Genomic DNA, 57,671 nt, shown 5'->3' with positions numbered 1-57,671 from the left:
AGGAAGAGAAGCGGCAGCAGATTACTAACCAGAATATTGAAATGAATCAGATGGCCCCTTTCTATATGGACCGCCTGCTCTCGGATCTGGTTAACGGCTACGGCAACAGGGACAGCGTGGTTTCTCAATTGCGGAACCGGATGACGCTGCCGGCAACCGGCATGATCTATAACGTTGCCGTCCTACGCGATGATCAATTTGACGAAGCTTTGCTGTCCAAATTCCGCAACAGGCGCCATCTGCTATCCTTCACGCTCATCAATATTTGCAATGAGCTGTTGATGGATCAGGGGGTTGCCTTTCGACATATCGACAAGCCCGGGGAAATCATGATCCTCTGTTGGAATCCGCGGCTTCCCTTTAACGACGTACTCGATCGAATCAATGACGGGTTCTTCTCCACCCTTCGCAGGCGGAGCCATTTCGGTGCCGCCAGAGCATGCGCCTTTCCCGATGATCTGCCGAAGGCTTATCTAAATGCCGTCCAAGCTTTGTGCAGCCGCAATCTATTAACCGGCAAATCCCGTATCCATCGCGAACGCGCCGTTGAAAGCGAAGGCTCGCGCACCCTTCGGCTCTCCTCCTACGAGGAGAAATTCAAACTGGCCGCGCTTAGCGGGAGCAAGGAGCGCATTGAGGCAGCCACGGAAGAATGGCTGCACGATGTGAGAGAGAGGGATCTCGTATCGCCGGAGCATCTGGCGAGATGGAATTCGGAGTGGGACTGGATCCAGTATCATTGGACGGAAAATGAAGTGAAAAGCACGCAGGAGCCCATCGAAGACGCTGAAATCTCGCAGGACCTCCCTTCCCCGCTTCCTTACAGCGAGGAGGGAATGATCTGCTGGGATCGCTGGCGCGAGCAGATCAGCGGAAGGCTGTATGCAGCATCCCGGGTTCTTACCCAGATTCATTCCAAGGACAGTCACATCATTCATGATATTGCCCACTATTTGGAGCAGCACTATCATGAGGAGATTTCCCTTCAGCAAATTGCGGGGAAATTCTTTCTTAGCAGGGAGTACATTTCGCGAAAATTCAAGCAGGAATTCGGCGTAACGTTATCGGATTTTCTCGGGCGGATTCGTATCGACAAAGCCAAAACGCTGCTGCTCAATCCCCAGATCCGGATCGCCCAAATCGCGGAGATGGTTGGTTACCAGGATGAGAAGTATTTCAGCAAAGTGTTCAAAAAGATGGAGGGTTTCACGCCCAACGAATACCGGAAGAAACCTATGAGTTAAGCGAAGGGGCGGTGCCCCTTTCTTGGCTGCTGGCTCGATATTCATTCTTTTGGGTATATTCTATATATTCCAGACTGATATCAGGAGGAGATTTTATTGTACCGCAACAACCCGTACCGCTGGTGGAATCTGCTGTTTTTCGCCGGTGTAATTGCCGTGAATGTGTTATCAGGCATGCTGCCGCTTGGCGGCAGAACAACCGGGGAGATATCAGATATGTATTATACAGCGATCACTCCCGCAGGATATGCCTTTTCCATATGGTCCGTCATCTATGTGCTGCTGTTCTTTTTTGTCATCTATCAGCTGCGTCGCGACACCGGAAACCGCGATTCGGTAAAATCCATCGGTCCATGGTTTATCCTCAGCTGTGTATTCAATATGGCATGGCTTATTTTGTGGCACTATTTGTATATTGAATGGTCTGTCGTGGTGATGTTCCTGCTGCTGTTAACCTTATGGGTTCTATATGCCCGCACGCATACGATCGACTATCCGACGTCAGGGGAAAAGTTTTGTCTGAAATTGCCGTTCAGCCTATATATCGGCTGGGTATGCCCTGCCTTTATCGTCAACGTCGGAATCGTGTTTCAGAAGAATGACTGGAGCCTTTTCGGCCTGCGCGAAACCACTTTGGGGATTGTGCTGCTCTGCATCGGTGCATTACTCGCCATATGGATCGGCCAGCGTTACCGGGACAGCATCGTGCCGCTGGTCTTCACTTGGGCTTACATCGCCATCGCGGCCGAGCATCGGGAGACCGACAGCATTTTAATGACCGCCTTTGTACTCTCTATCGTCCTGTTTGTATATGCCATATGGCTCTTCTTTACCCGCAATCGGAGAAGATCGCTATATTAAACCGAGCCTTAACGAAAAGCTTCCCTTACTCGTCTATGAGATTAGTTCGCACCCTTTTCAATATCGTTAAAATTCAATAGAGCATAAAAAAGGGAGCTTTGCCTGCATTGGCAAAGCTCCCTTTCACATGTGATCATATCGCTTATGGCTTAACGGCGATGACTTCAATCTCAACCAGTCCGTCCTTCGGCAAACGAGCAACCTCAACGGCGCTGCGAGCAGGGTAGGGCTCGGAGAAAAAGCTGCCGTACACTTCGTTAACCGCTGCAAAATCATTCATATCCTTCAAGAATACGGTGGTTTTCACCACATGGTCGAGGCTTGTCCCGGCTGCTTCAAGGATCGCCTTCACGTTGCTAAGAGACAGCTTCGCCTGCTCCTGAACTCCCTCGCCGAATTCACCCGTTTCCGGATTCAGGCCGAGCTGGCCTGAGGTATAGACGAATCCGTTGATTTCTACAGCTTGGCTGTAAGGCCCGATAGCTCCCGGTGCTTTGTTGGTCGATATGATATGTTTACTCATGGTCTGTCACCCTTTCTATGTATTCCTATCTGTGTACATTGTAATCTGCCAAGGGTGCTCTGGCAAATTTATTCAGCGGCCTCGCCGAGAACATGAATGACTTCATTGGTGTATACATGGTGGCCTTTCATATCCGTTAAGCCGATATTCACCATCGATCTGGCTACTTTCCGCGCTGGTATGGCCCGGTATGGGGCCAGCTTCGGACCTTTGAATGCAAAGTCCAGGGAAGTCATGAGAACAGATGCCACCCGCTCTCCAAACCGCCGCTCGGGCCGCTCGCCCAGCAATAATGACGGTCTGAACAGATGCAGACCCCGAAAGCCAATCTCGGCCAGCTTTTCTTCAACCTCACCCTTGGTACGAAGATAGAAATTACGAACCTTCGGATTAGCGCCTGCGGAGCTGACCGCCATAAATTGTCTCACCCCGTGCCGCTTAGCCAACTCCGCTGTCTTGATGACATAATCCACATCCACTTTACGGAATTGCTGCTGGGACCCCGCTTTCCTGATCGTGGTTCCCAGGCAGCAATACACGCTGTGGACGCCAGAAAAAGCATCGCTGTATCGATCCAGTTGATCCCATTCCACCAAGATGGGCTTCAACTGGGGATGCGTTATATCAGGAAGACTTCGTACCAGCACGCGAACCTCTTCAAGCTCCTCGCGCCCCAGCAGTTCTTCGGTTACCATACGCCCCACAAGCCCTGTGGCCCCGACTACGAGTGCAACCATTCCCACCTCGCCCCCTCCCTCCGTTCATGATATAAAATATGAATGACATGAAAGGCCTCTGCAGCCCCCGCTCTTCTATGCAGCACGAAGCATTCTCCGCCCTAAATGGGCTGATCAAACTTCCTTTTGACCTCATTCTACACCGCATCGGACCCAAGTCAATATGACTTTTCAAATATAAAACTCACATGAATTTCCCATGGCTCAGGGCCTGGACATCCAAGCTTAAAAAGGCAAAAAAAGAGCGCAAATCAGGCTCGATTTGCACTCTTTCTCCAAGCGGTTATGAAGCTGGTCAGCGGCTTCCACTCCCTGTGGAGCCAGCCGGAGGATTCGGCAGTTTCCTCCGCCAGTAGCCCCGCGGTGGAAGATGCCGCCTGCTGACTGTCTCTGACAGGGAGAACTTCCTCATTCATCATCTCATAGTATCCCAAATGATAGGTGCTGACCATGTCTCCGTGTAAGGTAAACACCTTGCCGTCACGAATATCGATCACCTTGCCGGTCACAACCCGGGATTCCAACATGATTCGTTCTGCCTCCCTTATCGTCCTTTAGACTAGTCGCGGTATCTTGCACTCCAATCGGTATATTCACGTTCAGCCGCATCCTTCGTATGTCCGTAACGTTCCTGCAGCTTGCCAACCAATTTATCCTTCTGGCCGTCGATCACATCGAGATCGTCATCCGTCAATTTTCCCCATTGCTTCTTCGCTTCACCCTTCATCTGTTTCCATTTCCCTTTAAATACGTTGCTATCCATAATATCAGCTCCTCATAGAGTAATGAATGATGAAATGTAGAATTGCCTGTACTTGTGTATACCCCTCAGAAGTTTCTCTGAATCCTGGCAAAGGATGTCATCGCGAAGTTTCAGTCCTCGCATTGATCTCAAAGTCCAAACATTCAAAAAAGCTGTCTCCATGGGCTACAGCAGCTCCACGGGACAGCTTCATTTGTACATACAAATCCAATCTCATAGTGCTGAGGGCTGGATGAAACGGCCTGATCACCCTTTCAGTTTGATGACCGCTCCCTCCCTTTCCCTCTCCTTGCCCTTTTCCTCTTCTTTATCTTCCCCAACCAAGTCTCTGGCGGAAGCTTTGAATTCAGACAACGTGCGGCCCACCGCCCGCCCAAGCTCCGGCAGCTTGGAAGGACCGAACAGAATGAGCACGACAATCAGGATCATCATCAATCCGACAAAGCCGACATTTTGAAACATAGAACCCAACTCCTTTAATATGTGATGGTGACCGTTCATTTGTAAAAGCCAGCGCTATTCGATCAGCCGACTACGTGGAACAAGAACAACTTACTTTTTCTTATCCTTGCCAGGGTATACCGCTACGGCTTCAATCTCAATTAACCAATCGGCATTCACGAGGCTCGCTACTCCCACGGTAGAACGCGCAGGCTTCACGGGATTCTCCTTCGTATTGAAAAACTGGGCGTATGCGTCAAACCAGCCGGTATAATCAAAAGCTCCGTTCTTGGCTGCATCCGGGGTTAAGTATACTCTCAAATAGACGACATCCTTCATCGTCAGCCCCTGCTCCTTCAGCTGTTTCTCGATCTCCTTCAGGATGCCGATTCCTTGGGTTTTGGTATCGCCATAGCGCTCATAAACCGTCTTGCCATCCTTGTTCAGCAAGGGCGGAACCGTCCCGCTTGTATAAAGATAGGAAGCCCCTTCGGGTATGATAACCCCGCTGGAAATAGAGGATGTGGGACTGCCGTAAAATTTCGGGGCGGGTGAAGCTTTGGTCGGCTTCTTATAGGCGGAAGAGCTGTCGGCATACGCGGCGGTTACACTCACCGCACTGATCAGCATGGCCAGCGCCAGGATCGTCTTCAGTTGATTTTTCATGGAATTGTCTCCTTTCGATTTACGCTTTCATTACGCGTTGATGGATGTCGGTTACGACCTCGCGGGCGGACTCAATGGCCCCTGCTTGCCAAGCCGTGATGTAGCTGATGTGCTCCCCTGCCAAGTAAATACGGTTATCCGGCTTGCAGAGGGTAGGGTAGTAGGTTTTCCTGTCGTTGGCGGAATAGGATACCCAGCCGCCTTCCTGGTATTTAGTCTTTTTCCAGTCGATGGAGAAGGATGCCTCGAACTCCTTCGGATACTGTGGATGAATCTTAGCGCCTTGCGTTAGTGCAAGTCGCTCGCGTTCGGCATACGACATGGCCCCGATTTTATCGGCAGTGCCCCCGTATGCATAATAACCAAGCAGAATCCCCTTCTTTCCAAAATAGTCTGTCGGCGGATAGTAGATTTGCGTAATGTCCATATTCGTCAAGCTGCTGCCGCCATATAAATATTCGTCTTCTTCCCAAAAGCGCCGTTTGAACTGCAGGCCGATTTTACCTGCGGAAGCGTAACCGACGCTGCTGATCGCTTTGGACATCTCCGGCGAGAAATCGGCCGGGATCTTCTTCAATACCGTCAACGGTATGGTGCAGATGCAATAATCGCCGCGGATTTCTTGCTCTCTGGCGGAATTGCCGTCCGTGTACACGATCCGCACACCGGAAGAGGACTGGCGAATTTCCTTCACCTCTGCCCGGTACTTGATCCGGTTGCCGATTCTTTTCTCAAATGCCTTGATGATGGCATCCATGCCGCCTACGGGATGAAACATCATCATCTGCTGGTCGTAACCGTACTCGTTGCTGAAATATTTGCCGAAGCCGGAATTGATGATCGCCTTCAAATCGAATGGATCCCGGAGCACACCGGCATCCAGGCGGCTTCCCGGCTCATCCTTATACCCGCCGCGCTCGGATCCCTTGTAGAACAGATCCGGATTCAAATCGCCTTCGGCCCTCAGATAATCCACCAGCTTCAGCTTCTCTTCCGCTGTCAGCGGCAGATCCAGCGCATTTTGATTCACGGCTTTGGCCAACATCTCGGCCACGTAACCGCGCACGTCGGCTTTGGCTGCACGCTTGGGGACGCGCTGCCCGGATAAAGCCCCCACGTTCTCGTTATAGTAGTAGCCGCTCTCATTCACATTGTTGAATGGCTCGATGGCTACGCCAAACTTCTTGCAATAATCCAGCGTGACGTGAAACTGCGGAATCCGCATCGGGCCTGCATTGAAGTGCAGCCCGTTATCAAAGCGGGAAGTCTGACGGCCAAATCCGATCTCCGCAACGGAGGTTCCTTTGCGGATCGTCCAATTGCGCCCGCCGGCAAAGCTTTTCGCTTCCAATATCGTGCAATCGTAACCTGCCAGACCAAGCTCATACGCTGCCGTCAAACCCGCGATTCCTGCGCCGAGAATAATAATCTTCTTGCCGCCGCGGCCGCTTAGAGTCAGGTCATTTTTTCCGGGAGGCATATATTCTGCTGCTTTCAACGTTTCCGGCGTAAGGAGCCCCATCGTACCCATCAAGCTGAAGACGGCGACAGATCCACCCACCTTGCCAACAGTCGTCAGAAATTGCCTCCGGGTCATCTCTTTTGGTTGTCCTTTTGTAGCCACCCTCGTTCACTCCTTCGCTAGTTTGTGATTGGATTCATGAGCCGATCTTAGCAGAGAAAACAAAGTTTGGCTTAAATTTTGTTAGGTTTTCTTACACGGTTTTTTTATTTTTGAAAAACGATTGCTTTTTTTCCTTCTTTTTCATAAAATCATGTCATAAATCCTTCCAAACAAAATGAAATCGCCAAAATTATTGCCGTTTTATCTTCTTCGTTTTTAATCCCAAGCCAGGAACAATAGCTCAGGGTTAACAATACTTACATAGGAGGTAAAGATTATGGAGAGTAAGGTGATGAGTATTGGGGTTGTTTGCGAACTGACCGGCTTGACGGAACGTCAAATTCGGTATTACGAGGAACGAAAGCTTATATTTCCGGAGCGTACGAAGGGAGGAAATCGTCGATATTCTTTTGGGGATGTGAAAAGCATCCAGGAAATCCATCAAAAAATGCAGGAGGGATTTAATACATTTGAGCTGAAGGAATTGAACAAAACGAAAAAACAGCGCTGCACGCCCATCTTCCGATGATGACCAAAGGAGTGACGAAGCCTATGGAGTTCAAGGGTACCATGACGCTGCTTGAGCACATCGCCGAACTTAGAAAACGGATCCTGCTGGTAGCTGCCGTCTTCATCCTGAGCATGGCGGCAGGCCTGATTGCCGCCCCCCATGTGTTATCCATGTTAAAGCATCACTCACCGGCCTTTCAGGTAACCTGGAACGTGTTCTCGCCTTGGGACGGACTGCGCATCTATATGAGCATAAGCATCGTATTATCGCTGCTTCCTACCCTGCCGTTTGCCCTTTATCAAATATGGCTGTTCGTCAATCAGGGACTGAACAACCGCGAGCAGAGAGCGGCCCTTCGGTTTATCCCTTTCTCCGCGTTATGTTTTCTTATAGGGGTTGCCTTTGCGTACTTTGTCGTTTTTCCGATGAGTCTTGCTTTTACGACAGGAATCAACAGTCAGATGGACCTTGTCGAAACGTACGGCGTCGCCCAGTACTTCGGATTCATGTTCAATATCATCATCCCGCTCTCCCTTGCCTTCGAGCTCCCCGTTGTTGTCCTGTTTCTGACGCGAATAGGCATATTAAGCCCGGCTATCCTGCATACGATGAGGCGGTATGCCTACGTCGTTCTGGTGATCATTGCGGCGCTGATCTCACCGCCTGATCTCGTATCTCACCTGATGGTTGCCATCCCGCTCATCGGTCTGTATGAGATCAGCACATGGCTGGCAAGCTGGATGCATCGCAAACAGAAGCATGTGAAACATGAAGAAAGCACGGAATCGATACGGCTCACCAGATGATCTAATTTCCGTATTCACTCCTCGCCGACTCTCGAAGCAGCCGAGTACCCATTTATTGGCTGCCCTGAGGGCAGTGATATTTTAACGACAGGCGCACAAAAAAGAGGCCGTTTACCTGTACAGGTACGGTCTCTTCTCATTCCTATCCATAGAATCAGCTGCGATTCCCTGCTTATCCACCTACTAGCGGATCGTAATGACCTTCTTCTCCGCTTTCATATATTTAACGAATATGCCCGCATAATCGGGGTCCCACTGGGTTCCCCTGCCGGCTTCCAGTATGTTCAAGGCATCCGCCGATTTCATGCCGCTGCGGTACGGCCTGTCCGACGTCATGGCATCATAGGCATCGGCCACGGCAATAATCCGTCCAAACAACGGAATCTCCTTCCCCTTCAACCCGTCAGGATACCCGCCTCCATCATAGCGCTCATGATGGGACCGTACCCCTTCCAGATAAGGAGCCATGGCATCGGCAGGCTCGATTTGCAGCAGAATGTTCTCTCCTTGAGCCGGGTGGGCCTTTACCTGATCGAACTCCTCTGCCGTCAGTTTCCCTTCCTTCAGCAAAATATTGTCCCGAACTCCGATCTTGCCGATATCATGCAGCAATGCCGTCTTGTGCAGCAGATCAACCTGCTCTTCGCTGAGTCCCGCCAGACGGCCGATTAACACCGAATACTCCGCTACCCGAAGCGAATGGCCGGCCGTGTAAGGATCTCTGGCATCCAGCGCCGCTGCCAGGGCGGCAAAATAACTGTCCAGCAGCTTGCGGTTTCGCTCCTCGCGCACCTGCAGCCCGCGAACCATCATATTGAAACCCGCGATCAGATTGGAAAATTCATCAGAATAGAGATTGGAGGTCTGAATCAGACGCCCCTCCTTAATCTCATTCATCGCCCGGTACAGCTGCCGGATCGGCCGCTGTAAATCCTGGGTCAAGAGCCAGGCGCCGATATAAGCAAAACCGACGCCAAGCAGCAATATAAATCCCGCCCAGCCCCAGTACTGCTGAGCTACGATCTGGCTGAGCCCCTCCAGACGAATCTGGACCGCCAGACTAAACAAAAACAGCGGAAAAGTGCCGATTAACATCGTGCTGAGCAAAAATTTTGTCCGAATCGCCATGAATACATGGCCCTCAAGGGAGAAGTCCACGCCATAACGAGATAACGCCTGCCGCCGAATCTCCTTGATCAATGGGCGAATGGCGGCTATCGTCAGAAAAAATTCGATCATGGCGTGACAGCTGGCTAGCAGGACCGCCCCCAGGCAAGCCAGCCATATATAGAACGGCGAAAAATTCAGTTTGCCCTGCTCCATCATCCAAACCGTCAGCAGAATGGCCGGAAGCGACAAGCCGAGCAGATGAGGTCCGAATATACGGTATACCGCCAAACGCGGCATACGGTGTATGCTCAAATATGCTTTTTCCAACGTTTCCAAATCCGTATGGCCTTCATGAAACCCCGCGTGAATCGGTCGTAAATGCCGAAGAAAGACGGTCAGCTCGGACGCAATCATCACCATGAATGAAATGGTCAGTATGACCACAAGGCGCGCGCCTTCCTCAATAGGAATTTCCAGAGTCGTTACCATTAATACGCCACCCACAACAAGCACAGCTGCAATGGACCCGATCATATAGTTCCGGATTAGCTGTTTAAGAAAAGACTTATACAGTTGCATCGTTCGCCTACTTTCATTAACAGATAATAAACATCGGCAAGGCAGGTGTGAATCCGAACGTATTCGACATGATGCTACAACTTAAGATCCCAACAGCAGAATTTGCAAGAAAAAACTGTTAATATGAATATCGTTGGATTTCCAGAAAAAATCAAGCGTTTTTGCATAACATTCTAATATACATTTGAATATCTTTGCTTATTACGAGTACCTGTGCTATAATAAGTAATTGTTATATGAAGTTTAACCCCGTTAGTTCCTCGAAACATGGTTATTTACATCTCTGTTGAAGTGCAAATTCCTATTTTATGACCCTAAGAGTAAGAGTTTTATGGAACGGATTTCTGATTCACACTGGCGCGGTCATCGGAGCCGCAAGGACGAAAGAGAGGCAGGGCTTTTGTCGTTTTAGAAGCAAAGATTCTTGAAGAAACTTCAAATACGGAACCGACTGTACAGCCGTTACCGGCCGTCAGGGGTTAAATTTTATATGTGCTTTCTAGCGCTCAATCAAGGACTCGGCCTTTGGCCGGGTCCTTTTCCATGTTACGCTGCCCTTTCGTTTGTCGAATCCCAAAAGACCAGTGACAGCCGCCTAAACGGCTGCATATGATACCGGAGACGATGAGTATTCGGAAGGAGCGTGTTGTTTTGAAGAAAAAGAAGAAAAGCCCATCATCTTCCTCTTCCCAGCCCTACAGGGTAGATCCCACTACGAGGGAACTCGATCTGCTCGAGCGAAATAAAGGACGCAGCCCAAAAAAAGATAAAGATGCCCACATTCTTTCAGCAGCAACCATTATGGATCTGGATGAGGATCTTATCGGCATCATGGAATTAAAACAAGAAGAAAAAGAAAACAAAGAAAACATCCCATTATCGAGATCTGACGAAGATTCCAGCTTACCTACAGAAGAGGCTGTAGCCGCTGACACCCTGACCGTGCCTACCGATCCCCCTCCCTTCCCGAGATGGAGATCGAGCATGTGCAGCTGATTATGGAGAAGGAAATGCCTGAAATTAAGGGCGCATTCATATATACAGAGGATATAGGGGAATATGCGGTAACCGAAAGCCGGATCGCTTCGAGAGCAGTCACAGCATCCAAGCTGTCGCGTGGTGCCGTTGGGCCTGAAGCCATACAAGACTACAGCATCACCAGTCTGCACATTGCCGACGAAGCCGTGACCTCAGGAAAAATTGCGCCATTATCGGTCACGGGTGAACATCTAATGGATGGCATCTTATCTACGCGCAAGTTTCGAGACGGTTCCGTGAATGCCAGCAAGATCAAGGATGGCAGTATAACCTCGCAGAAGCTGGCAGACCACGCCGTAGTTAGCGATAAAATCGCGGATGGGGCTATTACTGCACGTCATCTTCAACAGCTTCTCGTGACAACCGACCTGCTCGAAGACCAAGCGGTTCAAGGAGACAAAATCGCATCCAGCGCCGTAGAAACCCGACATCTCGCTAATGAGAGCGTCCATAGCTCCAAGCTTGCAGAGGATGCAGTCACTTCGACCAAAATCCGTGAAGGTGCCGTAACAGGAAAAAAAATCGCCGATGACGCCATCTCAGCGTCCCACATAAAACCGCAAAGCATCGAAAGTAAGCATTTGGCAAGCGAAGCTGTAACTGCAGAGCATATTGCTGCCGGCAGCATCGGGTCAGGCCTAATTGCAGATGGTGCCATCAATGCCGGACATATTGAAGAAGGCTCGCTCAGCGCCCGCCATTTAGCGGACGGAGCCATAGGCTCAGAGCAAATCCGGCCTGGCTCTATCGGTTCCGATCAGATCAGCATCAATGCAGTATCCGCCCGCCATCTGGCTGATTCCAGTGTCACAAGCTCCAAGCTTGCCGATCAATCCGTCCATACGGTGAAGCTGGTGGAACAGGCGGTGACGGCTTCGAAAATCGCGGATCAGAGCATACTTCCTAACAAAATTGCCAATGAAGCCGTCCAAACGCGTCATCTGGCTAAGGGCACGGTGGAATCGGACCAAATTGCATCGAATGCCATTCAAACCCGGCATCTCGCTGCGGATGCAGTAAACGCCGAGCACATTGCCGAGGGCAGCATCTTACCTAAGCATCTCGCGCCTCAAAGCGTCATAGGGCGCGCCATTCATCCCAAAACGATAGCGGAGCAGCATCTGGCTGACGGAGCGATCGGAAAACAGCATCTTCAACCCGCATCCGTCGGAGAAGAGACGCTGGCCCCTGAGAGCGTGACGAGCCAAAAGCTTGCGCTTGGATCGGTTGGCGGAGCCATTATTGCTAAGCATGGCGTGACCTCCGGCAATATTGCCAGTGAGGCCATTCAGCAGCAGCATCTGTCAGGGGGCAGTGTAGGCGCCGAAGCTCTGCAAAACGGTGCGGTTCGCGAGCAGCATCTGGCCGATGGCTCTATTGCCAGCCGTCATCTGCAGAAGGGAAGCGTACGGACTCAAGCGCTCGCCCAGGGTGCGGTAACGACAGATAAAATTGCCGCAGGCAGCATCGCGGAGTCCTCGATCGGCGATGGGGTTATTGCGCCTCGACATCTGGGGGACCACGCCGTAACCTCACCGAAGCTGTCTCCGGAAAGCGTGACCACGGATAAACTGACAGACCTTGCCGTAACTTCTAATAAACTGGCTGAGAGCAGTGTCTCTGCTGGCAAAATAGCTCCAAAGGCCGTTCAATCCACTCATCTCTCGCCGAGTGCGGTGACTTCCGAAGCAATTCAGAACAAGGCCGTTACTTCGGAAAAAATCGCTCCGCAAGCTGTAGAGGGCGCACATCTGGGACTGGAATCCATCCTGGGCAAACATATCGTGCAGGAAGCTATTCATGGTTATCACTTGAAGAAAAAATCCATCATGTTAAGCCATTTGGCCGATGAAAGCCGCTCGGCGGAAGCGTTGTTTGCCGACGGCAGCATACCGGGCGTAAAAATCGGGTCGCAATCGATTACGGAAGCCCATCTCTCGCCTTCGTCGGTCTCGGGATCCGCGCTGCAGGCGAACGCCGTGAGTGGTGACAAGATCAAGCCTCTTTCCATTTCAGCAGTGCATCTGCAAGAAGCGAGCGTCCAGTCTGACCATCTGGGTGTGGATATTGTGAAGTCACAGCATATGGATGAAGGATCGGTGACTGGACGCCATCTTGCTTCCGGCTCTGTCAATGCCCGGCACATTCAAGCCGAAAGCATAGAGTCCGCACATATCACGAACGACGCTGTCCTTCCTGAGCATATCGCCGGAGAGTCGATCCAGAGCGGACATCTTGCCGAAGGCGCTGTGAACTCCAAGCATATTGAGTTATTCTCGATTCAAAGCCATCACCTGGCGCCGTACTCGATCAACGCAGCGCATCTTGGAAATCAGTCTGTCGGTCATGTCCACCTGCAGCCGGACAGCGTTGGCGTCGATCAATTGCAGCCGGGGGCCGTAAAATCGAGGCAGCTGGCGGAGGGTGCCGTTCTTCCCCATCACCTGCAAATTTCCAGCATCGGTTCGCAGCATATCGAAGCCGGCGCAATCACAACGGAACTTGTGCAGGACGGTGGAATTACAGGCAGCAAGATTGCTGACGATTCCATCACCGGCAAGCACGTTGCTGAAGGATCGCTGACGGGCGCACAGATTGCCGACGGAGCCATCGGCTGCAAGCATCTTGGACCGGATGCTTTCGATAACTTCACGTTAGCCGAAGGATCGGTTACTGGCAGCAAGATTGCTGAGGCTTCCATCACTGGATTGCATGTAGCTGAAGGTTCGCTTACTGGTATCCAGATTGCCGAAGGGGCCATCGGCTGCAAGCATCTCGGACCGGATGCCTTCAATAACTTCGCGTTGGCCGAAGGATCTGTTGACGGCAGCAAGATTGCCGAGGCTTCCATTACAGGCGCTCACATTGCTGACGGCTCCCTCACTGGAGCGCAAATTGCCGACGGAACCATCGGCAGCAGGCACCTCGGACCGGATGCCTTCAATAACTTCACGTTGGCCGAAGGATCGGTCACAGGCAGTAAGATTGCTGAGGCTTCCATTACAGGCGCTCACATTGCTGACGGCTCCCTCACTGGATTGCAAATTGCCGACGGAGCCATCGGCAGCAAGCACCTCGGACCGGATGCCTTCAATAACTTCACGTTGGCCGAAGGATCGGTTACTGGCAGCAAGATTGCTGAGGCTTCCATCACCGGCAAGCACGTTGCTGAAGGCTCGCTGACTGGCGCACAGATTGCCGACGGGGCCATCGGCAGCAAGCACCTCGGGCCGGATGCCTTCATTAACTTCACGTTGGCCGAAGGATCGGTGACGGGTAGCCAGATTGCCAAGACTTCCATCACGAGCGCCCACATTGCTGACGGCTCGCTGACTGGCGCCCAGATTGCCGACGGAGCCATCGGCAGCAGACACCTCGGACCGGATGCCTTCAATAACTTCACGTTGGCCGAAGGATCGGTTGACGGCAGCAAGATTGCAGAGGCTTCCATCACGAGCACGCACATTGCTGATGGTTCGCTTACTGGTATCCAGATTGCCGACGGGGCCATCGGCAGCAAGCATCTCGGACCGGATGCCTTCAATAACTTCACGTTGGCCGAAGGATCGGTTGACGGCAGCAAGATTGCAGAGGCTTCCATCACGAGCACGCACATTGCTGACGGCTCACTTACCGGAGCGCAAATTGCCGACGGAACCATCGGCAGCAAGCATCTTGGACCGGATGCCTTCAATAACTTTACGTTAGCCGAAGGCTCCATTGATAGCGATAAACTTGCAAACGGCGCCGTCACAAGCGCCCATCTGGCCGACGGAGCCGTTACCGGACAACAATTGACTAAAGGTGCCGTAACGGCAGAACATTTAAGCTTTGCGCCAATACGCAGCGCAGCCGGCCAGCCGAAGCTGCAGCAATTCGGCATGACGCCTTTTGTATTTGGAGCTGAAGCCTTGACCGAGGTGACCGTCCAATTCGAGGAGGCTTTTGCTGGGATCAACTATATCATTGTGGGAATGAGCAATAATCCTGGCTTCCAGATCTCCTTGAAATCCCAGCGTGAGGATGCCGCCGTCCTAGAAGTAAGCCGCCAGCCTAACTGCAATCTCGCCTATGGTTTCATGTCCTGGATAGCCATCGGCCCTTCACGATAACAACATAGCAATCCAAAAAAAAGGCTCTCCCCTGCATAACAAGGGAGGGCCTCTTTCACTAGCGGCTGACTATTGATATGGCTATTTCATCATGGTGTACTTACCCTAACTGGCGTTTAAATTGTTTACTGGCGAAGAAGTAAGCGATGACCATGATGCCGACGCACCAGCCAAGCGCAACCCAGATCCCGTTCCCAACAGACCCTTCATACAAGAGGGAACGAATCGTATTCACGATAGATGTCACGGGTTGGTTCTCTGCAAACGCCCGAACCATTTTAGGCATGGTTTCGGTGGGGACAAAGGCCGAACTGATAAACGGCAGGAAAATCAGCGGATACGAGTAGGCTGTCGCCCCTTCCATAGACTTCGCTGTCAATCCAGGGATGACCGCCAGCCATGTCAGCGCCAGCGTAAACAACCCTAGTATCCCCGCTACCGCAAGCCAATCCAGGATACTCGCGCTTGAACGGAAGCCCATCAGCAGCGCGACAAGGAAAACCACAACAACAGTAAGTGCATTAGAAACTAGCGAGGTCAACACGTGAGCCCACAATATCGAAGAGCGCTTGATGGGCATGGTAACGAAACGCGCCATCAACCCGCTTTTTATATCCGTAAACAGCCGCAGTGAAGTGTAAGCGACGCCGGATGCGACAGCCATCAACAGGATTCCCGGCAATAAATAATTGACGTAGTTGTTCGTACCTGTCTCTATGGCACCGCCAAATACGTAGACAAACAGCAGCATCATCATAATCGGCGTAATCGCCACCGTGATAATCGTATCCGGGCTGCGCAAGATGTTGCGCATTAAACGTCCTAGTAATGTCCCTGTTTTGTTTTTCATTTACATCGCCTCCTTGTTGCCGATGATCGCGAGGAAAATTTCCTCCAACGTCGGCTGCTTCTCAATGTATTCCACTTTCGCTGGCGGGAACATCGCCTTGAGTTCGGCAAGCGTACCGGTCGTGATGATTTTTCCGCTATGCAAGATGGCGATACGGTCCGCCAACTGTTCGGCTTCCTCCAGATACTGGGTCGTCAGCAAGATGGTCGTGCCGCCGCCGGCAAGCTCCTTGACGGTATCCCAGACTTCAATTCGCGCTTCGGGATCAAGCCCTGTCGTCGGTTCGTCGAGAAAAATGACGGCTGGCGTCCCGATCAGGCTCATGGCGATGTCAATCCGGCGCTTCATCCCGCCGGAATACTGGTCTGCCCGGCGATTAGCCGCATCGGTCAGGCTGAATCTTGCAAGCAGATTGTCGGCAACTTGAGCAGGATTGGAAACTCCCCGCAACTTGGCGATCATCATCAGGTTTTCCCGCCCGGTGAGCATGCCGTCCAAAGCTGCAAACTGCCCTGTCAGACTAATGCTCTGGCGAACATGATCCGGTTGACGCTGGACGTCAAAGCCGCAAATACCCACTTCCCCGCCATCGGGCTTCATCAGCGTCGAGAGGATATTGACTGTCGTCGTCTTGCCCGCTCCATTGGAGCCCAGCAGTGCGAAAATTTCGCCGCGCTGCACCTCAAAATCCACCCCCTTTAAGACTTCTTTGTCTTTAAAGGATTTTTTTAACCCTTTTACAGAAATCGCTGCATTTCTCATATTTTATCCTCCTTATAATAAGCGCCTTGCGGAGCTGGATTACCTACACTCATCTATTTAGTATGACTGATAATCTGTATAACTTACTACCAGGTCAAAAATTAACTGAATAGCGAAGGCGGTAAGTCACATTTGATAACCAGCTAATCAGTCGTATTATCTATTGGAGTTATTTTTTTCCCAATCGGTTCAAGATATCCTGATTCAAATCTTCCCGATACTTGGCTACATAGGTTTTAGCGTTTGCCACTAGTTCATCGGCAAAGGACGCCACGTCGTCACCAGTGATCTCCAGCACTTGTCTGCCATCGGCCGCACCGGCTTCGAACAACTCGATTAATTCATACTGCATGTGCAGCATATCCATCCCGTTGCCCGTTGAGAAATTCCACATGTAGTTTTGAATTTTCTTAAACACAAACTGGTAGTCCTCTGGAAGGGCTTCAACCCGTGCCATCATCATTTTGTACTCTTTTTTATCACCAATCATTTTTTTGAACATTTCCAACATATTATTTTCCCTCCTTTTATATAAAGCTGACCAAGGCACCACACAAATATCGGACGGAATATCTTATGAAGCTAATTTGACTTCAAGACGTTGATTTTGGAGGATAAGAAATCCCATTTTTCCCAAAACAATTCAAGCTCCTGACGGCCAGCCTCATTAAGTGAGTAAAACTTGCGCGGCGGCCCCATATCTGACGGTTTCTTTTCAATGTTCACCAGCTTTTTCTTTTCTAACCGCACGAGTATGGTGTAGACCGTCCCTTCCACGACTTCGGTAAAGCCAAGCTCGTTCAGACGGCGGGTAATCTCATAGCCATAGGTTTCACGGCGGCTGATGATTTCCAGCACGCAGCCTTCCAGCGAACCCTTCAGCATTTCAGTTAAATTTTCCATATTGGAAAGCCTCCTTTATTTCGTCCCTCCCCTATTCAGTATTACCTATATTCAGTATAACATAGTACTAAGGGAATTTTTTACTTAATAGCATTTGGAAAAACACGCTATTAAGTATTACTCATTACATGTACATTGTAATACTAAGTAGTAAGGGATGTCAACAATTTCTTTAAAATATTTTTGCAACCTCATTGCTCAGTGTTGTCGGTATTCAGTGTGACCTACTACAGGTATATCGTAATACGTAGTAGATGGATTGTCAACCGGATTCTCGAAAGATTTTCAAAACCAGTATTGCCCCGCGATTATTAAGGTTTCACGTTCAGTAAACCGTATTGATGATGCTTGCTGTAGCTCGTGTCCGGATCCATTTATGCATGCAAAAAAGTCGAGCCTTAAGCTCGCCTTTTTTAATGATTATTCGATGCCGATCCGTCCTTGTTCAAGCCCCTCCCCTGACTCCGGCAATCTCGTTCGTATCCGTAATGCGTAGCATCCCGAGATGAACAGCACCGTGGCAGCGATGATATACGTAGCCCGAACGCCGAATTCATCGGTTATGAAACCAAATAACAGGGTGGATAAGCCGAATACCAGCGAAACTAGCGCGCTTTGGGCAGCGTACACTTTCGGCAATACATGGACAGATACGCCCCGCTGCAGTGTAGTCTGAAGCGAGACTGCCTTAAGCTGTTCAAAAACGCCGAAGCCTGCCGAGAACACCAGGGCCAGCCAAGGCACCGAGGTCAATCCAAAACCGAACGTCATGATACTGATGCCGAAGGAAGAGCAGATAACGAACTTGCGGATGTTGCGGTCGATCAGCCCTGCGCCTCTCATGCCAAACAGTCCGCCCAGCATAAGTCCCAGGAAAAAGCTTGCGTTGATATATCCCCACCATGCCTCTTCCCTGTGCAACACATCGGCTACATACACGTAGATGGTCGCCGCGATCCAAATCACGCCCGCCATCGTCTCCAATACATAAATCACGTGAATCGCCCGAATAGAAGGCTGTTTCCAAATGAGTGTCCACCCTTCCTGAATGGAACGCCAATTCGAAACGCGCGCCTTCTCATTCTGTTCCGGAGTGGATTCATGCCGATCCTCGATCATCTTCATGCAGACAGCGGCTGCCAGGGCCAGAGCAAAGGTCAACCATATCACGTTGCTTCCGCCCAAGGCTGCGACCAGCAGTCCCCCAACGGCCCAGCCTCCCAGTTGGATCAACTGATCCACGATGGCAACAAAGCTGTTCGCTTTCGTCAGCTCAGCGGCATCCACCAGACGCGGCAGCATGGCATGACTTGCAGGTGCAGCCCAGCCATCGAGCAGAGAGATGAGGAATACGAATCCGAGAATTGCATAAACCGTCACCTCCAGCTCTCCCAGCACATAGCAGGTTACCAACAACAGAAACAGCATGGCCGTTTTTCCGATCTGAGACGAAGCAAGCAGTGACTTGAGGCTGTATTTATCCATTAATACGGGTGCAAAGCTCCCGCTTATAAACCGTGCCATCGTCGTGAGAAAGGGTACCATAGCCATCAGCATGGCAGATCCTGTAATCTCATGGATCATAGCCATCAGACCGACAATGTAAAATAAATCGCCGCTATTGGCGAGCGCCTGACCGATCCAGAGATATCGAAAAGATTTCCTCTTCATCTTTCTACCCCAATTCTGTATTTAGTTGTATGGGTTAGGGTAGAAAAACCTACATGTTCTGGCCTCCGTACATTTTATATGGTTAATATAGTAACACCGTTAAGGACTTCTGTTAAGTTCATGGATTTTTTTATCCCCGGTTAAAACTATTTGGCCCCCTCCACGGTCTAATGATCAGTCAAGCGCACTCAAGTACTTGAGCATGATCCAATCCGGCCAATGAATGAATAGTTGACACGAATTCGTGCCATGACATGAATACTAGTGCTAGTAGTTAGGGGTGAGTGAACTGAGAGCGAAAGAGTCGAAGCAGCAACAGTTCAGCGAAAATATGGAGAAATGCAAAAACAAGTTGTACCGGGTAGCCTATTGCTATGTCAAAAATGAACAGGAGGCACTGGATATCGTCTCCGAGGCAACCTATAAGGGATATCTCGCTTACGATCGGATGAACACGCCGCAGTATTTTGATTCCTGGATGACCCGGATCGTCATTAACGCTGCCATCGACCATCTCGGTCGCAAGAAGCGGGTTACTTATATGGAAGACCAGACGCAGGACTATGCAGCCGAAGAGCATGCCGTACCGCTGGAAGAGAAGATGGATCTGTACGATGCGCTGGACAGACTGCTGCCGGAGGAGAAAACCTACATCATTTTGAAGTTTTTTGAAGACCTGCGCTTTCGAGAAATGGCGGATGTGTTATCCGTGTCCGAAAGTACCGTCAAGACCAGGTTTTATCGTATTATCGGAAAATTAAAATCATATCTAATCGAGGGAGAGGTCGATAGCCTATGACAGGAAAAGAACGCTACGAACACATTGAAATCCCCGCCCAGCTAACCGGCGTTATCGATGCTGCACAGAAAAAGGCGGCTGCCCGCAAACGTTCCATGCGCTTGACGAGATACTCTTCCGTTGTTGCAGCTGCCGTTGCCCTGCTATTCGTGGTCAACATCCCGACGGTGGCCAACGCCCTATCCAAAGTCCCTGTGGTGGGCAGCATCGTTCAGGTTCTGCAGTTCGGGGGCGGAGGCGAGCGGACCGACGGTGTTACCGTGGGCACGGAAGCTTCCGAAGACGTATTAAAAATTCAATTTAACCAGGAAGGCAAGTCCGTTTCCAGTGTCCCGGCCTACACAGTGGATCATCGGGATGCGCCAAACCGTCTGATCTTCACGTTTAACGGAGTACGAAATTTTGATTATGAAACCCTCAAGAAAGACATGCTGGCTCTGCCGCTGGTGAAGGATGTCTATGAAAATGTGATTCTGGACGACTCGGCCATGCGTTTTGTTGTTGAACTGAAGGATGGCGTGAAACATACCGTATCCGAATATAAAGACCCCGGCTATATTGAGCTGAAGCTCACTTCAACCGGAGAGCCGGTCACCCCGCGCGAGGTCTTCTATATCCGCAGTGAAGCCATGCCGCAAGGGGAATCCCTCGCCATCCTTGAAGAGATTTATATGGAAGACGACGTGACCTTCATTAAGACGACCAGCAACGACTTCCTCGCGGTCATCGGCGGGTTCGATACCCGCGAGGAAGCCGAGCAGAAGCTCGGCGAAATTTCGGCCCGCGACAGCTACGGCGATGATCTCCGCATCGACAGCTGGATGAGTAATGAACGCCCGAACTAACCGGTAACACGAAAAAAAGCACCGCTCCGACAAGTATTGGAGCGGTGCTTTTTGATGATGGTCCATTACGCTGCATTGGCGCGTTTGTTACACGCCAGCTCCGGAAGCGACTCTCCAGGCCGCGAACAACCTTAAGCGTTTGGATGAGGATAGATCATGACTTTTACGCTGGTGTCCTTGTGCGTGCGAGCAAGCTCTACGGCTTCCTCGATCTGATCCAAGGAAAATTGGTGGGTGATGATGTCGCGTATGCGGCTGGCCTTGTTTTGCAGCATCTGAATAGCCGCCGGGTACGTGTTTGCGTAGCGGAACACGCCGTATACATCCAGCTCGGCGTCAACCAAAGCGCCAATATCCACCGGGATCGCATCCTTTGTGGGCAGACCTACAAACACGATCCGGCCTCCCCGGTTCACATATCCGATCGAATCCGCGATGGCCCCGGCGTTGCCCGACGTTTCAATAATAAGATCAATGCCATTGCCGTCCGTCAGTTCGTTCAATCGCTGCGAAACGGATTCGCCCATCGGATTGATCACGCCGGAGGCTCCCATCTGCAGGGCCAGATCACGCCGGTATTCCACGACGTCGCTGCCATATACCTGAGAGGCTCCGGACATTTTGGCCGCCTCCATGGCAAGCAAGCCAATCGGCCCCAGTCCGAGCACGAGCACCCGGTCCTCTGGCCGGATACGCCCCCGTCGTACGGCATGGAGTCCTACGGACAGCGGTTCAAGCAAAGCGCCTTCCTCAAAGGACATTTCATCCGGCAGCCGGAACAGGAAGTCGCTTCGCACCGCAACGTATTCGGCCCAAGCTCCGTCAACCGGCGGGGTTGCCATAAATACAACATCCGGACACAGGTTGTAACGTCCGCTTTTACAATAAGAGCAGCGCCCGCACGTTACGCCCGGTTCCACGGCCACGCGGTCACCAACGGAGACATTTCTTACCTTCTCCCCCGTCCTTACCACAACGCCGGCAAGCTCATGCCCCAGAATCAGCGGTTCCTTCACCTCATACCTGCCAATCCGTCCATGCTCATAGTAATGCACGTCCGAGCCGCATATGCCGATGCAGTATACCTGAATCAAGGCTTCATCCGGCTTCGGCTCGGGAATGGGAACCTGCTTCACCCCGATGGATAACGGGCGATCAAGAACGGCGGCAGACATCATATTGAATTGTGACAAGCTGCTTTCACCTCTCATCTCAAGAAATCGCTTACCCACTTAGTTTACACGATAAACTATCGCTTCATAAGGGTGTAGCGCGAATTCGTCGAAGCTTCGGTCCGAGCGCTCGTAATTCGAGAGTACAACTTCCGGTTGATGCTCACTCCATTCCGCCGGGAACTGAAAATCCGGTGTTCCGCTATAAAAGTTGAGAACAATCAAGTACGTCTCGTTCCCGAGCGATCTGGAATAGGCGAAAATTTCTGAATGCTCTTTAAGCACGGCTTCATATTTTCCGTAGATCAGCGCCTCACTGGATTTGCGCAGTCGGATCAAGGCTTTATAGTAATTCAGAATGGAGTCGGGATCGGTTAGCTGCTGCTCTACGTTGATTTCATGATAATTCGGATTGCAGCGGATCCACGGCACAACCGTTGAGAAGCCGCCATAGAGCGTGTCATCCCACTGCATCGGCGTTCTTGCATTGTCCCTAGCCCGGTACGCGATTCTACGCATCGTCTCGGACACGTCTTTCCCGTCCAGAAGCCGCTCGCGATAATAATTGTAGATCTCCACGTCCCGATAATCACTCAGCTCTGCAAACTCGACATTCGTCATTCCGATTTCCTGTCCCTGATAAATAAACGGCGTCCCCTGCATCAGCATAAAAAAAGTAGCCAGCATCTTAGACGATTCCTTATGATAATGGACCGGATCGCCAAAACGGGATACGGACCGCGGCTGATCGTGATTCTCCATATAGAGGGCATTCCAGCCCACGCCTTCAAGGCCCGTCTGCCATTTATGCATGATCTGCTTCAATTCGGCCAAGTCCCAGACCGCATAATCCCAGCGTCCTTCCAGTCCGAAATCAAGATTGACATGCTCAAATTGAAAAATCATGTTCAGCGACCCGTTCTCTTCCCCGATCCAGCGGTCTGCTTCCGCTATCGGAATGCCGCTCGCTTCGCCAACCGTCATAATGTCATAATGAGCGAACGCCTCGCGTTTGAATTGCTGAAGAAATTCATGGATGCCCGCGATATTCCGATGTCCGGGATTCGAGTCGACATAACGAAGGTGATTCGGATTCGGCATATCCGGCAAACCCGGAAGCTTCTTAATATGGGTAATCGCATCCACGCGGAAACCGTCAATCCCTTTATCCAGCCACCAACGGATCATCTTGACCAGATCATCCCTGACCGCCGGATTCTCCATGTTTAAATCAGGCTGCTTCTTGGAATAGAGATGGAGATAATATTGATCCGTTAACTCGTCATATTCCCAAGCGGAGCCGGTGAATACGGATTCCCAATTGTTCGGCTCCGCTCCATCCCTCGCATTCCGCCAGATATAGTAATCCCGCTTCGAATTGGTCCTTGAGGAACGGGATTCAATAAACCACGGATGTTCATCCGAGGTATGATTGAGCACCAGATCCATAATAAGCCGCATGCCGCGGTTATGGATTTCGGCCAGCAGCTGATCGAAGTCGGCCATGGACCCGAACTCCGTCATAATATCCTGATAATCGCTGATATCGTAACCGTTGTCGTTATTGGACGAACGATAGATGGGGCATACCCATATAACATCAATCCCGAGATCCTTCAAATAATCCAGGCGGGATATAACCCCTTGCAGATCCCCGATGCCGTCTTCATTCGAATCCATAAAGCTGCGCGGATAGATTTCGTAAGCAACGGCTTCTTTCCACCATACTTTCTGCATTGTCGTATCCCCCGTTTACAATAAAGATGCTGCTTATTTAGAAATGCAGACCGAGTCGTTACACGCATCATTAACCAACTTGGTCTGTCGCAGCATACAGTATTGCCGTTTAAGCGATCTTATAAGCCTAACAACCATAGAATAGCCATGCCGCGGGGGTATGCGGCATGGCCTTTGGCAAGTCCATTATAAAACTACGAAAAGCGAATCCTCCCTGCTCCCATGTTACATACTGCATGGGTTCGGTCAGACTCCGGTAAGAACCGGCCTTCGCCCCCTTGGATTCCCGCTAACCCCGTACATACTTCGCAGTCAGCGATTGTTCCGCCGTGATCAGTTCAGCAGGCGTTCCTTCGAACATGACCCTGCCTCCCCTGCTGCCGCCCTCGGGTCCGAGATCAATGATCCAGTCCGCCTGACGGATCACATCCAGATTGTGCTCGATCACGATCACCGAGCTGCCATTATCAACGAGCCGATTCATCATGTCCAGCAAATGCCCGACATCCGACATATGCAGTCCGGTCGTCGGCTCGTCCATCACGTAGATCTTTCCCTGCTTGTGCAGCTCGCTGGCCAGCTTGATGCGCTGGCTTTCGCCCCCGGACAGAGTGCTTAGCGGCTGTCCGAGGGTCAGATAGTGCAGGCCCACATCGTGCAAAGCCTCCAGCCGCCGCCTGATTTCTTTTTTCTCGAAAAAATCGAGCGCCTGCAGCACGGTCATATCCAGCACATCGGTAATCATTTTTCCATGGAGCTTATACTGCAGTACATCATCCTTAAAGCGCCTGCCGTCACAGGTGTCGCACGGAGACTTGATGCCTTCCATGAACGCCAGGTCCGTATAGATGAAACCAAGCCCGTGGCAGTCGGGGCAGGCCCCTTTGGAATTGAAGCTGAACAGGGATGGACTCTGATCGTTAGCTTTGGCGAACAAACTCCGGATGTCATCCATGATGCCCGTATAGGTAGCAGGATTGGAACGGATCGAGGTGCTGACGGCAGACTGGTCGATGACGACAGCCTCGGGATGCTGGGACAGGAAGGCGTGATGAATCAGCGAGCTCTTGCCTGACCCCGCTACGCCCGTGATCACGGTCAACACGCCTTCCGGGATATCCACCGTTACATTGTTCAGATTATGATGATTGGCATTGGCAATCCGCATCTGTCCTGTCGGTACCCGGAACTGTTCTTTCATCGGCATGAAACGTTTCATATACTGCCCGGTTAACGTAGAATCTTGGCTGCACAGCTGCTCAACCGTGCCCTCGAAGACAATTTCCCCTCCCCGGGTACCGGCATTCGGCCCCACGTCCACCACATGGTCGGCAATTTCAATCACGTCACGGTCATGCTCCACGACCAGCACCGTGTTGCCCTTGTCGCGAAGCTTCCTGAGCATGTCGTTCAGCCGGTGAACATCCCGTGGATGCAGACCCACGCTAGGCTCATCAAAAACATACATCATATCCGTCAGGCTGCTGCCCAGATGCCTAACCATCTTCACCCGCTGCGACTCGCCCCCGGAGAGCGTGGTCGTCTCCCGATTCAGCGTCAGGTAATCCAGCCCCATATCCATCAAGTGCCGCAGCCGCTCGGCCAAGCTGGCCACCATACTGGCAGCCACGGGCACTTTGATATTCAGGATGACCTCTCTTAACTCCCCGATCTCCATAGCCGCACAATCGGCGATATTATAGCCGTTGATCCTGCAGCTTAATGCTGCTTGACTAAGCCGCGTCCCCTTGCATAAAGGGCATGTGCCATGCGTAATAAAATTTTTGACGTGATTCAAGGTGCGTTCCGACAATTCACTGCTGTCTCTCTGAATATAAAGCCGGTTAAACTTCAACACGAGACCTTCGAAGTCGGACTGTACCGGTCCTCCCTTGGACGGGAACGTCACCTTCCCCTCCTTGCCGTACAGAAAGAGATCCCATTCCGCTTCGGAATAGTCGGCCAGCTTCTTGTCGTTATCAAAGAAACCGGACATGGTGTAATTCTTCATATACCAGCTATCTACGGAGAAAATAGGGAATCGGACCGCTCCCTCATTCAAAGACTTGCTTGTATCCAGCAGTTTATTAAGATCCAGCTCAACCTTCCTGCCGATTCCCTGACATTCCGGACACATGCCTTGTGGATCGTTAAAAGAAAAGACGTTGGAATATCCCACAAATGGCTGTCCCACCCTGGAAAACAACAGACGGAGTATGGCGTACAGATCCGTAATCGTCCCTAGCGTGGATCGCGAATTGCCCCCCAGACGCTTCTGGTCGATGACGATGGCCGTCGACAAGTTCTCGATCGAATCGACGTCCGGCTGACTGTGCCGTGGAAGTCGGTTGCGGACAAAAGCGGTAAACGTCTCATTCAGCAACCGCTGAGCTTCCGAGCTGATGGTATCGAACACGATGGACGATTTGCCCGACCCGGATACGCCGGTAAAGACCGTGATTTTTCGTTTAGGAATTTGCAGCGTCACATTCTTCAGGTTATTCTCTCTAGCTCCACGAATGTTGATATATTCTTGCACCATGGCCGTTCCTCCCTTGTACCCTGTAGTGTTCTTATTATAAAAGGGTAATCATGACATGTACTGTCATAATGGATGAAGGCTTTATTAAGTTATTCCCGTAACCGCGAAATATCAGGAAGGTTGTTGCCGCATTAATGCTATACTTAGTTTATAATGAGTCAGGAGAAAGAAAATGTTACTCCCTCCCATTTTTGATTCCGGTTTGCCAACAAGCATCCTGTCCCTTACAATTTACGGAACATCATCGTTTCTTAGAATTCATGATTAACAGGAGAGTAATGACGATATGAGCAAAAAAATAGTCGCCATCGATATGGATGATACCATCTGCCATCTCATACCCAAGGCCATTCATTATCACAATCTGCAGTACAAGGATCCTCAGCTGACGCTGGATCAGATTACCGATTATAACCTGCACCAAATCTGGCATCCTGAATGCTCGGAGGAGTTTTTCTTCGGAAAGCCGGGTTTATATGAAGAACTTGAACTATTTGATGAATATACGATTGACGAAGTCCACAGAATGACGCATGATTATGACGTCATTGTTGTTACCGCAGCCCGCCCCTCCTCGGTGCCCGAGAAATGGAGATGGCTGCAGCGGCATATGCCTTTTATTCCGTTCGAGAATTTTTTCGTGGCCAAACGCAAGGATTTAGTGGAATTTGATCTTCTGATTGACGATGGTCCCCATAATGCGATTGCCGCCAGAAAAGCCGGAAAACAAACCATTCTGATTCCGCGTCCGTGGAACGCGCATATTCAGCATGAATTTATTCTGAAGGATTCCTGGAAGGGAATGAACGAGCTAGTAGACCGCATTTTATCTGATTCTAACCATCAAGGGGATATGAAATAAATGAATACAGACCGCAATAGCCGGTACCTATCGCAAGACATCCATTTTTTCGCGGCCGCCTTATCGGAAACGGTGGTTTCCGTATGGGAAGAGGATCCCGCAAGCGTATACGTGGAGATCGAGCGGGGTTACATTGAATGCTACACACCGGATGTCGTCCGCATCCGCAACGAAGAGACAGGTTATCTGACGCACTACAGCCGTGACACCGCTATGTTTCAACGGATGTAAACCGATAAAGGCCGCTTCCCATGCCGGGAGGCGGCTCTTTAATTATTCAGATTACCTTTTAGCTGACAGGACAAGAATCAGGGTTGCCAGCGGGCCTAGCAATAAGGATAGCAGAAACCAGTTTAATCCGTTCTATTTTTCCCTTGAGCCAAACCCGCATTGATTAATGCCAGCGTTCCCCACCCGACGTAAAATTCATTATTCATCATATCTCCTCCGATACCGTGCTCTTTATATGCTTATTACGTTTTGACATCTGGATCGTTGCAGGGTATACAAAAAAAGAGCAAGGAAAGCTCCCTGCCCGGGGAATATGAACGTGAATAGCAGCAGCCTCAAAAAGCTCTTTCTTTAGCCGCGAAGGCCAAAACTCTCATCGGAGTGGACTTTCGATTCTTTAAGATTGCTCTAATTCTCTTAACAGCTGAAATATCTGTCCCCGATGGTGGGACTCATGCTCAATCAGATGATAGATGACCCATTCCGGTGTTACATCGTAAGGTTCCAGTTGTCTGACCTTCCTCCAGTCCGAGAGGTCCATGCTTTTGAAGTGGGTAAGCAGTTCATGACGTACCTTCTGCATACGGTGAAGGTGTTCATCCAGTGACTGATCCGGGACTTCAGAAAGACGGTTATCTTCGGTACGGTGGTCCCACGGAAAGCTGACCTTTATTTTCGGATCCCAATCGGATTCAAGCACCTCAGCGTATAGCCAGTCCGCTTCAATATAAGCAATATGGTACAACAACGAACCGATCGACTGCCGACCGTCCGCCCTATGGTTCAACTGCTCATACCGAATCCCTTCCAGCCGTTTCAATATCGTTCGCCGCACATCCTCAAGTCCCCATATCCAGCGGCCGATCTCCGGCTCAAATCCAGGCAGGGCCTCAACCGTCAACGTTTTTCTCTGCAAATCTTCACGCTCCCTTAAATCATCTTATGGACTTAAGAGTAACAGGTTCAAGCGGCAGACTGCCAGGTAAAGTTCGGTTTAGGCAAAAATCATCCCGGGCCGTTCAGCCGTTCTTACTTCTTTCTAGTCGCAATCGCCTCTGCCGTTTGTTTAACGGCCTGATGGCCGAATACCGCAAACGCCCCTGCAAGTATGCCTTGAATGATATTTTCCACGCTCCAGCCGATCAAGCCGGTTGTGAACAGAATCGATACGACCATAACCAAATATACAATGCTCCAATTCGGAACCTTCGGCGTTTGCTTCAGCACATATCCGATTACCCAACAGGCAGCAACGACCATGAAGAGCCGCGGGTCGATCAATTGAAAAATGACGCTCCATTCCATGGTAAACCCACCCTTTCCATTCATCTTCTACATCCTATTCCCCGAGCCTATCGATCGGCTTGTATTTATATCCTTATTCTCGCAAGTAAAATAATAGAATAAGCGAAACGGAATTTACGATAGGTTTGACGATATGCAGACGCAGCAACGAATTACGTTGCTCCCGGTGGTGGAAATACGCAGTGAGTATCCATCATGAATGGCGGTGACACTTAAGGCTGCTGCCTACCCGCTTCAGTAATTCCGATGATCCAGTCGGTCAGCCGCCGATCCTTCTCTTCTTGACTGCAATCAGAGGGAAAGGCTAGGTAGGAATCCGGGGCCCCCCCTTCTTAAGAGAAGCTTCTTCTGAATCCTCTTCGTACTGCAAGAAGCGCAGATCCCTTCCATCCAGTGTCTGATAGGCATAACAGCTGTACTCGTGCCCATCAATAACGGTCCAGTGATGTCCTTGTACCCTGGGATTGCACAACACATGCGTACCCTTCAGCTTGTTTAGCGAGTAAAGAAAGCCTTGCAGCTTGGCTTCCGTGACGTGGTAATCATCCAAGTAATAGCGCTGCGAGACTCTGGCAGCATTCGTGTCGATGATCTGGTAGTTTAGAATAAACGCAGCCCCTGTGTGCAGCACCGGATCAAAGTAATCCTTCTGAATCCAGCCCTTATGGCGGGACAGGCGATCGGACACAAGGTAATCGATATTGCTATGGTCCAGGTTATAACCGAACGTTACCAAGAATTTGCGATTCTTCATATAGATCTCTCTCCCTTATACATCTGAATGCCGACCCATTATTTCCCATAAATATTATACAAAAAAAGGCAGCCTCCACACCAACGGAAGCTGCCCTGCTCTAAACCTATCTAAACCTGTCGAAACCTGTTCTTACATCCCCAATTCCAAACCAAACTTGATGTTATACCTTACTAACTTCAGCTTCATCCTCTGCGGGGGCCTGAGCCTCGACAGCGGACTGCTCGCCCTGCCATAACAGCTGCATCTCTTCGCTCGTGGCGAGCAGCTCCGTCAAGCTGCCCTCCGCTTCGATCCGCCCATCCTTCATGACGATGATATGATCGGCTTTCGAAAGAGCTGCCCTCCGATGCGATACCGCGATGCAAGTGACGCCCTGCTCCTTGACAACCCATCCCATACCTGCTGCTCCGTCTCCACGTCCAACGCGCTGGACAGATCATCAAAAATGAATAAATCCGCGCCCGTGATCAGCATGCGTGCCGTAGCCGCCCGCTGGATTTGTCCCCCCGACAGCATAACGCCTCTCGGACCGACAAACGTCTCCAGTCCCTGATCCAGATTCTCGATATCCTTCTCCATGACCGCCAGCCGAACAGCCCGTTCCAGAGCTTCCTCGGTCCGCTCTTTCTTCCCTTGCACGATGTTCTCTCTCAAGGGATCGCTAAACAGCCTTGGAACCTGCGGAGTATAGGCCGCCCGAGGAGGCATAAGGAAGGTTGCCGGATCCACCTCTTCCCCGTTCCAGCGGATCGTTCCTTCCTGTTTCGGCAGCAGTCCCAGCAATGTCCGGACAAGCGTCGATTTCCCCGCCCCGATTCGTCCGGTCACCACCAGAAACTTGCCGCGCTCCAGGCGGAAATTAATATCCGTTATGCCATTCTCCGAATTCGGATAATGGTACGATAAATTCTTGACTTCCAGCTCCTTCAGCTTCTCTCCTGGTTCTCTGTGAATGACGGGCAGTTCCGGCGGCTCTTCGTTCAGATACGTTTCCCGTGCCTCAATGATCCGGTCTTCCTCACCAGGGCGAAACAGCGAGCGCATCCGGTCAAAGGAAACCTTCAGCCGCTTGTGCTGAAATACCATATAACCGAATAAGGAAATGCTGAAGCCGATATTGGCCAGGTAAGACGTGAACAAAGCAAAGTCCCCGACGGTAAAATGCCCGGCCTGCATTTCAGCTGCGCACATCAGCAGAATCAGTCCCGTACAGATGCTAAGCACATGCTGATTCAAGGATCGCATCCATTGTTTGAACAGATTATCCTTCAGCGCTGCCTGCCGGCGGTCTTCGTTCAGCTTCATAAAGCGCTCATGTACATGATCCTCGGCCTGCCCAAGCTTCAAGGCTTGAACCGCACCGAAGGTTTCCGCGATAAAGCTGGTTATGCGCCCTGTAGCTTCCCGGTTCTTTAGGCCGTAACGACGCGCGCGGTTGCCGGACAGATTGTTCAGGAGCGTGACCACCACGAGCGGCAGCACGGCCACCAGCATGATCTTCCAGTTAATGCTCGCCATAATGACAACGGATACGAGGGCAAAAACGAGACGTCCCCAGAAATCCACCCAGGATTCCACGTATTCCACAACTTCATCCACGTCATCGCGGAAGCGGCTCATCGCCTCCCCTGGAGAAGCTGGCAAATTACGCCCCGGCCAGCGCATAATCCCGGCCAGCATGTTCGTGCGCAGAATGGCCTGAATGTGATAAATATACGTTACCCATTGATAGAAGGCCGCAAAGAACGTCCCTACCCGCGCAACCCTTACAACGGCAATAAAGATCAAGGGCACCGCCAGCCATACATAATCCGTGGAACTGGCCGTCGCCCGGTCAAAAAACCACTGCATCCCCAGTCCGATCAATAGCGGCAAGGAATGAAATATGCACCACAGCAGACCGTTGATTAAAAATAATGAAGGCCTGAATCGAAAGAGGCGTCCTATAAAACCCGTGATGGTCATGCCAGTTCCTCCTCTCTGCCTGTGCTCAGCAGTCTGGCATAATGTGATGCCGGATCTAACGCAAGTGCTTCCCGTGCGCCGAATTCCATAATTCGCCCGTCACCCAGCACCATAATTTTATCCACCTGCTCCAGCGTAGCCAGCCGGTGCGCGATGATGATGCCCGTACAGCTGCTCATCAGCTGATCCACGGCTACCTGCAGCATCGTTTCCGTTGCGGCATCCAGACGTGAAGACGGTTCATCCAGAATCACCAAGCTTGGTTGCGTCAAAAATACCCGGGTTAAAGCGAATAGCTGAGCTTCTCCCGCGGACAGCGAAGCTCCGCCTGCTGTCAGATGCGTATCCAGGCCTTCCGGCTGCGCATCGATCCATTGCCGAAGCCCCAAACGCTCCGTCGTTTCCAGAATGAATGCATCCGACACGCCGTGATCAAACAACGTCAGGTTGTCACGCAGCGAGCCATCGAACAGCTGCACATCCTGTGTGACCATCCCCACCCGGCGGTAAAGCGCAGGCAGCTTCAGCTTCGTGATATCGGTCCCCCCAACGCGGATCACGCCGCTGTCGATGTTATACAGTCGAAGCAGAATACGGCTGAGACTCGACTTTCCGCTGCCGGTACGACCGATAATGCCCAGGCGTTCGCCTGGTTTGACTTCAAAGTTGATGTCTTTTAACACCGGTTTATCTTCGTTATAACTGAAGCTGACGCCTTCAAATTCCAAACCGAGCGCCCCTTCCGGAAGCTCCTCTTGCTCTCCGTCCACAATCTCGCTCTTGTTGGACAACAACTCTCTGGAGCGCAGCATGCCGGATTTTGCTTTTTGGAACTCCTGCACTTGGTCACCCAGCATCTCGATCGGATCATTCAGCATCTGCGTATACTGGTAGATTAAGAACAGGGTCCCCAGCGTAATTTCACCGATCAGATAATAGCGAACCCCTAGTAACAGGACAGCGGTAACCGCAAGGGCAAACAGAATCACCGTGGTATTCCAAGGGACAACGCGGAGCATCCAGGCTTTTCTCCCTTTCAGAAACACGGTGCGCATCATCCGGTGAAACCGATTCATCACATACGGCACATTGCCGTTCGCCTGTACATCCTCAATGCCGGCGATGCGTTCCTCAATTAACCCGAACAGCGAAGCGCTGGCTTCGCGTTCATTCTTCGAAGAATTGACGCCCATATTCCGGATGAACACCATGAACAAAATGGACAGCAGCGTAAACACCGTCATGACGATCGCGATCGGCAGATTGACCGTAAACATAAATCCTAGTATGCCGGCGAGCAGCACAAAACTTCCGATAACCTGCACGATGAACATCGCGAAGAAGTTCGAAATATTCGTCACGTCGCCGTCCACCCGCTCGATCATCTCGCCGGGCGTTTTGACATTATGAAATCGCATATCCAGCCGCAAGCAATGCTTCAAGAGATCGCCGCGAAGTCGGTTTGTCGCTCGCCATGAAATATCGTTCCCCATATAGCTGACAGCCACGGTTATCAGCTGGTTAAAAACAGCCACGACCAGAAACAATCCCGCCAGCTGAATCAGCGCGGCTATAACCCCGCCTTCGGCTGCCGTGTCAATAAATCGTTTGACAATTTGCGGATTCAAAAGCTGCAAGCCCGTCGACGTCAACAGCAACACGAGCAGCAGTATTAACCGTCCTTTTACCGGTTTCAAATACCGCAGCAGCCATGACATTGAAACCTTTTCTTGTTTGGGCACAGTGCCCACCCCCATATGCAAGCAAGTATGTACGGACCTCCATCCCCCATAAAGCAAGGTGTGGCGGCAGTAAATCATTACCAGTCTACATGATATCGACCGTCATTCCTAGGTAAAGAATAATTATAAATATGTACTAAACCTTCTCCCTTTATATAAAAATAGCAAGTCAATACCTGCTTCAAAAAAAAGCGAATCCGATAATTCAGCATACTCGTATATGTATAATAGAGTGACGTGCAACTTTTTGGAGGTGGGCATAATGAATACTGGGATCAGTGGATTAGACGGACTGGATGAAGAGAAGCTATCAGAAATTCGCGAAAATGCCGCAAGGCTCTCGGACATGAAACAAGAAGTGCCCGTGGAAGAATTGTTCTCGGAATCATTTATTCAAAGACATACCAAGTTTTCTTCAATCGGTCACTTGCTGAAAGCCGCAGGTTATGAGGGAAGCACAGATGAAGAGTTTGACGAATTCATACAAGGACATACGATTAACCCGTTTATCGTTGAACATACCCCATTTCGCAGCTGGCAGGATTTCCAGGAATTAGCCGTATCGGCTTATATCACGAAATGGCTGGGATTGTAAATAGCTCATCCTAAGGCCTGGGCTTTGCCTCAGATGAGGGAAGACAACCAAAGAAGCCCCTCTAACCGATGTTAGAGGGGCTTCTGATATATTTTTTAAGGGGTGCTTATATCATAAGCTCCGAATATTAATGGAAGCTTAAATTAGGATTAAAGGGACATAAATTGTTCGATGGGGCACAAATAGCACTGCTCTTTTGCACACCCCCAACAAGTGGAGGTTTGCATATCCATGGAGGAGAACCATACTTCCTATCTCCAAATAATCAGGTGTTTATTCGGTCGTAACTGTAGCCGTCTTGGTCTTATTATCCCAGCTCACTCTGGCGCCTAATGCTTCACCGATGGCCCGAAGCGGCACATAGGTCACGCCATTCTCAAGCTTGCCATCCGCGATCTGCTTTCCGTTGACGACGACATGTACCTTATCCTCCACTGTACCAGCCCCCTCTTTCTTCTGAAGCCCCAAATATTTAGCAATGCCATTCACATGCCCGATCGCAATAGAATCTATTACATCCTGCCGTTTAAGCTTAGCTGCATCTGCCGCGACATCGATAAACAAGTTTTCGGTTAAGACGGCAGGCATTTTAGATTCACGGACCATATGCAAGTTAGCGGCCTTCTGCCCCCGATCGATGACTCCGAAGGTTTTAATGGCATTCATGACCTCCGTATGCATAACGTTCTGCAATTTTACCGAACCGGAGCTTGCCGAGGTATATCGATATGACTCAAAGCCCCCTGCACCTCCACCCGCGTTACAATGGATGCTAACTAGGATATCTGCGCCAGCAGCGTTTGCCTTATGAGTCCGTTCAGCCAATTCAAGGAACACATCTGAAGACCGGGAGAGTAGTACTTGGACATCGCCATAATCAGCTTCCAATCGTTTCTTCACAGCAAGAGACACCGCTAACACGACGTCTTTCTCCTGCAGGCCATTTCCGGTTGCTCCGGAATCCTTCCCGCCATGCCCTGCGTCAATCCAAACCTTTTTCACGATCATTCACCGCCTTTGTAGGTTGTTGAATAGCCCGGTGTTCCATTACAGCGAAGGCAACTGCAGCAATTCCTTCCACCAATGCTTGGGCACGCTTATATTAGGCAAGCAACTGTAAGTCCTACTGCAAGGACGAGTATAATATATAAGATACTCCAATCTGGTACATTCGGTGTTTGCTTAAGCCTATATTGGATGGCCTAGATACAGTCTCTATGTTCGTCGATGCCATTCATATCTGGCTTGGTCTATTAATATTCGGAAATCCGACGAAATAGCAATCCGGATGACTGTAGATCTGGTGGAGTTATCCACCTATTTAGCTTGTAATATGTATTACTCGGATTAACTATTTTCATTGGGCTTTTGGTGAGGAGCTGGTTAATATATCTGGATTTGTGCTTATCTTGTTTGCTGTCGTTTTTTTGGTACGTGGTGTATTGAGAATACGCAAACCCACTTGGGGTTCCTTATATAGAATCTGGAAAGTAAAGTATGAGTCTGAGCCAAGTTCGGACTACATTCAATATATTAAATCGAGTGGGCTTCTTCTGCTGGTCCTCGGATCCATTTTATTCGTGGCTGGAATTCTGATTGTTCTGCTATGATCCCTCTCTCCAAGCATAATAGCGAGCCCCCACACACCTTCTCGCCTTTATCAACGGTTATTACATCCTATCAACGGAAAAGCGGCAGATAGTCAATTCCATTTCATTCTCAAGTTGTAGCTCTATGGATAGTGGTGAACCTTTGTTAAGGTTCACCACTGCATTACAGACTTTTTATGCGTGATTCTTCTTATGCTTTTTACACTTTACGATGATTTTTTGCCCAGGTTTGAGGACGATAACTTTAACCTTATGATGATGTTTTTTCATAAGAAATCCTCCCTTCACAGAAGATATTGCATTATATGCAGCATCTGCGAGAATGATTGGACTACTAATCTATGAAATGAAATCATGAAACGATCGACAAAAGAACCCTCTTCCTTATTGCACTGTGTTATGGAAAAGGCACCCAGATTTGTCTGGATGCCTTCAAATATAATTCTGGAACATTCCATTCACGCAAGTGGGTCCTTATACAAGGTATTTACTTAAAATCCCCAAGTACGCAGTATAATTACAAGTAGAATAAAGAGAACGAGAATAACACCAATACTACTTCCATACCCAGAACCTTCGTATCCACTCATTTTTCCCTACCCCTTCCACATTGGAATAATACATAGTATGTAAGGGCGTCTGATAACGCAAAGGCAAGAGGTAATAGTCAAGGACATATTTTATAAAAACAAGAACTATCGAAGATGCGATTACTGTTTAGCCCTGTTCATATCCGTATTTCCGCTATAACGATGAGGATGTCCTTCGTTGTTCAGTAACGAATAATAATATCCGTAAAGGGCACCATAATTCTGGTACCTGTCCCGCTAAATAATCAACATTATTACGGAAAGGAGTTCAAATCGTGAAGAAAATCCTCGCCACATTTTTAGCCGGTATTAGTATTGCTTTGATTCTTGCGGTTCCTGCTTTTGCAGAAAACAACAACAACATGAATTCAAACGATATGAGAACCAATAACGTGAACACAAACGGCTATAACACGAATGCTGTAGGCAATGACAACGATACAGACTGGGGCTGGCTCGGTTTGCTCGGTCTTGCCGGCCTCGTAGGTCTGAGACGTCGCAATCCTGAACGTCATTAAAGACCTGTTGAAGTAATATAATAAAATCCTGCTCATTCGAGCGGGATTTTATTATTTCTTTCACCAATCGCAGAGTCCTCCCTGGTCAAGATCGGCCCTTTTGAGTCAACACACTTTGCAGCAGCGAGGTTCCCTTTCGCGAGTCCCGTTCCTTTTCAGATAAGATCTACTCGTGTTCAAATGAAACCATAGTGAATTTTACCTGAATTTGATATACTGACATCATTACTTTAGTCATGGGTGCGTGATCAATCAAATGTGGGATAAAGAACTAAAAATAGCCATTAAGAAGAAGCACATCGTGACGATATACCTCATCAATGGCGAAGTATTACAAGGCATACCAGATACTTGTACAGATCGCTTAGAGATGCGGAGTGCTTATGGGCCAGTCTGGGTTCCATTAGAGGAAATAAAGCATGTGAGTCGATTAATACGACTAGACGAAAAAAGGAACCTGCTGGCATAGCCAGAGGTTCCTTTTTTCGTGTCATTTTGTTCGAATGCTTATCTTACTATAGTATTTATCAGGATAGTTCTTTGTTCAGTAACTACAAATCATACTCTGTTAAGTTATAAGAAAAAAAGCCTCTATAAGCGTCATCTCACAATAATTAATGAAATCGAGAAAGAGCTCCTTTAAAAATTATCCTTCTGCAGTTCGATATCAATTTCTATCAACTTTTTCAGGTCATCCACCGTCTTGATCTCGATCCGGCCATCTTGAAGGTCCTTAACCCACTTGGCTAGGCCAGCTTTGACTATTTTTCGGTATTGTTCCTTGCTCTCGAGGATACCTTCCATGACTGCGAGCTCATGCTGCAGAAGCAAATCTTTATTCTCAGGTGTTCCCATTGTCGTTCCCTCGGCTTTCCGTTATGATGGAATGCGAGATGAGGATGTCTGCAAAATGCCACGCGTGGCGGGCCGCTATCTCAGCCGGGGGATAGTCGAATAGGAGGACGTGTCAGCGTCCTTCTTTATTATGGACAAAGAAAAGACCGCCCCTTGGCGGTCTTTATCCTGCGTTCACAAATTGGATTATCCCAATAAGAACTAACAATAGATAAACAATAATTATAATTAAAAAACCTAAGTTCAACCCCTTCGAACCACCATGTGGTCTCTTCCCAACTTTCCTCTCCACTGAATCAAGTCGATCTTTAAGTTCTTGTATTTCTTTCTCTGGATCCATTCTAGCCTCCTTAAAGCGTTCTTCAACCCATATATATCCATTCAATAAATACGAACTATATCCTCTTTCTATACTAAGAATTGATACGAGAAATGAGGACTGGCTCTATGCCGGTAGCTTCCTTGTACCGTTTTTTAATGACGTCGCAGAACTTCGGATCAATCTCCATGGTACGGCAGGGCCGGTCCAGTTGGTCACAAGTCATCAAAGTAGACCCGCTTCAGCCGAAGAAATCTGCCACTGTGTTGCCTGGACGACTACTGTTCTTGATCGGTATGGCCAGCAACTCCAGCGGCTTTTGTGTCGGATGAACGTACTTGCCGACGTCACCACGGGACACTTCCCAGACCGTGGATGGTTCAGGTTCCTCCAAAGGGAGGCCAGCGCGCGCCATACCGAGGTCTGTCGGCGGTCGCCATACCAAGCCGGAGCCTTCCCTTTTAAATGAGCGTAAAATACCGGTTCATGCTGCCAGCGGTACTACGACCAACCGAATGAAGCTGCGTTCTTTACCCATACGCATTGATATTGACTGATCTGCAAATGAGCGGGGTGGATTAGTTCATGCTTGTCTTTATTCTCTAAATATTCAGCGCTCTACTTAATTCTCAATTAAAAAAGAAAAGCAAACACCTTCCCAAAGGAAATTGTGTTTGCTATCTTTCGTCAATTAAGCATTTCTTTTTCTGAACATGAGAACCAAGCCAGCGCACAAGGCGATGAGTCCTGCGAGTCCTAAGTTGAAGAGGTTTGTTGATGTATTCGGCAACTTGTTGCCTTGAGGTGTACCAGATTGGTCTGCAGATGAAGGAACTCTACCAGATTCTCCTGCGGTCATTTCATTGTTATCTTGTGCTGAGTCTGACTGGCCAGCCCCATCTCCAGAATCTTCAGGAGTTGCAGCGTTCCCTGGATCCGTTGGATTCGTACCGTTACCTGGATCTGTTGGGTTCGTGCCGTTCCCTGGATCAGTAGGGTTTGTTCCATTACCTGGATCTGTCGGATTGGTACCGTCCCCTGGATCCGTTGGATTCGTTCCATTTCCCGGGTCTGTTGGGTTGGTGCCGCTGCCTGGATCCGTTGGGTTCGTACCGTTCCCTGGATCTGTTGGATTCGTGCCGTTGCCCGGATCTGTTGGGTTCGTGCCGTTCCCTGGATCTGTTGGATTCGTGCCGTTGCCCGGATCTGTTGGGTTCGTGCCGTTCCCTGGATTTGTTGGCGGCGTATTCGGTTCTGTTACTCGAACGCTAACTGTAACCTCGGTTTTGTTGCCCTTGCCGTCATCCACGATAACGGTAAAGCTATCCTCACCGACAAAGTTAGGATCTGGGGTATACTTCCAGCTTCCGTCCGGATTCACAATGACGGTTCCGTTCCCCGGTTGCTTGCCTAGGGTATACGTCAATGGATCTCCATCCGGATCCGTACCATATACATCGCCCGTTACGGATGTACCTTTGTCCGTCGTTACTTCTTTATCCGGAGATACTGGAGGTTGATTTGTTGGTGGTGGAGTCGTTGCTTCCGTCACATCAACGATAATCTCAACCTCAGTTTTGCCGCCCCTGCCGTCGTCCACGATAACCGTGAAGCTATCCTCGCCGACAAAGTCGGGATCTGGGGTATACTTCCAGCTCCCGTCCGGATTCACAATGACGGTTCCGTTCCCCGGTTGCTTGCCAGGGGTATACGTTAATGGATCTCCATCCGGATCCGTACCATAAACATCGCCTGTCACGGAAGTACCTTTTTCCGTTGTTACTTCTTTACCAGAAGATACTGGAGGGTTATTCGGCTTGTCCGTTACGTCCACCGTCACCGTCGATGTCGTAACACCGCCCTTACCGTCGCTCACTGTGACTGTAAAGATATCCGGACCAACATATCCGGGATGCGGCACGTACTCCCACGTTCCGTCGGTATTGACGATCACCGTACCGTGCTTCGGATTACTTTCGATGACAAACGTAAGCGTATCCCCATCCGGGTCGGTTCCATAAACACTGCCAGTTACCGATGTATCCTTCTCCGTCGTTACATCGTAATTTTTAGTCTCAGGCGCTTGGTTTGGCGGGTCCTCTACGTGAATCGTCACCGTCGAGGTGGAGGTCCCACCTTTGCCGTCGCTTACCGTAACCTCAAAGCTATCGGTTCCGGTAAAATCAGGATCCGGCACGTACTCCCACGTCCCGTCCGGATTGACGGTCACCGAACCATTTTGCGGGTCTGTTCCTTTGGTGAATGTCAGCGGATCACCGTTTGCGTCCACGCCATACACGCTTCCTGTTACGGTTGTGTCTTTCCATGTCGTTTCTTCGAAATCCGGGACGATCGGCGGACGATTCACATCGACCGTAACACCGTTGGATGTCCGGGTTTCATGATCCCCTGACAACAAATTGTCGTATTCCACAGTCGCTTGGTTGGAGACGCCTGTCGTTTTGTATTTCGAGAGGATTTTAACTTTAAATTGGACCGTTGTCCCGTCAGGTAAGACGTCGACGTTCGGAATTCTGCCTGCCTGGCTTCCGTCCGCTCCGTTCCCTAACCGAACGATAACCCGATTTTCGTTTGCAATAAATTCCCCTTGGTCATCGCCGCTTGCATCGGTCAACTGACCGGCATTCGGGCCCGATACAATCTCTAAAGATCCAAGGACGTATTCGGTTCCCTCAGGAATGTTATCCGTAAATACTGTGTTGCCCGAATGGTCTCCACCGTCATTTTTAAAGTTAACGGTGTAAGTTAAGTCATCCCCTTCTTGTACATTGTCAACGGGGTCTACGGACTTTGTTACAACACCACATGGTTCCGTACCAAGGAAGATGTCGTCTAAGAAGTTCCCTGCATCTTGTCTTCCATCGGCACTACTAACCGATTCAAACGCGAAGCGTGTTACCTCCTGCCCAACTGGAACGGTATACGTACCGGAATAATACGTCCATTCTTTATTCCCGGAGCTTATTTCTCTCACGGTATTTAAATCTCCGATTGATACAGTGGATGGACCGATTTTAACTTGCATCGTGTCTATACCTTGATCTCCCCTGTGGGCTAACCGCCAATAAATCGTTTGTCCCGGTGTCGTTTTCACATCTTGATATAAGGTGGATGCTTCCATTGCATTCAATTCTGCAAATTGATTTCCATGCGCACGAGAGATATTTACATAACCATTTTCATACCTCTCTATCTGCAGTAAATGATCAGACGCTGTTGTTTCCCACCCGGGGACTTCATCCTCATGAATTAACGAATATACACCAGAAGGGGCAGTAGGATCAGGGAAAGGTCTATTATTTGCTGGCTCTTCAAAACTACCGTTAACTAAAGCAACCCTATTCCCGCATGAATTCTGAGTTGGATCTGCAAATGTTGTTTGAATCCCAAGCGGCGCAAATGGCAGCCAGTTGCTGACTATTAAAGCTGTCGCCGCTGTGATAGCAGCCCGTTTCATTAACCGCAGGTTCATTTTTCAACCTCCTATTTAAGTTCAATCACGAAGTCTTTTTTCTAGAGCCTAAAGCATTAAAGTTAGCTGATAATAGCAGACATTCGAGATTTTTCATGATGTGACTCTATCAGTTCTCAATTCAAATGGGGAGGCATTCATATGTATTTTTCATTCGCCTCAACTGCTTTACTTTTTTCCCCCCTCGTTTATCATCATTATCTATAGACAAAGCTAAAAGCCCCGACTATCACTAATTCAAATTTTAAATATCTCAAAAAGAAAACCTCCGTCCTAAAGCAGACGGAGGTTTCCGTCGTATTCGATAGCTGGCTGACATAGGATTTCAGTAAATCCGTTAGCCCCTCTAGCTTTGCGTCCCCATTTTTCAATGGGTTTGCCTTTATCGTACGAGCATGTATTTTTTGAGAAAATTAACCATTAGATTTAAATTATATTATAAGAGAATCATAAGTTAGGATCTCGAGACTCATTTTTCGTAGTTATTTCTTTCTATTTGTCGTTTTTAGGAAAAGTATGATGATAATAGGACATTGGTCATATTTTTTAGAAAACATTTATTTTAAATATAGAACAAAAAAGCTGTACGATGAGGACAGTTTTTTTTACTTTCCTATTCTTAAAACTCCTCATGATCCTGCTCAAAGAACCCCATTAGTTTCAACGATTGGCCATACTCTAGGTTCCCTGAAGTATCAAACCAAAAGCCCTTTCAAGCTGCTGCGTATAGAACCGATACCGTTGATACACCCAACGCTGCTTTTCTATCAGAATCGTAGTGTTGGCAGTCTTATCAGCATGAAGATCCTCCTGATCGATGCGGCGAGCAACTTTGCCATCAACGACCGCTGTTTTAAATCGTCTTCGAATTTTTCAAAATCCTGCATGAGCATTGCCATCTCTTTATATTTTACGAGCAGGAATTTTGTACGCTGGATCTCCGCTTCGTTTTGCTTTTGGAAAGAATTCTCCTTGTCCCCACGCCATCGCCGCCCCTTCCGTTTATTGATTCTCTGGGGTTGGATTATATTAATTTTTAGCTACCGGGATTAAACTTGATTGGTTCTTTTAACATTAACCGTGTATTTAGGTACCCCGGCCTGAATCAACCGGGATTGTGACCCTGGTCTCTATTAAGCGGCTCCGCCGCCTTTATCATTTTTGTGACCTTTTCCTTATACTTCTTCCACTTCGGCTGAATTTGGCTGGAAGGAATGCCAGCATTTTTTTGAAATCTCAACCCATGTCTTACCCTCACTCAGACTTTTTTCCAAGAACAACGGGAAATCCAATGGAATATCTTCAAAAGAGGCGTTCTTTCAGGAAGAACCGTTCCAGCTCCTCCTTGCTAATCTCTTCATCGCTGGATAACTGGCTTTCCTCAGATTCAGAGGTACCGTTCGCTGCGACTTTTGATCAGCTTCCTCAAGGTCATTTCCTGCCCATCCGATTTTTCCTCATGCTGCTGGTCTTGCATCCATTCCGGGAGTTCGGAACCTTCCTGAACTCCTCCGCTCATGATGATTTGATCTCCCCTCACAATTTATCATTCATGTAGACTATGAAACTTTACATACTCGAGAGGAACTTATCTTCTCCTTGGATGGTCCATTGGAGTTAGTTGAGGATGGCCAGCTTATGAATTTCACAGACAGTAAACCTGTAAAGTTTCATGATTTGGATTACACGATGGACGGACGGATCGGCTTAAAGCTCAGTCATCCTGCCAGTAGGTACTATAATTCTGCCTTCGTGCAAAGGAAAGATATCGAGCAATTGCTGCAGTTTTATGGAGAAGATTTTTAAGGAGGATCTTTGATGAGAGGACATATCGCCAAAAAAGGGAGCAAGTATTACATTAGATACCTATTCCCACGTGCTGCCCAACTTGCAAGAAGCTGTTCTAAATACAATTGGTGACTCAATCTTAGGGAAGTAAATCGAGGACGAAAAACCCACTTTACTAGACTAAAGGGTAGAAAAATGGTAGAAGAACGGGTTAAACAACAAAAATGGCGCGATTCCGAAAACTCAGAAAACCGCGCCGTTGTTGACTTTATGAAGATGCTGGTGAAGGGAATTGAACCCCCGACCTACGCATTACGAGTGCGTTGCTCTACCCCTGAGCTACACCAGCACATGTGGTTCGATGTTATTCCTCACGAAACAACAAAAATTATTATAATACTTCAGCAGCAAAATGCAAGCCCAATTCTTACGGAAATATCCCCCGAAACTGGTGGCATTACCCGCCTAATTTCTCCTGTACGGACTGGATCTTCTGTTTGCTTGAGGAAACTTGATCCCTGCGGTCGTCGATCTTCACGGAAGTCGATACGCGCTGCGCACCGGACAGAAAAGGCGCTTCATGCAAAGCCTCTATCGCCCGCCAGATCATGTTAAGCTCTCCCTCGATGATGGTGCTCATCGAAGTCAGCTCATAGGATATTCCATCCTGTTGTTTCAATACACGCTGCATCTCAGCAACATAAGAGCTCAAACTCGTTGTTGCGGTTCCGATTGGAATCACCGTTACCTCCGCTATTGCCATCTTAAAAACCTCCCTCGTTCCCATCCCATTTATATGGAATGCTCTAAATTTCCGAATACTGTTATCATAACAATTCTGGCCCTCCATATCAAAGTCCGTCTGCCTTTAGCTTCACACAAGATATGGTGTACCTTCCTCGTTTCGTCCATACGAATATATCCTATTTTGTCAAAACGATAATATACGTGGTATCTGCGCAGAAAAGGTCGCATTTGGTCACAATTCAGGAAATGTTATGGCCTTTTGGCAGTTTCTTAACTGGCACAATGACCGCTCGTTTGCTATAATTCATTTTGCGTTCAATTTTAAGAATATGGTTTACAAACACAATATATTGGGTTAAATTAGATTAACAACAACCAAATATAGTGTATATAGGTGCCGGATCAACCTATAAGGCAGTCCGGCTTAATAGGGAAGCATGGTGCAAATCCATCACGGTCCCGCCACTGTAAGGGCTCTAAGGCTGTTTATGATCTATCAGCCATCCACATCCGACATATGCCACCGAGGAACCGGAGCAAGGTCTCGGGAAAGGCAATTCCGAGGGAAGAAGCTCAAGTCAGGAGACCTGCCTATATGCAGTAGACACCAACCTACGGGGTTTTAGGTAAGTGTTCGTTAAACTTGCGTCTGTACATAACATCATGCCCGTTCATGGGCTTATGGCAAACGTCATTTTCGAATCACAGCGCACGGACATTTTCAAGCCTGCCCGCGGGTTTTAGAAAATGTTTTTTTGATGTCCTTTTTCATATTTCCCCCGAAGAAAGCGAGGAATTTATTCATGCCCCAGCTCGTAGTTAAACCGAACAACCGTCAGCTCGCCTTTGATGAAATTCGCCTCTCCGTCTATGCCGATCGGACTCTGAAAGGATTGGACATGCTCGATAAAGAGCGCCTGCTTCGCGGCGTCAATGCCAAATTGCGCGGCGAGCAAGTTACCGGCGAAGAAATCAGCAACGCCTTCACGATGTCCGCCCTTGAGCTTGTCACCAAAGAGGAGCCGAATTGGAAGTTTGCAGCTGCCCGTTCGTTTCTCACCTCTTTATATAAAAAAGCGGCCACCAACCGCCGATACAAAGCCTACCCGGAAGAACCATACGGTGCCTTCTATCCGCTCATTACGGAGCTTGTACAAAAAGGCATCTATCGCGAGGATCTTCTGACCAGCTATACCAAAGAACAAATCGAAGAGCTCGGCGAGTGCATCGATCCAAGCCGCGATCTGCTGTTTGATTACATCGGTCTGTTGACGCTGGCTGAGCGTTACCTGGCAAACGATTTTGACGGTCGCGTTATGGAACTTCCGCAAGAACGCTACATGGTCATCGCGATGTTCCTCATGCATAACGAGCCTGCCGACAAGCGTCTTGACCTTGTCAAAGAAGCCTACTGGGCCATGAGTAACCTGTACATGACGGCGGCTACGCCGACAATGTCCAATGCAGGCAAAAAGGTAGCCGGCCAGCTTTCCAGCTGCTTCATCGATACCGTAGACGACTCCCTGGAAGGGATCTTCGATTCCAATACGGATATCGCCCGTCTCAGCAAAATGGGCGGCGGCATCGGGGTATACCTCGGTAAAGTCCGTGCACGCGGCTCTGACATCCGCGGTCACAAGAATACCAGCTCCGGCGTTATCCCTTGGATTCGCCAGTTGAACAACACCGCTGTTAGCGTTGACCAATTGGGAACTCGTAAAGGTGCCATCGCGGTTTATCTGGATGTGTTCCACAAAGACATTCTGTCCTTCCTGGATCTGAAGCTGAACAACGGTGACGAGCGTATGAGAGCACATGACGTGTTCCATGGCGTATGTCTGCCTGACTTGTTCATGGAGGCTGTAGAAGCACGTGAAGAGTGGAGCCTGTTCTGTCCGCATGAAGTGAAGAAAATCATGGGCTGGAAAGACGAGAATGGCCGTCCGCTGGGCCTGGAAGACTTCTATGATCAAGGACAAGGCGAAGGCGAATTCCGTCAAAAATATGCTGAAGCCGTGGCGAACCCGCTGCTGCCGCGGATTACGGTACAAGCCATCGACATTATGAAGCGCATCATGAAATCCCAGCTTGAAACGGGTACACCGTACATGTTCTACCGCGACACGGTCAACCGTGCGAACCCGAACTCTGCGCATGGCATGATCTACTCCTCCAACCTGTGTACGGAGATCATGCAGAACCAATCTCCGACAGTCGTTGAGCAAGAAGAGCTGGTTACGAAAGACGGGCAAACTCGAATCGTCATTTCCAAAATCCCTGGCGATTTCGTTGTCTGCAACCTGAACTCTATCCACTTGGCTCGTGCTGTACCTGCCGGTGTATTGGAGCGTCTCGTTCCAATTCAGGTTCGCATGCTGGATAACGTCATCGACATTAACAATATTGAAGTTCTGCAAGCTCAATATACCAACAGTCAATATCGTGCGGTCGGTCTCGGCACCTTCGGTCTGCATCACTTGCTGGCGCTGGAAGGCATTCGCTGGGAATCCGACGAAGCCGTTGCCTATAATGACAACCTGTATGAGCACATCAACTACCTGCTCGTTAAATCCAGCATGGAGCTGGCCAAGGAAAAAGGCCATTATCCGAAATTCAAAGGCTCCGACTGGGAGAGCGGCGAGTACTTTACGTTCCGCGGTTACACCGACGGCGAGCATGAAGGCAAGTTCGTAACCACCGAACAATGGCGCGAATTGCAGCAAGAAGTACAAGCGAACGGTGTCCGTAACGCATGGCTGTTTGCCATCGCACCGAACGGCTCCACCTCGATCATCGCGGGTTCCACGGCGAGCATCGATCCATTGTACGAACTTCTTTCTTATGAAGAAAAAACCACCTATAAAGTGGCTAACCCGGCTCCGGATCTATCCGAAAAAACGATCTGGTACTATAAAACGGCTTTCTTGATCGACCAGCATTGGTCCATCAAAATGGCTGCCGCCCGTCAGCGTCACGTTGACCAGGCACAAAGCTTTAACCTGTATGTCCGCCCTGATATCCGTGCTTCGGAATTCCTGGAGCTGCACCTGCATGCTTGGAAAGCCGGTATCAAGTCCACGTACTATGTACGCAGCCGTGCGCTGACGATTGAAGAGTGTGAGTCGTGCGCAAGCTAAGAGTTTAGTCTAACCTTTTTCGAACCCACCCAAACCCTCCCTTCCAAGGGAGGGCCCCAAGGGCGCTGCCCTCTGGACACCCGCAAGGTGTGCATGGCGTGAATGATGCGCTTCTATAGTTACTTTAGTGGCCAGAAGCGCTTTCTCCCTTCGGGAACGCTGGAATATGGTGCGAAGCTAATGAGTTACTTCGTGCGGTTCGTTGAGTTACTGCCTGCGTGGATTGCTCTCCCTTTGGGAATCGCTTCTCATGTGGTGCGAGGCTAATGAGTTACTTCGTGCGGTTTGTTGAGTTACTGCCTGCGTGGATTGCTCTCCCTTTGGGAATCGCTTCTCATGTGGTGCGAAGCTAATGAGTTACTTCGTGCGATTTGTTAAGTTACTGCCTACGTGGATCGCTCTCCCTTTGGGAATCGCTTTTCATGTGGTGCGAGGCTAATGAGTTACTTCGTGCGCTTTGTTGAGTTACTGCCTGCGTGGATCGCTCTCCCTTTGGGAATCGCTTTTCATGTGGTGCGAGGCTAATGAGTTACTTCGTGCGCTTTGTTGAGTTACTGCCTGCGTGGATCGCTCTCCCTTTGGGAATCGCTTCTCATGCGGCGCAGGGACCGTGAGTTACTTCGTGGCGATTGTTAAGTTACTGCCTACGTGGATTGCTCTCCCTTAGGGAATCGCTTTTCATGTGGTGCAAACAAGCATCGAACGGCTGCATGCGGGTGTTCCCGCTTAGCAGGAGTGGATAAGCTTTCTAAATAGAAGACTACAAGGGTAAGGGTATCCAATCGGAAGAGTTTACGTCCGCCTTTGGGAGCCCTTTGCAACCTTTACAATACATTCAGGCAAAGGGCGGACAACAAGCGTCTGGAGATGGATACCCGTCCCGTGAATATGCTGGACCAATATCCCTCAGCTCCACCTATGCGCCGCCCTACTATGATATACAAGGAGAGAAAATCGGCATGCAAATGCAAAAGATATTTAACACCGAAGCACCCAACCGCTCCACGCGTGTTATTGAAGGTGAATGCTCCGGGATTCTGAACTGGAACGACATTCGGATGCCTCATATGTATAAGCTGTACAAGGTCCTGCTGCTGAACCACTGGATCGCGGACGAGATTCCGATGTCCAAGGATGCGCAGCAGTTCCCGCGCCTGGACCCTGAAGAGCAGCGCACCTTCAAGATCAACATCTCCCTGCTGGCTGTTCTGGATTCCATGCAGACGATGTTTGTAAGCGACGTGAAGCGTTACTTCACGGATTCGTCGCTCGAAGCCATCTCGGCCATCATCGGTCAGCAAGAGGTGGTTCACAACCAATCCTATTCCTATGTGCTCTCTTCCATCGTTTCGGATCAGGAACAGAAGGAAATCTTCGAGTACTGGAAGCATGATCCGGTTCTGCTCGAGCGCAATCAGTTCATTTCGGACATCTATCAAAACTTCCGTGACAATCCGTCGCCGCAGTCCTTCTTCGAAGCGATGGTGGCTGACCTGATCCTGGAAGGCATCTTCTTCTACAGCACGTTTGCCTTCTTCTACAACTTGGCCCGTGACCAGAAGATGATGGCAACCAGCCAGATGATTTCCTATATTCAGCGTGACGAGAACCAGCACTGCTACTTCTTCGCTGAAGTGTTCAAGCAGCTGCTCAAGGACTTCCCTGAGCTGAACACGAAAGAGAACATCGACTACCTGTACCGCACCATTGACCGTGCGGTTGAGCTTGAGACCAATTGGGCTCACTACACACTCAGCAATGTGCGCGGCATCGATCTGAACGAATTGGGCGATTACATCAAGTACATCGCGAACCGTCGTATCACCATGATGGGTCTGGAAAAAGCTTATGAAGGCGTGGACGTTAACTGCATGCCATGGATCAAGCCTTTCTCCGATGAAGCCCTCAACGCGACGAAGACCGACTTCTTCGAAGCCAAATCCCGTAACTACGGCAAAGTTGGCGACGACAACGGGTTTGACGATCTATAAGCTCCTCTCCATATAACAAACCTCCGTGATCCCTTAACAGGAATCCACGGAGGTTTTTTTGTAACTGCATATGATCGGCCGCAGTCCAAGTCTACAGCTCTTACTTACGGTTCATCAATGCTATCCCTTTGCTGCCCATACCTCGATCTCCACCAGAATGGACGGCATCGCCAATGCCGGCACGTAGGCCATCGTCATGGCCGGGGCCTTCCCCCCGTGGAATTTCTCCCATATCTGATGGAAGTGATCCCAGTCGACCTCCTGAGCCGCCCAAATGTTGATTTTGACGATATGATCCACCGACATCGCTTCCGCAGCCAATAACCTCTCAATGTTCGCCAGGGTGTTCTCCACCTGCTGCTTCATATCGTCCGGCAGGTTCCCCTCGCTGTCGGTTCCCACCTGACCGGAGAAGACCAGCAGCTCGCTCCCTCTCGGAACCTTGGTTATATGGGTATAAGGTCCGATCGGCGGGGCAATAACAGGTGGATTGTACCGCTGAATTGAAGACGGCTGCTGCTCATCGGCTTCATTCAAAATAGCCAGCGTCTGATGGTCCTCCCACGTTCCGTTGATTTTCACGTTTTTTCGGGCAATCCCTTCTTTATGGAATCCGGCTTTCAAAAGCACTTGGATCGAGGCCAGGTTGTGCGGCATCACGCCCGCCTCAATCCGGTGAAACTTCAATTCCTGAAAGGCAAACCTCACGACCAATTGAACCGCTTCGGTCATATACCCCTTTCCGTTATGGTCTTGGTCCAAAAAATAACCGATCCAGCAGCTCTGCAGATCCCCCCGCACCACTTCGGTAAGCATAATCTCCCCGATGATCACTCCGGTGTCCCGCAGCCCAATCACATAGACATACCCTTGATCTGCCTTGCTGGCTTCCATGGCCTTTCGGATCCGCTCAAGCTGTCCCTGATGGGTGTAGAAGCTCTCTTCCCTTAAGCCCGTGAACCGCTGGAAAAAATCCCGGTTATCCTTCTCGAGCTTCAGAAGTGCGTCCACATCCAATTCCTCTACCGACTTCACATAAATCTGTTTCCCTTGCATGAACATACGTATCCCTCTCCTCTGTTTGAATCATTAGAAGCACAAAAAAACACCACAGCGCACCTGTGGTGTACATGCCGATCTATGCAACCACAAGCAAGCGACCTGTGGTGTTTAATTCCACTGCATCCTCATTCGGTCATCGAATGGAAGGACCCTTGATCGCCCGAATATCCGATTTTGGACACACTTCTCCCATCATCGGACGGATCAAAGAAAACAGCGGTGGAGTATCCCATGCCTTTTGCCAAAGACGCCAATGATCTTTTTTTCATGTGGATCCTCCTCCCTTCTGCTTCGCGCGGTTCATCTATGCCAAACATCTATGTTCATACAAAGTCTCTTGCCTTAAGCTCGAGTCGCAACGTTAGCTTTCCATCATCTAATTAACCATAGGATATATGATTAGGCATAAATGGTCAAATCCGCTAAACTGGGCTCACATAACCGTTCCCTTCGGATTGCCTTGGGACGGTCCTCTGCCCTGCTTCAGATGCTTCAGCTGAGCTACAATGATGACACTGATCACGACCAGCAGAAACCACGAGCTGATTTTGCCGATATGCACAAGGCTCCATGTGCGCTCCTGACCCGGATAAGTCCAGGCTCCAAGAAACGTAGAAATGTTCTCAGCGATCCAGATAAAAAAGCCAATCAGCAGAAACGACAGCACCAGCGGCATCCGCAGCGTTTTTCCGTCCACGTCAAAATACACCATGGTTCTGCCGAACACCACGAATAACAATGCCGTGAGAAGCCAGCGTGCATCCCACACATAGTGATGGGTAAAGAAGTTGGCATAGATCGCTGCGCTGATCAGCACGGTCAGCACGGGCAGCGGCCAGCCCGTTATACGCAAATGCATTCGGCGCCATGCCTGGCATATATAACTGGCCACACTGGCGTACATAAAGCCGCTGTACAGCGGGACGCCGCCAATTTTGCTCCAGCCTTCCTCCGGGTAAGACCACGAGCCCATGTGCACTTTATACAGCTCCAGCATCAAACCGATGACGTGAAAGACGCAGATGACCTTCAGCTCATCCCATGTCTCCAGTTTGCTCACCAGCATCCCGATTTGCGCCAGCACACATATGAGAAGGATGAGATCATACCGCGCCAAGCCGGGAATCTCAACCACCTTGGTCAGTCCCAGCGCACCGAAGATCATAACCGGAAATATGCAGGACAACGCCTGCTGATAACCGAAAATCCACAGCTTCCGTATAAATTCCATAAGCTCCTCCTACCACCTGCACATTCGTATACTTCACCCTACCACAGACCGCGATTTCAATAAAAGAACAGCGTTGTCATAATTCGTGCAATCCATTGACGGGTGTAATGCAAAAAAAGAGAGCAGCCCTTCAGCTGCCCTCTTACCCGTTAACGTCCTATTTGCCCATGCTTGAGGTTATCCTTGACGCCAACGATGTAGCTCAACATACCCCATTCAATCGCTTGATACCTTTCGAGTTTCCCTATCTTACGCCAGGCTTCAACGGCCCGCAGGATTATCTTCTCCACTTGGCCGATGAACGCCCGGTCAGAGCGCGACAGGGTGAGCCGTTTTTTTCTTTTTGACCCGTAACAAAAATGTAAGAGGTATGGCAATAACAGCCACCATCGTTCCGATCATAAACACGTCATCAATGCCCATCGTTGTCGCCGCACGCTGGGTCGAAGCCCCCGCACCCATGTAGTAGGACGTTCTGGATACCACCAGTGCGCTGAATATGCCGATCGATAACGAAGCGAGCCCTTGGCGCGCCCAGTTCGTGATGGACGATGCGTGGCCTGAATATTCGCTGGACACCGCGCTCATCGCTGCGTTCGTTAACGGCATATTGCATAAAGCAATGCCGAGGCAGCGAACCAGCTGCAGCAAGGAAATGTACAGAACCGAGGTATGGATGCCGATTCCGCTGAAAGCGAGCGTGGCGGCCACAATGATGAGAACCCCCGTGATCACCAGCCGGAATGGACCGATCCGATCATAAAATTTGCCGATAATCGGCGACGCAGCGGCCATGACAACCGCGCCCGGCAGCATGATAAGTCCGGTATCCATCGGAGACAGCTTCAGCACGGTCTGTAAATAAAGCGGCACCAGCAAGGTTCCCGTATACAGCGATATCGTCACGATGCAGTTCAGGATCAAGCTGTACCGAAATCGGGGGAATTTGAACACTTTAAGCTGCAATAACGGGGATGAAATCCGCAGCTCCCACTTAATGAAGAACAGCAGCAGTAAAATTCCGGAGATGAGCAGGGACAGGGTCTTCCAGGATCCCCAGCCCCAGTCGTTGCCGTGGCTGAAGGAGAGCAGCAAAAGAGAACTGCCCGCCACCACCGTCAAGAATCCGAGGAGATCGAACCTCTTCTTCCCGGTCAGTCGATAAAAAGGAATGAATTTGCTTACGATGACCATCGAGATCAGACCGATCGGAATATTTAGAATGAAAATCGATTTCCATCCAAAATATTGCACCAGCCATCCGCCAAGTGTCGGCCCGATCACCGGTGCCAGCATAGAGGCCAGGCTCCATAGTCCCATGGCGTAGGCTTGCCGCTCCCGGGGGAATACCTGGTATATGATGGTCATCGTAATCGGGATGATCATCCCGCCGAACACGCCTTGCGTAATCCGGAAAGCAATCAAAGTCTCGATGTTCCAGGCTACAACGCATAATACCGACGAGAGCGTAAAGCCCAACAAGGCCAGGACAAACAGCCTCTTATAACTGAGCTGGTCCCCCATGTAACCTACGATGGGAGCCACAATGCCCGTTGCCAGCAGATACCCGGCCATCAGCCATTGAGTTGTGCTCAGCGTGGCATCGAACTGCTCCATGACAACGGGAAAAGCCACGTTGATGGTCGTAATGCTGAGCACCGCCAGAAAATTACCGAAAAAGATAGCGCTCATTATAAGCCAAAATGAAGATTTATCTTGTGTATTCACATGAAGCCTCCTAAACAAAGTAACCCCGCCCGGATCTGGTTAACAGAGCTGGAGGCGGGATTCAAAGAGTTTGGTCTTTGGTGTTATGGAAATAATTTCTTGCCAAGCAATCGCAGTAAAATATACAGGTTATCCGCCTCGTCCTCATCCAGCTGCTTGAAGGATTCCATGACGGCATAATCTCCTTCGCTGCGGGCATCGAGCACAAGCTGCCGGCCTTCTGCCGTAAGATTGACATAGTGGCTGCGTCCATCACTGGGATTTGGCGTTCGAACCACCAGCCCCCGCTGTCCCAGAGCGTCCACCAAATACGTGATCGTTGCAGCCTTAAGCTCCATATGCTCAGCCAACCGGTTGGGAAGCAGTGGACCCTGCTGCTCGATCAAACTTAAGATCTTATACTGATTCATCGTTAAATCGTTCTTTCTCAAGTGACTCAAAAAAGATACGACCCGATGGCTCGTCATTTTATCCGATAACTCACGATACATCTCCATGAGTCTCTCGACGCTTGCTTCTCTTCCGTTCTCCAGAGTTTTTCACCTCGCTTCTTATTTTAGTTCAATGATTCTAACTTGTAAACACCATTTTCATGATTATAATTCTATTTTATCCCATTTATCGAGGTATAACTGACTAATTACTTAAATTGTTCTAAGTTTATTTCAGGATTTCGAATATCCATGATTCTTAACATCAGAAATATCTACGGATGGAAAACTCCTAATCATTCCCCTGACTCGAAACGCTCGGTACGATAAAGGCTCCTACATAAAAAGGACTCGCAAGATCTATGCGATCTTACAAGTCCTTATCTTTCCCGTTTATTCCTCATCGTCTGCAAACAATTCGTGCAGCATCGCTTCCCGGCGATTTACGAATTCCTTCGTAATCATATAATGATCCGTTTCCTCCAAGCTCGACTCTTCTACCCCTTCGGAAGTCAGCTTGTAGATGATGGAATCGGGATAAGCCATAACAATTGGCGAATGGGTGGAAATAATAAACTGCGAGTCTTCCTGGACCAGGTCATGGATGCGTCTGAGCAGCGCCATTTGGCGAAATGGCGACAAGGCCGCTTCCGGCTCGTCCATGATGTACAGTCCGTTGCCGTCGAAGCGGTGCAGAAACGTCGCAAAGAAGGACTCACCATGGGATTGATGATGCAGCGACTTTCCGCCATAGGAATGCCAAAGCGCCAGTGAATCAACCTCGGAGGCCACATTATAATAGCTTTCCGCCCTGAAAAAGAAACCGTCCCGCGGCTTCCGGACTCCTCGAACCGTACGGATATATTGATACAGCACAGAATGCGTCTCCGCCGTGGAAAAAGAGAAATTGATGGTGCCCCCCTCCGGATTGAAACCCAATGCTACAGCAATCGCCTCCAGCAGCGTGGATTTGCCCATGCCATTCTCGCCTACGATATAAGTAACCTTCGGATGAAAATGAAGACCGTCCAAAGCCGCAACGGCCGGCAAATTAAAAGGATATTCATGAAATGAAGGGATGCGATCCCTCATTAACACAACGCTTCGTAGATAGGCAAGCATAGCAGCGTTATCCAAGCGCTTTCCCTCCTCGATTGTGAAACCTATAATTACTACTCTACTATATATCATTCCAGCAATGGTTCCAATTCAGGACCATCGCTCGATATTTCCGAGCATAAGCATGGGGCGTTTCCCTGAAGGGTGAATACGAACATCCTTTTTCACGCCATAATAGGGGGTATTGCCTCGAGATGTTGATGCCTCGTCGATACTCAATAAAAATGCGCCATCACAGGGCTAGCCGGGCACCTGGTATGACGCACTTTTTTTATACGATATCGAATGGTGTTATTCTGATATGCTACTCGCTTACGATAAACTGATAGAGCTCCTCAACCTTCTCTTCCGTCAAATCGCCGCTGTTATCGAATACCTTAATGGATGTCTGCGGAATGTCCCAGTTCACTTCCGGCACGAAATCGACGCGCTTCTTGAAGTCGTCCCAATGATCCAGCTTCCACTGATCCCGCTCGGTCTGTCTGTCAATGATGCGCTCCTTCTGCAAATCCATGTCTTTGAGCGCAACCACGATGACCTTCACGTCAACGTCGCTTTTCGTTAACCCTGCCGATGCAATGACTTCTTCAATCCATTCGCGGTTCTTGAGCTCCGCGGTAAACGGAGAAATCATAAAAACATTTTGTCCGGCACCCAGGTTCTCGATGCAAATATCCTTGGTCGTATCATATTCCAGATCGCGCAGGTTCTCTTTATAAAAGGAAGAATCGCGGTCATTCGGATCCAGTCCGTTACTTTCCAGGAACTTCTCAACAAAGCGTCCCCCCACCGTATCACGGTCGAGAAATGCAGCCGGTATACGGACTGCAAGCTTCTTGGCTACGGTTGTCTTGCCTGTACCGGCCACGCCGACAAAAAATACTAGCTTTTGCAAATGGTATCCCTCCATATGATCTCTATCGCTTTCATATCCCTGCCGTCCACTCATGCCATCCTTATGCGCGTTCTGTCCGGTAACGGGTTTCTTCAATTAATTCCTCCATCGCGGAGGTCAAGCGTTCCTGAAGCACGTCCGCTACGTCAAATCCGCCATCCTCGGTACGTGCCACCTGGGCATCCACCGCGTACACGCCGCCAAGAATATGACGGGCCCCGATCGAAGAAAGCACGGGCTTGAGCGAATAATCAATTGCCAGCAGATGTGCGAGACTGCCGCCGATAAACATCGGAAGCACGATTTTGCCGGCCAAGCCTTTTTGCGGAATCAGGTCTAAAAAGGTCTTCAGAACACCGGTAAACGAAGCTTTATAAACCGGACTTGCCACAATCACGGCATCGGCCTCGGCCACAAGCCCGTTCGCTTTGACAATATGCTCACTCTCAAACTTGGTATGAATCAAATCCTCAGGCGGCAGGGCGGCCACGTCGATCCGGCTAACCTCGAAATTCGCAGCAGTCAATGCCTGCTCCGCATATTCCATAACCGCATTCAAGCGGGATCCGGCTGTAGGACTTCCGTTAATAATAACAGCTTTCGCCATAATCATTCACCTCGGCTTATGTTATAGTGTCGCCATCCATTCATAAGATCGCTATGTAAGGTCCTCTCGAACGTCAACCCATATAAATCAGAGCAAACTTGTCAGAATTAGTATCATCGTATCAATGTGTCTGCGCTTTTGTCAATGCAGCAGCTCCGGCAATTGAACCTTGGCAATTCGCCAACCATTACACTTCGCTCCAATAGCCCGAAAGACAGCGTAAAAATCTGTAACCCGCGCGTTTGCGCACGACCTTTCTCCTATTCTGTTCATAAACGGCACCCCCGACTGGGCGGATGCATAGAGATAAAGCATCGGCGTTCAACGAAAACACTCTGTATATCAAAGGAGGAAGGAAATGAATCCCCAGCAGCCCATTCCATACGTAGGCTCCAAAACCGAATGCAAGGAACAGCCCATCGCGTTCCCTCCCCAGCATCAAAACTGCCAGCCCGGTCTTGAAAGCCTCATGTCACCGCGTCCGATCAGCGAGGATCCCGCCTACCGGGGCAGCGGTAAACTGGATGGCAAAATCGCCATTGTAACCGGAGGGGACAGCGGCATCGGCAAAGCGGCGGCCATTGCTTTTGCCAAGGAAGGTGCCGATCTGGTCATCCCATACTTATATGAAACTTCGGATGCGGAAGTAACGAAGCAGCGGATTGAGTCGCTCGGCAGACGCTGCCTCTTAATGAAGATCGACCTGCGGTATAAAAAGAACTGCGAAGCCGTAGTAAACGAGACGATAGCCCACTTCGGCAAGCTGGATGTGCTTGTAAACAACCATGCCGTCCAGTATGTTCAGCGCAGCATCTTGGACATCACGGAGGAACAGCTGCATCATACCTATCAAACGAATATCTTTCCCTTTTTCTTCATGATCCAAGCTGCGCTGCCCCACATGAAATCCGGAGCGTCGATCATCAACACGGCCTCCATTACCGCCTATCAGGGATTTAAGGAGCTCATCGACTATTCTTCCACTAAAGGCGCCATCGTTTCCCTTACCCGATCCCTTGCCCTTTCGCTCGTCGATCAAGGCATCCGCGTCAATTCCGTCGCTCCCGGCTCGGTCTGGACGCCGCTCATCCCATCCAGCTTCCCAGCCGAAGAGGTCGCCGTGTTCGGAACGGATTCACCGATGAAGCGGGCGGCACAACCCTATGAGCTGGCGCCTGCCTATGTTTACTTGGCGTCGTCCATCTGTTCCTCTTTTGTCACGGGTCAGGCTATTCACGTCAACGGGGGACAGATGGTGACCAGTTAACAGCGGTGCCTTAAGCGTTCGAGAAGCTACGAATAACAAGCAGAGGATGTGTACCATGAACACGGGAATTCCTAAACGGTCCGGCCGGATGGACATGGGATTTTATGCATTAAACAAGCTGGCCAGCGCCGGCATCGTTGTGCTGCTGCTGAGCCTGCTCGATTGGGTGTGGCCTCCCGGCGCTGATCGAGCTTCGGAATGGTTAGGCCTCTATCTGCCGCAAGAGCACTGGGTATACGGTTACGCGCTCACTGCATCCCTTGCGGCAGATGCCATACTCTCGTTCTTGCCTTCCCTGCATAAGGCTAAACAAGCCGCCGTTTACGGAGCGGTCGGATTTCTGTTCTTCGCCTTATTCACAGGCGGAAATCCGGAGCAGCTCTGGCTGCGCGCAGCAGCGGGAGCCTTAACCCTGCTCATCTTCTTGTGGGGGAAGCATACGTTCTCCAGCAATTCTCTGGCCACCCCGTTCTTTGCCTTGATCGTTCCCCTGTTGTGCTGGGTGATCTGATGCAAGCGACTATAGCTTT

General features: G+C 49.8%; 54 protein-coding genes, 1 tRNA gene, 1 pseudogene and 2 riboswitches (1 of these 58 only partly in view). Of the genes and pseudogenes, 19 read left to right on the top strand and 37 right to left on the bottom strand.

The genetic code is table 11. The features are described from left to right. Together BJP58_RS23530 and BJP58_RS23525 are read left to right on the top strand one after the other, a co-directional pair. Nucleotides 1-1,244: the 3' portion of a response regulator gene (locus tag BJP58_RS23530; protein ID WP_194540794.1), read on the top strand. It extends 373 nt beyond the left edge of the window; only the last 1,244 of its 1,617 coding nucleotides appear in the window; its start codon lies beyond the left edge, outside the window; the stop codon is at nt 1,242-1,244. Between the two features lie 96 nt (nt 1,245-1,340). Next, complete coding sequence (locus BJP58_RS23525; protein ID WP_194540793.1) at nt 1,341-2,105, top strand: tryptophan-rich sensory protein; 765 nt, start codon at nt 1,341-1,343, stop codon at nt 2,103-2,105. A 142-nt stretch (nt 2,106-2,247) separates the two neighbouring features. On the opposite strand, the gene BJP58_RS23520 is transcribed toward BJP58_RS23525, so the two are convergent. From BJP58_RS23520 to BJP58_RS23490, 7 genes are all read right to left on the bottom strand, one after another. Beyond that, nucleotides 2,248-2,628 carry a RidA family protein gene (locus BJP58_RS23520; RefSeq protein WP_071222088.1) on the bottom strand — a complete coding sequence of 127 codons (381 nt, stop codon included), beginning with the start codon at nt 2,626-2,628 and terminating at the stop codon, nt 2,248-2,250. A 68-nt stretch (nt 2,629-2,696) separates the two neighbouring features. Continuing rightward, nucleotides 2,697-3,371: an NAD(P)H-binding protein gene (locus BJP58_RS23515; RefSeq protein WP_194540792.1), complete on the bottom strand. Its 675-nt coding sequence runs from the start codon at nt 3,369-3,371 to the stop codon at nt 2,697-2,699. Nucleotides 3,372-3,616: 245 nt separating this feature from the next. Further along, nucleotides 3,617-3,892 (bottom strand): hypothetical protein, encoded by a 276-nt coding sequence (locus BJP58_RS23510; protein WP_194540791.1) that lies wholly within the window; start codon nt 3,890-3,892, stop codon nt 3,617-3,619. Nucleotides 3,893-3,924: 32 nt separating this feature from the next. Further along, entirely contained in the window at nt 3,925-4,128 is a 204-nt protein-coding gene (locus tag BJP58_RS23505) for a CsbD family protein (RefSeq protein ID WP_071222090.1), read from the bottom strand. A gap of 246 nt (nt 4,129-4,374) precedes the next feature. Further along, nucleotides 4,375-4,590: a twin-arginine translocase TatA/TatE family subunit gene (locus BJP58_RS23500; protein ID WP_071222091.1), complete on the bottom strand. Its 216-nt coding sequence runs from the start codon at nt 4,588-4,590 to the stop codon at nt 4,375-4,377. Between the two features lie 90 nt (nt 4,591-4,680). Continuing rightward, nucleotides 4,681-5,235, bottom strand: a complete 555-nt coding sequence (locus BJP58_RS23495) for a RidA family protein (protein WP_071222092.1) — start codon at nt 5,233-5,235, stop codon at nt 4,681-4,683. 19 nt (nt 5,236-5,254) lie between these two features. Further along, on the bottom strand, nt 5,255-6,859 hold the full coding sequence (locus tag BJP58_RS23490; RefSeq protein ID WP_194540790.1) for a flavin monoamine oxidase family protein: 1,605 nt from the start codon (nt 6,857-6,859) through the stop codon (nt 5,255-5,257). 277 nt (nt 6,860-7,136) lie between these two features. Between BJP58_RS23490 and BJP58_RS23485 the strand changes: the two genes are divergently transcribed. Then, entirely contained in the window at nt 7,137-7,388 is a 252-nt protein-coding gene (locus BJP58_RS23485; RefSeq protein ID WP_194540789.1) for a MerR family transcriptional regulator, read from the top strand. After that, nucleotides 7,385-8,176 (top strand): twin-arginine translocase subunit TatC, encoded by a 792-nt coding sequence (tatC, locus tag BJP58_RS23480; protein WP_233354738.1) that lies wholly within the window; start codon nt 7,385-7,387, stop codon nt 8,174-8,176. Before BJP58_RS23485 ends, tatC begins: the two co-directional genes overlap by 4 nt. Before the next feature lie 183 nt (nt 8,177-8,359). Here tatC and BJP58_RS23475 read toward each other — a convergent pair whose 3' ends face one another. Next, nucleotides 8,360-9,865: an HD-GYP domain-containing protein gene (locus tag BJP58_RS23475; protein ID WP_194540788.1), complete on the bottom strand. Its 1,506-nt coding sequence runs from the start codon at nt 9,863-9,865 to the stop codon at nt 8,360-8,362. A 651-nt stretch (nt 9,866-10,516) separates the two neighbouring features. Between BJP58_RS23475 and BJP58_RS23470 the strand changes: the two genes are divergently transcribed. Together BJP58_RS23470 and BJP58_RS23465 are read left to right on the top strand one after the other, a co-directional pair. Next, nucleotides 10,517-10,861, top strand: a complete 345-nt coding sequence (locus BJP58_RS23470) for a hypothetical protein (RefSeq protein ID WP_194540787.1) — start codon at nt 10,517-10,519, stop codon at nt 10,859-10,861. Continuing rightward, nucleotides 10,852-15,015: a WIAG-tail domain gene (locus BJP58_RS23465; protein ID WP_194540786.1), complete on the top strand. Its 4,164-nt coding sequence runs from the start codon at nt 10,852-10,854 to the stop codon at nt 15,013-15,015. Before BJP58_RS23470 ends, BJP58_RS23465 begins: the two co-directional genes overlap by 10 nt. A gap of 100 nt (nt 15,016-15,115) precedes the next feature. Here the strand turns inward: BJP58_RS23465 and BJP58_RS23460 are convergent, their stop codons facing one another. The 5 genes from BJP58_RS23460 to BJP58_RS23440 all read right to left on the bottom strand — a co-directional run bounded on the left by BJP58_RS23460 (nt 15,116) and on the right by BJP58_RS23440 (nt 19,201). Beyond that, on the bottom strand, nt 15,116-15,865 hold the full coding sequence (locus BJP58_RS23460; RefSeq protein WP_194540785.1) for an ABC transporter permease: 750 nt from the start codon (nt 15,863-15,865) through the stop codon (nt 15,116-15,118). After that, nucleotides 15,866-16,627 (bottom strand): ABC transporter ATP-binding protein, encoded by a 762-nt coding sequence (locus BJP58_RS23455; RefSeq protein WP_194540784.1) that lies wholly within the window; start codon nt 16,625-16,627, stop codon nt 15,866-15,868. Between the two features lie 169 nt (nt 16,628-16,796). After that, nucleotides 16,797-17,138, bottom strand: coding sequence for a DUF1048 domain-containing protein (locus BJP58_RS23450; protein ID WP_194540783.1), 342 nt, complete (start codon nt 17,136-17,138; stop codon nt 16,797-16,799). Nucleotides 17,139-17,209: 71 nt separating this feature from the next. Next, entirely contained in the window at nt 17,210-17,530 is a 321-nt protein-coding gene (locus BJP58_RS23445; RefSeq protein ID WP_071222099.1) for a PadR family transcriptional regulator, read from the bottom strand. A gap of 420 nt (nt 17,531-17,950) precedes the next feature. Next, the gene (locus BJP58_RS23440) at nt 17,951-19,201 is read right to left on the bottom strand and encodes an MFS transporter (protein WP_194540782.1); all 1,251 of its coding nucleotides are present in this window, start codon (nt 19,199-19,201) and stop codon (nt 17,951-17,953) included. A gap of 280 nt (nt 19,202-19,481) precedes the next feature. Between BJP58_RS23440 and BJP58_RS23435 the strand changes: the two genes are divergently transcribed. Together BJP58_RS23435 and BJP58_RS23430 are read left to right on the top strand one after the other, a co-directional pair. Continuing rightward, entirely contained in the window at nt 19,482-20,000 is a 519-nt protein-coding gene (locus BJP58_RS23435) for a sigma-70 family RNA polymerase sigma factor (RefSeq protein ID WP_194540781.1), read from the top strand. Continuing rightward, nucleotides 19,997-20,845: a hypothetical protein gene (locus BJP58_RS23430; RefSeq protein WP_194540780.1), complete on the top strand. Its 849-nt coding sequence runs from the start codon at nt 19,997-19,999 to the stop codon at nt 20,843-20,845. The genes BJP58_RS23435 and BJP58_RS23430 overlap by 4 nt, the downstream gene beginning before the upstream one ends. 131 nt (nt 20,846-20,976) lie before the next feature. Here BJP58_RS23430 and BJP58_RS23425 read toward each other — a convergent pair whose 3' ends face one another. The 3 genes from BJP58_RS23425 to BJP58_RS23415 form a co-directional block, all read right to left on the bottom strand. Then, complete coding sequence (locus BJP58_RS23425) at nt 20,977-22,038, bottom strand: NAD(P)-dependent alcohol dehydrogenase (RefSeq protein WP_194540779.1); 1,062 nt, start codon at nt 22,036-22,038, stop codon at nt 20,977-20,979. Between the two features lie 39 nt (nt 22,039-22,077). Beyond that, nucleotides 22,078-23,754, bottom strand: coding sequence for a glycoside hydrolase family 13 protein (locus BJP58_RS23420; protein ID WP_194540778.1), 1,677 nt, complete (start codon nt 23,752-23,754; stop codon nt 22,078-22,080). 289 nt (nt 23,755-24,043) lie between these two features. Next, nucleotides 24,044-26,296, bottom strand: a complete 2,253-nt coding sequence (locus tag BJP58_RS23415; RefSeq protein WP_194540777.1) for an ATP-binding cassette domain-containing protein — start codon at nt 26,294-26,296, stop codon at nt 24,044-24,046. Nucleotides 26,297-26,582: 286 nt separating this feature from the next. On the opposite strand from BJP58_RS23415, the gene BJP58_RS23410 reads away from it, so the two are divergent. Then, the gene (locus tag BJP58_RS23410) at nt 26,583-27,158 is read left to right on the top strand and encodes a 5' nucleotidase, NT5C type (RefSeq protein WP_071222106.1); all 576 of its coding nucleotides are present in this window, start codon (nt 26,583-26,585) and stop codon (nt 27,156-27,158) included. Continuing rightward, nucleotides 27,159-27,389 (top strand): hypothetical protein, encoded by a 231-nt coding sequence (locus BJP58_RS23405; protein ID WP_071222107.1) that lies wholly within the window; start codon nt 27,159-27,161, stop codon nt 27,387-27,389. It abuts the gene before it with no gap. Nucleotides 27,390-27,786: 397 nt separating this feature from the next. Here the strand turns inward: BJP58_RS23405 and BJP58_RS23400 are convergent, their stop codons facing one another. The 5 genes and pseudogenes from BJP58_RS23400 to BJP58_RS23380 form a co-directional block, all read right to left on the bottom strand. Continuing rightward, on the bottom strand, nt 27,787-28,305 hold the full coding sequence (locus tag BJP58_RS23400; RefSeq protein ID WP_194540776.1) for a DinB family protein: 519 nt from the start codon (nt 28,303-28,305) through the stop codon (nt 27,787-27,789). A 113-nt stretch (nt 28,306-28,418) separates the two neighbouring features. Next, nucleotides 28,419-28,718 carry a phage holin family protein gene (locus BJP58_RS23395; protein ID WP_071222109.1) on the bottom strand — a complete coding sequence of 100 codons (300 nt, stop codon included), beginning with the start codon at nt 28,716-28,718 and terminating at the stop codon, nt 28,419-28,421. A gap of 280 nt (nt 28,719-28,998) precedes the next feature. After that, the gene (locus tag BJP58_RS23390) at nt 28,999-29,448 is read right to left on the bottom strand and encodes a hypothetical protein (RefSeq protein ID WP_233354737.1); all 450 of its coding nucleotides are present in this window, start codon (nt 29,446-29,448) and stop codon (nt 28,999-29,001) included. A 163-nt stretch (nt 29,449-29,611) separates the two neighbouring features. Continuing rightward, nucleotides 29,612-31,416, bottom strand: a pseudogene (locus BJP58_RS23385) (ABC transporter ATP-binding protein). Next, nucleotides 31,413-33,158 (bottom strand): ABC transporter ATP-binding protein, encoded by a 1,746-nt coding sequence (locus tag BJP58_RS23380; protein ID WP_194540775.1) that lies wholly within the window; start codon nt 33,156-33,158, stop codon nt 31,413-31,415. Before BJP58_RS23380 ends, BJP58_RS23385 begins: the two are co-directional and overlap by 4 nt. A gap of 262 nt (nt 33,159-33,420) precedes the next feature. Between BJP58_RS23380 and BJP58_RS23375 the strand changes: the two genes are divergently transcribed. After that, on the top strand, nt 33,421-33,753 hold the full coding sequence (locus BJP58_RS23375; protein WP_071222114.1) for a hypothetical protein: 333 nt from the start codon (nt 33,421-33,423) through the stop codon (nt 33,751-33,753). Between the two features lie 273 nt (nt 33,754-34,026). Here the strand turns inward: BJP58_RS23375 and BJP58_RS23370 are convergent, their stop codons facing one another. Then, complete coding sequence (locus BJP58_RS23370) at nt 34,027-34,755, bottom strand: N-acetylmuramoyl-L-alanine amidase (RefSeq protein WP_194540774.1); 729 nt, start codon at nt 34,753-34,755, stop codon at nt 34,027-34,029. A gap of 398 nt (nt 34,756-35,153) precedes the next feature. On the opposite strand from BJP58_RS23370, the gene BJP58_RS34280 reads away from it, so the two are divergent. Further along, on the top strand, nt 35,154-35,363 hold the full coding sequence (locus tag BJP58_RS34280; RefSeq protein WP_442953938.1) for a DUF6199 family natural product biosynthesis protein: 210 nt from the start codon (nt 35,154-35,156) through the stop codon (nt 35,361-35,363). A gap of 491 nt (nt 35,364-35,854) precedes the next feature. On the opposite strand, the gene BJP58_RS23365 is transcribed toward BJP58_RS34280, so the two are convergent. Continuing rightward, nucleotides 35,855-35,953, bottom strand: a complete 99-nt coding sequence (locus tag BJP58_RS23365) for a YjcZ family sporulation protein (protein ID WP_074961926.1) — start codon at nt 35,951-35,953, stop codon at nt 35,855-35,857. 275 nt (nt 35,954-36,228) lie between these two features. Between BJP58_RS23365 and BJP58_RS23360 the strand changes: the two genes are divergently transcribed. Beyond that, entirely contained in the window at nt 36,229-36,471 is a 243-nt protein-coding gene (locus BJP58_RS23360) for a WGxxGxxG family protein (protein ID WP_194540773.1), read from the top strand. A gap of 639 nt (nt 36,472-37,110) precedes the next feature. On the opposite strand, the gene BJP58_RS23355 is transcribed toward BJP58_RS23360, so the two are convergent. Then, nucleotides 37,111-37,326 (bottom strand): hypothetical protein, encoded by a 216-nt coding sequence (locus tag BJP58_RS23355; RefSeq protein ID WP_194540772.1) that lies wholly within the window; start codon nt 37,324-37,326, stop codon nt 37,111-37,113. 560 nt (nt 37,327-37,886) lie between these two features. Further along, complete coding sequence (locus BJP58_RS34155; protein WP_336245470.1) at nt 37,887-38,060, bottom strand: DNA methyltransferase; 174 nt, start codon at nt 38,058-38,060, stop codon at nt 37,887-37,889. On the opposite strand from BJP58_RS34155, the gene BJP58_RS34150 reads away from it, so the two are divergent. Continuing rightward, nucleotides 37,984-38,202, top strand: a complete 219-nt coding sequence (locus BJP58_RS34150; protein WP_336245474.1) for a hypothetical protein — start codon at nt 37,984-37,986, stop codon at nt 38,200-38,202. The two genes, BJP58_RS34155 and BJP58_RS34150, sit on opposite strands and share 77 nt — an antisense overlap. Nucleotides 38,203-38,336: 134 nt before the next feature. Here the strand turns inward: BJP58_RS34150 and BJP58_RS23345 are convergent, their stop codons facing one another. Together BJP58_RS23345 and BJP58_RS33970 are read right to left on the bottom strand one after the other, a co-directional pair. Next, nucleotides 38,337-40,760, bottom strand: a complete 2,424-nt coding sequence (locus BJP58_RS23345) for an Ig-like domain-containing protein (protein ID WP_194540771.1) — start codon at nt 40,758-40,760, stop codon at nt 38,337-38,339. Between the two features lie 678 nt (nt 40,761-41,438). Further along, nucleotides 41,439-41,529, bottom strand: a riboswitch (cyclic di-GMP riboswitch). 996 nt (nt 41,530-42,525) lie between these two features. Further along, the gene (locus tag BJP58_RS33970) at nt 42,526-42,657 is read right to left on the bottom strand and encodes a hypothetical protein (RefSeq protein ID WP_267907838.1); all 132 of its coding nucleotides are present in this window, start codon (nt 42,655-42,657) and stop codon (nt 42,526-42,528) included. Nucleotides 42,658-42,776: 119 nt separating this feature from the next. Here BJP58_RS33970 and BJP58_RS23340 point away from each other — a divergent pair, with 119 nt between their 5' ends. Next, nucleotides 42,777-42,944 carry a hypothetical protein gene (locus BJP58_RS23340; RefSeq protein WP_194540770.1) on the top strand — a complete coding sequence of 56 codons (168 nt, stop codon included), beginning with the start codon at nt 42,777-42,779 and terminating at the stop codon, nt 42,942-42,944. Between the two features lie 259 nt (nt 42,945-43,203). Here BJP58_RS23340 and BJP58_RS23335 read toward each other — a convergent pair. Together BJP58_RS23335 and BJP58_RS23330 are read right to left on the bottom strand one after the other, a co-directional pair. Further along, nucleotides 43,204-43,275: transfer RNA gene (locus BJP58_RS23335), tRNA-Thr, on the bottom strand. Nucleotides 43,276-43,383: 108 nt separating this feature from the next. Next, nucleotides 43,384-43,689, bottom strand: a complete 306-nt coding sequence (locus BJP58_RS23330; protein WP_071222119.1) for an MTH1187 family thiamine-binding protein — start codon at nt 43,687-43,689, stop codon at nt 43,384-43,386. Nucleotides 43,690-44,048: 359 nt separating this feature from the next. Continuing rightward, nucleotides 44,049-44,282: riboswitch (cobalamin riboswitch) on the top strand. Nucleotides 44,283-44,476: 194 nt separating this feature from the next. Between BJP58_RS23330 and BJP58_RS23325 the strand changes: the two genes are divergently transcribed. After that, nucleotides 44,477-46,810: a ribonucleoside-diphosphate reductase subunit alpha gene (locus BJP58_RS23325; RefSeq protein ID WP_071222121.1), complete on the top strand. Its 2,334-nt coding sequence runs from the start codon at nt 44,477-44,479 to the stop codon at nt 46,808-46,810. Nucleotides 46,811-47,769: 959 nt separating this feature from the next. After that, nucleotides 47,770-48,801 (top strand): ribonucleotide-diphosphate reductase subunit beta, encoded by a 1,032-nt coding sequence (locus BJP58_RS23320; protein ID WP_071222122.1) that lies wholly within the window; start codon nt 47,770-47,772, stop codon nt 48,799-48,801. A 120-nt stretch (nt 48,802-48,921) separates the two neighbouring features. Here BJP58_RS23320 and BJP58_RS23315 read toward each other — a convergent pair whose 3' ends face one another. The 8 genes from BJP58_RS23315 to ssuE all read right to left on the bottom strand — a co-directional run bounded on the left by BJP58_RS23315 (nt 48,922) and on the right by ssuE (nt 55,874). Then, nucleotides 48,922-49,863, bottom strand: coding sequence for a GNAT family N-acetyltransferase (locus BJP58_RS23315; RefSeq protein ID WP_194540769.1), 942 nt, complete (start codon nt 49,861-49,863; stop codon nt 48,922-48,924). 125 nt (nt 49,864-49,988) lie between these two features. Next, nucleotides 49,989-50,132 carry a hypothetical protein gene (locus BJP58_RS23310; protein ID WP_194540768.1) on the bottom strand — a complete coding sequence of 48 codons (144 nt, stop codon included), beginning with the start codon at nt 50,130-50,132 and terminating at the stop codon, nt 49,989-49,991. Nucleotides 50,133-50,296: 164 nt separating this feature from the next. Further along, on the bottom strand, nt 50,297-51,094 hold the full coding sequence (locus tag BJP58_RS23305) for a DUF817 domain-containing protein (protein ID WP_071222126.1): 798 nt from the start codon (nt 51,092-51,094) through the stop codon (nt 50,297-50,299). A 309-nt stretch (nt 51,095-51,403) separates the two neighbouring features. Next, nucleotides 51,404-52,822: an MDR family MFS transporter gene (locus BJP58_RS23300; RefSeq protein WP_194540767.1), complete on the bottom strand. Its 1,419-nt coding sequence runs from the start codon at nt 52,820-52,822 to the stop codon at nt 51,404-51,406. An 83-nt stretch (nt 52,823-52,905) separates the two neighbouring features. After that, nucleotides 52,906-53,319, bottom strand: coding sequence for a MarR family winged helix-turn-helix transcriptional regulator (locus tag BJP58_RS23295; protein ID WP_194540766.1), 414 nt, complete (start codon nt 53,317-53,319; stop codon nt 52,906-52,908). Nucleotides 53,320-53,646: 327 nt separating this feature from the next. After that, entirely contained in the window at nt 53,647-54,390 is a 744-nt protein-coding gene (locus BJP58_RS23290) for an AAA family ATPase (protein ID WP_194540765.1), read from the bottom strand. A gap of 286 nt (nt 54,391-54,676) precedes the next feature. Beyond that, nucleotides 54,677-55,267, bottom strand: coding sequence for a P-loop nucleotide/nucleoside kinase family protein (locus BJP58_RS23285; protein WP_071222319.1), 591 nt, complete (start codon nt 55,265-55,267; stop codon nt 54,677-54,679). 61 nt (nt 55,268-55,328) lie between these two features. After that, nucleotides 55,329-55,874: an NADPH-dependent FMN reductase gene (gene ssuE, locus BJP58_RS23280; protein ID WP_194540764.1), complete on the bottom strand. Its 546-nt coding sequence runs from the start codon at nt 55,872-55,874 to the stop codon at nt 55,329-55,331. A 358-nt stretch (nt 55,875-56,232) separates the two neighbouring features. Here ssuE and BJP58_RS23275 point away from each other — a divergent pair, with 358 nt between their 5' ends. Then, entirely contained in the window at nt 56,233-57,141 is a 909-nt protein-coding gene (locus BJP58_RS23275; protein WP_194540763.1) for an SDR family oxidoreductase, read from the top strand. Between the two features lie 55 nt (nt 57,142-57,196). After that, on the top strand, nt 57,197-57,652 hold the full coding sequence (locus BJP58_RS23270; RefSeq protein ID WP_194540762.1) for a hypothetical protein: 456 nt from the start codon (nt 57,197-57,199) through the stop codon (nt 57,650-57,652). The last annotated feature ends 19 nt before the right edge of the window (nt 57,653-57,671 follow it).

The organism is Paenibacillus sp. JZ16 (assembly GCF_015326965.1).
GTDB lineage: Bacteria > Bacillota > Bacilli > Paenibacillales > Paenibacillaceae > Paenibacillus_AQ.
The sequence above is the reverse complement of the archived record's forward strand: the minus strand, read 5'-3'. Positions and strand labels throughout refer to the sequence as shown.

Coding starts and splice junctions, on each gene's coding strand:
- BJP58_RS23520 (WP_071222088.1), bottom strand. CDS start 2,628: ATGAGTAAACATATCATATCGACCAACAAAGCACCGGGAGCTATCGGG.
- BJP58_RS23510 (WP_194540791.1), bottom strand. CDS start 3,892: ATGTTGGAATCCCGGGTTGTGACCGGCAAGGTGATCGATATTCGTGAC.
- BJP58_RS23505 (WP_071222090.1), bottom strand. CDS start 4,128: ATGGATAGCAACGTATTTAAAGGGAAATGGAAACAGATGAAGGGTGAA.
- BJP58_RS23500 (WP_071222091.1), bottom strand. CDS start 4,590: ATGTTTCAAAATGTCGGCTTTGTCGGATTGATGATGATCCTGATTGTC.
- BJP58_RS23495 (WP_071222092.1), bottom strand. CDS start 5,235: ATGAAAAATCAACTGAAGACGATCCTGGCGCTGGCCATGCTGATCAGT.
- BJP58_RS23485 (WP_194540789.1), top strand. CDS start 7,137: ATGGAGAGTAAGGTGATGAGTATTGGGGTTGTTTGCGAACTGACCGGC.
- tatC (WP_233354738.1), top strand. CDS start 7,385: ATGATGACCAAAGGAGTGACGAAGCCTATGGAGTTCAAGGGTACCATG.
- BJP58_RS23475 (WP_194540788.1), bottom strand. CDS start 9,865: ATGCAACTGTATAAGTCTTTTCTTAAACAGCTAATCCGGAACTATATG.
- BJP58_RS23460 (WP_194540785.1), bottom strand. CDS start 15,865: ATGAAAAACAAAACAGGGACATTACTAGGACGTTTAATGCGCAACATC.
- BJP58_RS23455 (WP_194540784.1), bottom strand. CDS start 16,627: ATGAGAAATGCAGCGATTTCTGTAAAAGGGTTAAAAAAATCCTTTAAA.
- BJP58_RS23450 (WP_194540783.1), bottom strand. CDS start 17,138: ATGTTGGAAATGTTCAAAAAAATGATTGGTGATAAAAAAGAGTACAAA.
- BJP58_RS23445 (WP_071222099.1), bottom strand. CDS start 17,530: ATGGAAAATTTAACTGAAATGCTGAAGGGTTCGCTGGAAGGCTGCGTG.
- BJP58_RS23440 (WP_194540782.1), bottom strand. CDS start 19,201: ATGAAGAGGAAATCTTTTCGATATCTCTGGATCGGTCAGGCGCTCGCC.
- BJP58_RS23430 (WP_194540780.1), top strand. CDS start 19,997: ATGACAGGAAAAGAACGCTACGAACACATTGAAATCCCCGCCCAGCTA.
- BJP58_RS23420 (WP_194540778.1), bottom strand. CDS start 23,754: ATGCAGAAAGTATGGTGGAAAGAAGCCGTTGCTTACGAAATCTATCCG.
- BJP58_RS23415 (WP_194540777.1), bottom strand. CDS start 26,296: ATGGTGCAAGAATATATCAACATTCGTGGAGCTAGAGAGAATAACCTG.
- BJP58_RS23410 (WP_071222106.1), top strand. CDS start 26,583: ATGAGCAAAAAAATAGTCGCCATCGATATGGATGATACCATCTGCCAT.
- BJP58_RS23405 (WP_071222107.1), top strand. CDS start 27,159: ATGAATACAGACCGCAATAGCCGGTACCTATCGCAAGACATCCATTTT.
- BJP58_RS23395 (WP_071222109.1), bottom strand. CDS start 28,718: ATGAATGGAAAGGGTGGGTTTACCATGGAATGGAGCGTCATTTTTCAA.
- BJP58_RS23390 (WP_233354737.1), bottom strand. CDS start 29,448: ATGAAGAATCGCAAATTCTTGGTAACGTTCGGTTATAACCTGGACCAT.
- BJP58_RS23375 (WP_071222114.1), top strand. CDS start 33,421: ATGAATACTGGGATCAGTGGATTAGACGGACTGGATGAAGAGAAGCTA.
- BJP58_RS23365 (WP_074961926.1), bottom strand. CDS start 35,953: ATGAGTGGATACGAAGGTTCTGGGTATGGAAGTAGTATTGGTGTTATT.
- BJP58_RS23355 (WP_194540772.1), bottom strand. CDS start 37,326: ATGGGAACACCTGAGAATAAAGATTTGCTTCTGCAGCATGAGCTCGCA.
- BJP58_RS34155 (WP_336245470.1), bottom strand. CDS start 38,060: ATGGCGCGCGCTGGCCTCCCTTTGGAGGAACCTGAACCATCCACGGTC.
- BJP58_RS33970 (WP_267907838.1), bottom strand. CDS start 42,657: ATGAGCGGAGGAGTTCAGGAAGGTTCCGAACTCCCGGAATGGATGCAA.
- BJP58_RS23340 (WP_194540770.1), top strand. CDS start 42,777: ATGAATTTCACAGACAGTAAACCTGTAAAGTTTCATGATTTGGATTAC.
- BJP58_RS23330 (WP_071222119.1), bottom strand. CDS start 43,689: ATGGCAATAGCGGAGGTAACGGTGATTCCAATCGGAACCGCAACAACG.
- BJP58_RS23325 (WP_071222121.1), top strand. CDS start 44,477: ATGCCCCAGCTCGTAGTTAAACCGAACAACCGTCAGCTCGCCTTTGAT.
- BJP58_RS23320 (WP_071222122.1), top strand. CDS start 47,770: ATGCAAATGCAAAAGATATTTAACACCGAAGCACCCAACCGCTCCACG.
- BJP58_RS23315 (WP_194540769.1), bottom strand. CDS start 49,863: ATGTTCATGCAAGGGAAACAGATTTATGTGAAGTCGGTAGAGGAATTG.
- BJP58_RS23310 (WP_194540768.1), bottom strand. CDS start 50,132: ATGAAAAAAAGATCATTGGCGTCTTTGGCAAAAGGCATGGGATACTCC.
- BJP58_RS23305 (WP_071222126.1), bottom strand. CDS start 51,094: ATGGAATTTATACGGAAGCTGTGGATTTTCGGTTATCAGCAGGCGTTG.
- BJP58_RS23295 (WP_194540766.1), bottom strand. CDS start 53,319: ATGGAGATGTATCGTGAGTTATCGGATAAAATGACGAGCCATCGGGTC.
- ssuE (WP_194540764.1), bottom strand. CDS start 55,874: ATGGCGAAAGCTGTTATTATTAACGGAAGTCCTACAGCCGGATCCCGC.
- BJP58_RS23275 (WP_194540763.1), top strand. CDS start 56,233: ATGAATCCCCAGCAGCCCATTCCATACGTAGGCTCCAAAACCGAATGC.
- BJP58_RS23270 (WP_194540762.1), top strand. CDS start 57,197: ATGAACACGGGAATTCCTAAACGGTCCGGCCGGATGGACATGGGATTT.